This is a genomic window from Microbacterium esteraromaticum, from assembly GCF_014084045.1.
Classification (GTDB): domain Bacteria; phylum Actinomycetota; class Actinomycetes; order Actinomycetales; family Microbacteriaceae; genus Microbacterium; species Microbacterium esteraromaticum_D.
The window spans coordinates 2,216,727-2,272,165 of sequence record NZ_CP043732.1 but is presented as its reverse complement, the minus strand read 5'-3'; the positions used below and the strand labels follow the sequence as shown (position 1 = coordinate 2,272,165).

Sequence of the window (55,439 nt, the reverse complement as noted above, 5' to 3'; positions counted from 1 at the left end):
CTCGGCCTTCTTCGCCTCGTCGGTGAGCACCGATTCGTCGACGTTGAACACGTAGATGTAGGGTTTCGCCGTCAGCAGCCCGAGCTCCTTGATCGGCGCGAGGTCGAGACCGGCGGTCGAGAGCAGCTGACCGCGCTCGAGGGCATCCTTCGCGGCGTTCGCCGCCTCGAGCACCGCAGGATCAGTCCTCTTCTGCTTCACTTCCTTCTCGAAGCGCGGCAGAGCCTTCTCGATCGTCTGCAGATCGGCGAGCATCAGCTCGGCGTTGATGGTCTCCATGTCACCCTTGGGGTCGACGGTCCCCTCGACGTGCACGACGTCGTCGTCCACGAAGCCGCGTACGACCTGAGCGATCGCATCCGCCTCGCGGATGTTCGCCAGGAACTGGTTGCCCAGCCCCTCACCCTCGCTCGCGCCGCGCACGATGCCGGCGATGTCTACGAACGACACCGTGGCGGGCAGGATGCGCTCACTGCCGAAGATGCCGGCCAGCACCTGCAGACGCGGATCGGGCAGGTTGACGACGCCGACGTTCGGCTCGATCGTCGCGAACGGGTAGTTCGCCGCGAGCACGTCGTTCTTGGTCAGCGCGTTGAAGAGGGTGGACTTGCCGACGTTCGGCAGCCCGACGATTCCGATAGTGAGAGCCACGAGAGACGAGTCTACCGGCGCGACCGGTCGCCTCCGGATGCCTCGGGCTCGGTCAACCGGCGCGCAGCGACCGGAACGCTGAGGTGACGTACGGCACGTCGACGGTGCCGTCGCCGTGCAGCCCCAGCTCGTCGAAGAGCTCGTCCATCTGCCGCCGTATCTCGCCTCGCTCGCCCTCGCTCGCGGTGATCAGGTGGCTGCGGGATGCCGCCATGCGGTGCAGCTGCTCGCGCGTCATCGGGCGCACCCACTCCCACCTCTCGCTCTCGAGCTCGCCGAACGGGGATGCCACCGTTGGCCCGCCCGCGTCGAGCATCTCCTCCGCGGCGCTCGCGTTCATGACCGCGGTGAGCCGGCGCACCCAGTCGACCCGGTTGTCGCGGGCGTTCCAGATCAGCCCGAGCGTTCCGCCGGGGCGCACCGCCCGTCCGATCTCAGCCGACGCCGCGACGGGATCGACCCAGTGCCAGGCCTGCCCGAGCACGACGGCGTCGACACTGGCATCCGGAAGGGGAAGGGACTCGGCCGTGCCGACGAAGGTCGGCACACCCGGCACGGCCTCGCGCAGCTTCGCGAGCATCGCCGCATCCGGATCGACCGCGACGACCTCGGCATCCTTCGCCTCGGCGACCACCCGGGTGAGCTTGCCTGTGCCCGCGCCGACGTCGACGAGACGCCGCGCACCGGAAGGAAGACGATCGAGCATCCACGCGACCGCCTCGAACGGATAGTCGGGCCGGGCAGCCTCGTAGTTGTCGGCCTCGGCACCGAAGGAGGTCGCTCGTGAATCGCTCATGTTCGCCAGCCTACGGCGAGTCTGCGGCGCGTGATCCGGCTGCCGGGAGATGGTGGATCCGTGCCCCTGGATTTCACCGCGATCGACTTCGAGACCGCGAACTCCAGCCCCGCCTCCGCCTGTTCCGTCGGACTCGTGCGCGTGCGCGACGGGAAGGTCGTCGCGCAGACCGGCTGGCTGATCCGGCCTCCCGCAGGCCACGACGAGTTCAACGAGTGGAATGTGCGCATCCACGGCATCCGTCCGCAGGACGTCATCGGGGCCGCCACCTGGGCCCAGCAGCTCGACCGGCTCTGCGGGTTCGCCGGCGCCGACGTGCTCGTCGCGCACAACGCCGGGTTCGACCTCAACGTGCTCCGTCGAGCCTGCGAGGCCACCGGCCTCGACGCGCCGCCGTATCGCTCGCTCTGCTCACTCGCCGTGGCTCGGAAGACCTACAGCCTCGACTCGTACCGCCTCCCCCTGGCCGCAGCCGCGGCGGGGTTCGGCGAGTTCTCGCACCACGACGCACTGGCCGACGCCCGCGCCTGCGCCCAGATCGTGATCGATGCCGCGCGTCGCGCCGCGGTGCACGACATCGACGAGCTCGGCGAGGCGCTCGGAGTGGCCCGTTCGGCGCCGCTGATCATCGAAGCCGCACGGGCCGTCGCCTGACGCGCGATGCCAGGACGGGCCGCTTCGATGAGGTGGGCTCAGGCTCCGCCGGGAACCCAGGAGAGCAGTGCGATGACCACGCTCGAGCTCGCCAGGAACGCACCGATGAACCACCAGGAGCTGAGCTCGTGACCCTCCTCGCGGCGCACGCGGAACAGCACGTCCGTACGACGAGCGGGATCGAACCCGGGCTGCACGGCCGCCTTCGCCTGCTGCGCGGCCATGATCTGCTCCTCCGTGACCCGCACGATGCGGCCGGTCTTGGTGGTGACGTGCTGCGCGCGGCTGGAACTCTCAGACGGCTCGTTCGATGACATCCCGAGCACTCCTCTTCATGACCATGCCGACGCGCTGATCACGCCGGTACCCGCCCATTCTGCCAGCGGTCGCCGCGAATCGCGGTATGCAGGAGGATGCCCGCGTCAGAGCCACTTCGACACGAGGTGATCCGACGTGATGCGACGGAGGGTTCCGGACGCACCGCGAAGCACGATGCTCTCGGTGTACAGGTAGTTGCCCTCGCGGCGCACTCCGCGCACGAGCTGGCCGTCGGTGACTCCCGTGGCGACGAAGATCGTGTTGTCGCCCTTCACCAGGTCATCCGCCTCGTACACCTTGTCCATCTCGAGCCCGGCGTCGATGCCGCGCTGGCGCTCATCGTCGTCGCGCGGCCAGAGCATGCCCTGGATGTGCCCGCCGAGCGCCTTGATGGCGCAGGCGGTGACGATGCCCTCAGGGCTGCCGCCGATGCCGACGCACATGTCGGTGCGGGCGTTGTGACGCGCCGCGTTGATGCCGCCTGCGACGTCGCCGTCGCTCATCAGGCGGGTGCCGGCACCGGCCTCGCGGATCTCGGCGATGAGCTTCTCGTGACGGGGACGGTTCAGCACCGACACCACGACCTCGTCGACCGGCTTGCCGAGCGCCTTGGCCAGCCGGCGGATGTTCTCGCCGATGGGCTTGCGGATGTCGACGACGCCGACGCCCGCAGGACCGGTGACGAGCTTGTCCATGTAGAACACGCTTGAGGCGTCGAGCATCGTGCCGCGGTCGGACACCGCGAGCACCGACAGCGCGTTCTGACGCCCCTCGGCGGTGAGGGTGGTGCCGTCGATCGGGTCGACGGCGATGTCGCATTCGGGCCCGCGTCCCGTGCCGACGACCTCGCCGTTGAACAGCATCGGCGCGTTGTCCTTCTCGCCCTCGCCGATCACGACGCGGCCCTGAAAGTCGACGGTGCCGAGGAAGGCGCGCATGGCGTCGACGGCCGCACCATCGGCCTCCTCCTTGGCGCCGCGACCGATGAACGGCACCGCGCGGATCGCGGCCGCCTCGGTGGCGCGCACGAGTTCCATCGCGAGGTTGCGGTCTGGGCGGAGGGGACTGAGATCGGCTGTGAGGCTCACCATGCCGGTCAGCATAGTGACGAATCGCGACGGAAATCGGGAGTTTTCATGATTCGGGCACGAAGAAACAGCGGTTCTTGCCGCGTGATAAAGATACGGCCTCGGGCCGGGGTAACGACGGCGGAATCCGCTCCCCTCCGGGCTAAAGTGAGCATGCACCCCGACCGACAGAAGCAGGAGAACTCATGCCCGTCGCCACTCCGGAACAGTACGCAGAGATGCTCGACCGCGCGAAGGCCGGTGGCTTCGCGTACCCCGCCTTCAACGTCTCGAGCTCGCAGACGATCAACTCGGTGCTGCAGGGCCTGACCGAGGCCGGCTCCGACGGGATCATCCAGGTCACCACGGGCGGTGCCGACTACTTCGCCGGGCACACGGTGAAGGCCCGCGCCACGGGCGCCCTCGCCTTCGCCCGCTACGCGACCGAGGTAGCCAAGAACTATCCCGTGACCGTCGCGCTGCACACCGACCACTGCCCGAAGGACGCCCTGGCGGGCTTCGTCGAGCCGCTGATCGCAGCGTCCGAGGAAGAGGTGAAGGCGGGCCGCAACCCGATCTTCCAGTCGCACATGTGGGACGGATCTGCCGTGCCGCTCGATGAGAACATCGAGATCGCCAAGGAGCTGCTGCCGCGCATCAAGGCCATCAACGCGATCCTCGAGGTCGAGATCGGGGTCGTCGGCGGCGAGGAGGACGGCGTCGCGCACGAGGGATCGAACGAGGCGCTGTACACCACCTTCGCCGACGTCGACCAGGCGATCCAGGCGCTCGGCCTCGGCGAGCAGGGCCGCTACATCGCCGCGCTCACCTTCGGAAACGTGCACGGCGTGTACAAGCCGGGCGGCGTGAAGCTGCGTCCGGAGCTGCTCGGCGAGATCCAGGCCGAGGTCGCCGCCAAGTACGGCACCGGCCCGAAGCCGCTCGACCTCGTCTTCCACGGCGGCTCGGGGTCGAGCGACGAGGAGATCGCCCTCGCCGTCGCGAACGGCGTGATCAAGATGAACATCGACACCGACACGCAGTACGCGTACACGCGTGCGATCGCCGACTACATGTTCAAGAACTACGACGGCGTGCTGAAGGTCGACGGCGAGGTCGGCAACAAGAAGCAGTACGACCCTCGCGCGTGGGGAAAGATCGCCGAGTCGGCGATGGCAGCTCGTGTCGTCGAGTCGACCCGCCAGCTCGGCTCCTACGGCCAGTCCCAGAGCTGACCGACCCTGACGACGAAGAGGGATGCCATGGACCGCGGTCCACGGCATCCCTCTTCTCTTCTCAGTCCGCCATCCGCTCGCCGGCCGGGCTCAGCACCCACCAGACGTCCTGCACGCCCTGGCCTTTGACGTCTCCGGCCGCGCTGTCGCCGGCGAAGTAGTACAGCGGCCAACCATTCAGCGTGACCTGCTTCTCGCCGTCTGCCGTCTCGATCGTGGCGAGCTCGCCCGTGACCCCATCGCCCTCCGGCTCATCGCCGGCGGCGATCAGCGGCGGCCAGTTCTGCAGGCAGGCGCCGGTGCAGGCGCTCGTGTCGCCGCCCTGGGTGTCCTTGTCGAACATGTACAGCGTCATGCCCTCGCCGTCGACGACAACCTCGCCGAGCGAGGTCTCAGCGACCATGACATCGGCTCCGGATGCCGCGGGCTCCGAGGCCTCGCTCGACGGGGCGCCGTATCCCGAGTCAGGGCCCTCTGACGCAGGTCCCGTGGTGCCGGGACTGCTGCAGCCGACCAGCATCAATGCGAGGGCGATGCCCCCGATCGCGAGTGCCTTGCGCATGATGACATCCCTTCGTCCGTTCGTCCGGACGCGGCGCCCGGACTCCCCCGTGACACGAGACGCAGGGCCCGCCGGTTCAGCCGAATTCGTGCCGCACCACCACTCGTCCGTCGGCGTCGCGGATCTCGATCGCCCTGATGTCGGACTTCGCCAGTGCCGTCCCCGCTGACAGCCGAGCCGTCGCGCCCGGTGTCACCGTCCAGTTCGAGAGCATCGTGGTCTCGCCGTCTGGGCCGACCACGGCGAGCGCGTAGGCTCCCCGCACGCCGTACCGGGCGGTGCCGTCGTACTCGCACTCCACGTCGAGCTTCGTCCCCCATGGCACGGCGGTGACCGCCACCGACGCGGTCACGGGTGCGCCGTCGACGGGCGCGAGCGCGATCGCCTGGGGCGGTCGCGGCATCAGCGCCGACACCGAGACGACCGTCGCCACGACGACGGCAGCCGCTGCGGCTGCCGTCCACGCGCCGATGCTGCGCCGTCGCCGACGCCGCTCGCGCGCAGCGGCGAGCACGCGAACGGGTCCGTCGTCTCCGGCATCCGTCACCCGCTCTGCGTCGTCGGCGCCGAGCCGCGACAGCAGCGCGACCGTCGGCCCGAGCTCGGCCACGGCGTCCCTGCAGCGTCGGCACCCGGCCAGGTGCCGCTCGTACTCCGCGCGCTCCGCGTTCGACAGCGCGCCCAGAACGTAGGCGGCGTCCCACGCCGCGTACCGTTCGTGCTCAGCGTTCACCGGGTCACCCCTCTCTCCTGCAGTGCGAGGCGCAGGGCTCGCAGTCCGTAATGCATCCTCGACTTGACCGTGCCCTCCGGGATGCCCAGCTCCGACGCCGACTCCGCGACGGATCGTCCCCGGTAGTACGCCGCGACGACGACGTCTCGATGCTCGGCGCTCAGCGTGGCCAGGGCGTCCTGGATCAGCAGGGAGTCGAACAGACGATCGGTCTGATCGTCTGCGACCCGTTCCGGCGGCTCGGCGACCGTGCTCTCGTGGCGCTGGCGGGCGCTGCGGGCCTCGTCGATCACGAGATGCCTGGCGACCGTGATCATCCACGCGCGCGACGTCGCCGGATCCTGTTCGAGAATCCGGGGCGTGCGCCAGGCACGCAGGAGCGTCTCCTGAACGACGTCATCGGCTCCCCCTCCCCTGCCCGTGATGCTCACGACGTAGCGCCGGATCGGACCTGCGTGCAGCTCGTAGAGCGCGGTCAGCCGCTCATCGTCCTGTCGTGTCACGGATCGCCTCCTCACGAGGGAAACGAGGCGGAGAGGCCTGCGGTTCACCGTGAACCGCAGCGGTGCGCACACCGTTCTCTTCGTATGGACATCTTCGCCGACTCCGACGCGTTCCGCATCGCAGGTCTGCCGCTTCATCCGCTGCTCGTGCACGCCGTGGTGGTGCTCACGCCGCTGACGGCGCTGGCCGTCGCGATCGCGGCCGTGTGGCCCTCGGCCCGCCGACGGCTGGGCTACGCACCGCCCGTCGCCGCTCTGCTGGTCGCGGGGCTCGTGCCGATCACAGTCCTGGCCGGCCAGGAGCTGGCCGACACCGTCGGCGAGACGCCGGCGATCGAACGCCACGAGGAGCTGGGACTGATGCTCATCCCGTGGACGATCGCGCTGCTGATCGCGTCCGTCGCGGTCGCGGTGATCGACCGGATGCCACCGGCGCGGCGCCCGACGCCCCTCACGCGCGCCGCCGCGATGATCGTGCCCGCTCTCGCGGTGGTCACAGCCGTCGGCACGATCGTCGTGACGGTGCTCACCGGGGATGCGGGGGCCCGAGCCGTCTGGGAGGGCGTCTGAGCGCTCACCCGTCGGGGCGGGCATCCGTAGCCGATCGGATGATGTGCACCCCCTTGCCCCGTTCGTAGCGTTGTCGACATGAACATCACGACCAGCCTCTCCCGTCGCTCCGTGCTCACCGCTTCGGCGATCGCCCTCGCCATCGCCGCCGTCGTCCCGACGTCGGCCATGGCCGCCGAGGCACCGGCGTCGGCATCCGCCCACTCGTTCTCGAAGACCAGCCTCACTCCGTCGGAGCTGCTCGCGTCGACCCCGTGGAAGACCACCGCCGCCGTCGATCAGGACGGCGACCGCATCGCTCTCGACGACCCGGCCGTGGCGAGCTTCGTCGGCTGGGCGTACTTCGACGCCGACGGCACCTACACGATGTACAACCTCGACGACAGCCCGAAGCTGCGCGGCGACTGGACCGTCACCCCCGACGGCTCCGAGCGCTGGATCAACGCCAAGAACGCTGCAGGCGACGTGCTGTTCCAGCGCGTCGTCCCGATCACCGAGCTCACCAAGAACGTCTTCACGTACCGCATCTTCCCGAATGCCGGTGACACCAGCACCTACTACGACATCGTGCACACCAAGACGAACCACGTCGAGCCCGGAACAGACGCGAAGGGACCCGGCGTGAACAACGGCAACGGCAAGGCACTGGGCCACGGCCACTTCAACAACGGCAACGCCCGCTGATCACCGTCTGGCGCGGCGAGCCCGGTCCCGGTCTTCGTGGCCGGGCTCGCTGCCGTCCGCGGGAAGGGGCTCAGCGTGTCGTGATCCGACGGACCCAGATCACGAGGTCGATCGCCGCGTCGATGATCAAGAGCACGCCGACCCCCCGCGCGAGGGGCGACCGCGTCGTGCTGGCCGCCATCCCTGCGGCCAGCTCGGCAACGCTCACCGCGGCGCCGAGCGCGGGTCGTTTGCGCAGGAACCGCGCGATCCGGGGCAGCGGGCGCTCGCGACGGGGCAGCGCCGTCATCTCGGCGATGCCGCCGACGGTGAGATCGGCCAGCGTGCGGGGCCACCCGCGCGGGGTGAAGCGCCGACCGGCCGCCCCGTCGTCGATGCCGGCCGAGATGAGCGAGGCCGGGACGCCGAACGCGGCCACGAACGAGCGGATTCGCTCGAGCTCGCCGACGGTTCCGTCGAGCGCCTCAGGAGCGCACGCGCGCCGTGCCGCGTCGAGGTCGATCGCATCGCCCATGCCGAGCCCCTGCAGCTCCTCGCTCGTCCCGTCGGCCTCGAGCAGCATGCGGCGGTAGACGTCGGCGCTCTCCGGCACGCGGATCGAGTCGATCTCGAGCACGGGCTGCGTGAGCCGCTCGATGTTCGGCCAGAACATCCCGGTGCGACCGCCGGTGGAGACCTCGATCCACGCCTCGCCATGCCGGGGCAGATTCACCTCGATGATCGGCTCGTCGGCCCGCCCGCCCGAGACCGCCATGTGCGGCTGATCGGTGGCGTAGCGGTACAGCGACCAGGTGCCCACCTCCAGGTAGTCCACGTCGACGCCTGAGAGCTGTGCGGTGACGCGGGCGCCCCACGGGCCACGGCGCGAGAACTCCGCCACCCGCACCGGCTCGATGGTGAAGTCGTCCTCGTCGGCGACGTCGCCGACGTCGTCAGGCATGCCGAATCCGCCGAGGTCCTCCGACGCAGCGGCCGGGTCGTCGAGCTGCTCGAACGCCGCCCCGAACTCCTCGTCGAGCTCCTGGTCGACCTCTTCGAGCGCGTCGTCGGGCATCCCGAGATGCAGTGTCAACTCAGCGTCCTCGAACAGCCGCTGGAGTGCGATGGCGGTCAGCTCGAAGCGCAGCCGGTCGTCGGCGTCGAGCGCGACCACGGCTCCGCTCTCGGTGACCGGGATGAGGAAGACGGCCTCGTCGCCGTCGAACCCGCGGGATGCCGCGAGCACGCGCTCCTGCCGGAGGATGCCGACCGCGATCGCCGTCGGATCGTCGCCCGCGGCTGACTCGACCGAGGCGTAGCTGACGTGGAACGCGATCTGCTCTTCTGACACCCTTCGAGGCTACCCGGCGGGCGGAGAGAGCAGTCCCGCGGTGAAGGCGGGGTCGCTGAACATCACGATCGAGATGCACGCCGACACCAGCGACATCGTGACGACGAAGCCGACCAGCGGGATCCACCACGCCGCCCTGTTCCTCTTGAGCTGACGGAACGACAGCCAGGCGGTCGTCGCGTAGCCGGCCAGCAGCACGACGACGGCGATCACGCCCCACGTGCGCGCCGCCGCGAAGTTCGTGAACTCACCCTCGAGACCGAGCAGCTGCATCGACTCGTTCAGAGTCGACGACATGTTCACGAACTGCGGGATCGAGGAGAGGACGTTCACGAGGCCGAAGCCCAGCAGCACGAACGTGATGAGGCGTCCGACCGGACGCGCGGGAGCCGTGCTCCCGGCAGCAACAGCAGGCGACACAGGTGCGGCCGGCGTCAGCTGGGGGACGGATGCCGCAGGCTCGGCGTTCAGCGGGGGCAGCCCTGCCCGCGCGCGCTGCTCCTCAGGAGAGGCGTATTCGCCGTACTGCGGCCTGTCGGCGCTCATGCTCGCGACGTCCGTCCGCCGAGGGCGCGCTCGTCGCGCTTGCCGGACGTGTCCTGGCGCAGCTCCTTCGGCAGCGAGAACATGAGGTCCTCCTCAGCCGTGCGCACCTCTTCAACGTCGGCGTACCCGGCCTCGTCGAGCGCCTCGAGCACCTCGCGCACCAGCACCTCCGGCACAGACGCGCCGCTTGTCACGCCGACCGTGCGCACGCCGTCGAGCCACTCCTGCCTCACCTCGTCGGCGTAGTCGACGCGATACGCGGCCTTCGCTCCGTACTCGAGGGCGACCTCGACGAGCCGCACGCTGTTCGAGGAGTTCGCCGAGCCGACCACGATCACGAGATCGGCGTCCTTCGCGACCTTCTTGATCGCGACCTGGCGGTTCTGCGTGGCGTAGCAGATGTCGTCGGACGGCGGGTTGTGCAGCTCGGGGAAGCGGGTGCGCAGCCGGTTGACCGTCTCCATCGTCTCGTCGACCGAGAGCGTGGTCTGCGAGAGCCAGACGACCTTGCTCGGATCCTTCACGACCACGGTGTCGGCTTCGTCGGGCGAGTTGACGATCGTGACATGATCGGGCGCCTCGCCAGCCGTGCCCTCGACCTCTTCGTGCCCCTCATGGCCGATCAGCAGGATCTCGTAGTCGTCGCGGGCGAAGCGCACCGCCTCGCGGTGCACCTTGGTGACCAGCGGGCAGGTGGCGTCGATGGCGTGCAGTCCCCGGTCGGATGCCGCGTTGACGACGGCAGGCGAGACGCCGTGCGCACTGAACACGACATGCGCGCCCTCCGGGACCTCGTCGACCTCCTCGACGAAGATCGCGCCCTTCTGCTCGAGCTCGGTGACGACGTGGATGTTGTGCACGATCTGCTTGCGCACGTACACGGGTGCTCCGTAGCGCTCGAGCGCCTTCTCGACCGCGACGACGGCGCGGTCGACGCCGGCGCAGTAGCCTCGGGGCGCCGCCAGCAGCACGCGCTTCTCGCCGTCGACCGGACGGTTCTCGAGGCGGGCGCGCTCGACGGCGCGACGGCGGGTCGGAATGTGCGGCACGGGCAGCGAGACAGCGGTTGAACTCACCCCTTCAGTCTACCGGCGCCACCTGTTCGCGGGCCGGGAGCGGGTGCGCCTCGAGCGCGGCGTCAGCGGCATCCGGGACAATGGTCCGGTGACCGTCTTCGAAGCCACCGCCGTCCCCGGCGAGCCGCCTCCCGCCGACTCGGTGGCGCCCCGCGACTCGACGCCGGCCGCGCCGACCTCCGTCGCGCGGCTCAACGGCACGATCCGCGACTTCATCGCGCGCTGGAACACGGTGTGGGTCGAAGGCGAGATCACGGCGTGGAATCTCCGCGGCGGCAACGTCTTCGCAAGGCTCAAGGACACCCGCTCCGACGCCCAGATCTCGATCCGGGTGTGGTCGAGCGTGCGTGCGCGGATCCCGGCCGATATCGCCGTGGGCGACCATGTCGTCGCCGCCGTCAAGGCCGACTACTTCGTCAAGGGCGGCGACTTCAGCTTCATCGTGTCGGCGATGAAGCACGTCGGCCTCGGCGACCAGCTCGAGAGGCTCGAGAAGCTGCGCGTGCAGCTTCGTCAGGAAGGCCTGTTCGATTCCTCGCGCAAGAAGGCCCTCCCCTTCCTGCCGCACTGCATCGGGTTGATCACCGGCGAGCGGTCGGATGCCGAGAAGGACGTGCATCGCAACGCAGAGCTGCGCTGGCCGCAGGTGCACTTCCGCACCGAGCCCGTCGCCGTTCAGGGCGACCGGTGCGTTCCCGAAGTGCTCGCGGCGCTGAAGCGGCTGGATGCCGATCCCGACGTCGACGTGATCATCATCGCCCGCGGTGGCGGCGACCCGCAGACCCTGCTCGGCTTCAGCGACGAACGGCTCGTGCGCGCCGTGGCAGCGGCATCCACCCCCGTCGTCAGCGCCATCGGCCACGAGAACGACCACCCGCTTCTCGACGACGTGGCGGATCTGCGCGCCTCGACGCCGACGGATGCCGCCAAGCGGGTCGTGCCGGACGTCGGAGAGCAGCGCGCGATCGTCGCTCAGCTGCGCGCCAGGGCCACGACGAGGCTCACGCAGCGCATCTCGCACGACATCACCCAGCTCGAGCAGCTGCGCTCGCGCCCTGTGCTGCGCTCGCCCGATCCGATCATCGACGACCGGGCGCAGGAGGTCTGGCTGCTGGTGTCTCGGGGGCGCGACACCCTCACCAGGGCGCTCGACGGAGCGCAGCGGACCACGGCCGAGCTGCGCGCCTCGCTGCGCGCGCTCTCGCCTGCCGCCACGCTGGCGCGAGGCTATGCGATCGCGCACCTCGACGACGGGCGCATCCTCAGCGACGCGGCCGATGCGCCGGCGGGAACTCCGATGACGGTGACGGTCGACCGCGGATCGGTCCGCGCCGTGTCGCAGGGGCCGGCGGCCGAGGCGGGCTGACCGGATCGGCGCCGTCCGACACGCCGGTAGGATGGAGGGCGTGACTGCCCCCAGCGACTCCCCTGTCGAAGAACTGTCGTTCGAGGCCGCACGCGACGAACTCGTTCGCGTCGTCGCCGAGCTCGAGCAGGGCTCCCCGACGCTGGAGCATTCCCTCGCTCTGTGGGAGCGCGGCGAGGCGCTGGCCGCCCGCTGCGAGGAGTGGCTGCTCGGCGCGAAGCGCCGGCTCGACGCCGCCCGCGACGCAGCATCCGCCGGAGCAGGCGAATGAGCCGCGGCCCCCGCGTCGTCGCCGGACTCGGCCGCCCCGAGACGCCTCAGGAGACCGCCGACCGCAAGGCCGAGGCCAGCCGGGTCTACCGGTCGAGCCAGACCTTCCGCAACCTCATCGCGGCCCTGATCGTCACGGTTGCCGTCGTCGCCGTCGTCGTGCTCGGAGTGCCGCGCGGCGAGGTCCCCGACCGACCGGGGATCGACGTCGCCGCGATCGCCTCCGATGTCGAGACGACGATGCAGCGCCCCGCTCTCGTCGTCGAGGCCGACGACTACTGGCGGGTCAACGACGCGGCTCTCGCGGGTGGCGCCACTCGCGTGTGGACCATCACCCTCGCCCCCGCCGCAGACGACGAGCGCGGGTTCGTCCGCGTCGCACAGGCGTTCGGCACCGATGTCGGCTGGGCGCCCCAGGTGCTCGACGGCATGGCACCCAACGGCACCACGACGATCGACGGCCGGGAATGGGACGAGTTCGACCTGCGCGAGCGCGGAACCGCGAACATCTCGTACGCGATCGGAACCCAGGCCGGTTCGGACTACGTCCTGCTGTACGGCTCCCAGTCGCCGGAGGCGACCGCCGAGCTCGCAGAGACCCTTTCCACGCAGATCGACGACCTGGAGGAGGCCGAATGACCGCAACGCTCACACCCGCCGAGGCCTGGCAGGAGATGCTCGACGGCAACAGGCGTTTCGTCGCCGGCTCACCCGCTCATCCTCATCAGGATGTCGAGAAGCGCCACGAGCTGACCGAAGGCCAGGCGCCGATCGCGACGCTGTTCGGATGCTCGGACTCGCGCCTCGCCGCCGAGATCATCTTCGACAAGGGCCTCGGCGACCTGTTCGTCGTGCGCAACGCGGGCCAGGTCATCGGCGAGTCCATCGTCGCCAGCCTGGAGTACGCCGTCGGCATCCTGAACGTTCCGCTGATCGTCGTGCTCGCACACGACTCGTGCGGCGCAGTGCGCGCCGCCATCGAAGGCACCGCCATCGACGCGGCGCCCCTCCCGGCGGGCATCTGGAAGCTCATCGCCCCCATCGTGCCCGCCGCGCGCAAGGTGCTCGCCGAGACGGGCGGCAGCACGGTCGCCGACATCGATGCCGAGCTGGTCGGGCGCGAGCACCTGCGCAACACCGTCGCAGACCTGCTGCACTCGTCCGAGCTGATCAGCAACGCCGTCGCCGCAGGCCGCCTGGGCATCGTCGGCGCCAACTATCGTCTCGCAGAGGGCACCGCCGTGCCCGTCGTCACTGTGGGCATCGACACCGAGGGGCACAGCCCCGCTTCCGAGGAGGGATCGGCATGACCGACATCGAGTACCGCATCGAACACGACACCATGGGTGAGGTCCGGGTGCCCGCCAAGGCGCTGTACAGCGCGCAGACCCAGCGGGCGGTCGAGAACTTCCCGATCTCGGGCAAGGGCCTCGAGTCGACCCAGATCGCGGCGCTCGCCCGCATCAAGAAGGCCGCGGCCCTCGCGAACAAGGAGCTGGGCACCCTCGACGGCGCGATCGCCGACGCCATCGCGAAGGCGGCAGACGAGGTCGCCTCCGGCAAGCACGACGGCGAGTTCCCCGTCGACACCTACCAGACCGGATCAGGCACCTCGTCGAACATGAACATGAACGAGGTGCTGGCGAACCTGGCATCCGGCATCCTCGGCTCGACCGTGCACCCCAACGACCACGTCAACGCGTCGCAGTCGTCGAACGACGTCTTCCCGACGTCGGTGCACATCGCGGTCACCCAGGCGCTCATCGACACGCTCATCCCCTCGCTCGACCACCTCGCCGTCGCCCTCGAGGCGAAGGCCGAGCTGTGGAAGGGCGTCGTGAAGTCGGGCCGCACGCACCTCATGGACGCGACGCCCGTCACCCTCGGCCAGGAGTTCGGCGGCTACGCCCGCCAGATCCGCCTCGGCATCGAGCGCGTGCAGTCGGCCCTCCCCCGCGTGGCCGAGGTCCCCCTCGGCGGCACCGCTGTGGGCACCGGCATCAACACGCCGCTCGGCTTCCCGCAGAAGGTCATCGAGCTGCTGGCGGCCGAGACGGAGCTGCCGATCACCGAGGCGAAGGACCACTTCGAAGCTCAGGCGAACCGCGACGGTCTCGTCGAGACCTCGGGTGCGCTGCGCACCATCGCCGTCTCGCTGACCAAGATCAACAACGACCTGCGCTGGATGGGCTCCGGCCCCAACACGGGCCTGGGCGAGCTGCACATCCCCGACCTGCAGCCCGGCTCGTCGATCATGCCGGGCAAGGTGAACCCGGTCGTGCCCGAGGCAGTGCTCATGGTCTGCGCGCGGGTGATCGGCAACGACGCGACAGTGGCGTGGGCCGGCGCGTCGGGCTCGTTCGAGCTCAACGTCGCGATCCCCGTCATGGGCACCGCGCTGCTCGAGTCGATCCGCCTGCTCTCGAACGCCGTGCGCGTCCTGGCGGACAAGACCATCGACGGCCTCGAGGCCAACGTCGAGCGCGCCGCAGCCTTCGCGGGCATGAGCCCGTCGATCGTGACCCCGCTGAACAAGGTCATCGGATACGAGGCCGCGGCGAAGATCGCCAAGCACTCCGTCGCCAAGGGCATCACCGTGCGCGACGCCGTGATCGACCTCGGTTACGTCGAGCGCGGCGAGATCTCGGAGCAGGAGCTCGACGCGAAGCTCGACCTGCTGTCGATGACGCACGCGGGCTGACCCGTGTGACGGGGCGGACTCACGTGTGACGCCCCTGCACACTTTTCCCCGCCCTGCACACAAATCCTCTTTCCCCGCCCTGCACACAAATCCTCGCGATTCGTGTGCAGGGCGGGGATTTCTGTGCATCGGCGACTATCCACAGACCGCGCGGCGTCGAGAGTTGTCCCCAAAACCCGGGAGCAGGCGCCGTCGGGGATGCGGACACCGGTCAGAGTGGATGCCATGCTCTCGGCTCCCGACACGATCCACCGTCTCGGCGGCGTGGCGCGCGGTTCTCATCTACAGACGCTCGGCTTCGACCGACGGCACCTCGCCGCGTGCGTCGCCCGCGGCGAGATACGGCGAGTGCGCCCAGGAGTGTTCTGCTCCAATGCGCTCTCGTCCGAGGTGCATAGCGCAGTGGCACATGGGGGCGCCCTCACCTGTGTCAGCCTGCTGCGCCGATCGGGAATCTGGACCCTCTCCCACTCGGATGCGGTGCACGTCTGGATGGGTCCGGGTCGCCATGCGCGCCCTCACCGCGGATGCCGGTGCGTGAGCCACTACCAGCAGGGCCGCCCACCGCTGAGCACTGCGCCACTCGTGGCGGCACTCCTGCACTTCCGTCAGTGCGAGGGCGATGAGGCGTTCTTCGCCGCGTTCGAGTCGGCATGGCGCAAACGACTGCTGTCGCGCGCCCAGCGGGATCAGGTCCGCGCCGGACTGCCCAGAGGTGCCCGGTGGCTTGTCGACCTCGCACGGCCGGACGCAGACAGCGGACTCGAATCGCTGCTCCGTCTGCGTCTTCACATCATCGGCATCCGGCTGGACTGCCAGGTGGTCATCGACGGCGTAGGACGTGTCGACTTCGTCATCGACGGGCGGCTGATCATCGAGGCCGATGGCAGAGAGAACCACGATGCTCCCGTCAAGCGGCACAAGGATCTGGTCCGGGATGCTGCGGCATCTGCGCTCGGGTACGAGACCCTGCGTTTCGACTATGCACAGCTCATCCATGGCTGGGACACGGTGCAGGGTTCGATCCTGGCGGCGCTGCAGCGGACGGCTCAGCGGTCATGACCCGGGTTGTGGATAACGTCAGCGGCGCATTCTCGATCCGCGTTAGCGTGGGTGCCGTGACGATGACGACCACTCTTCTGCGTGCGGTCTCGGCCCTCGCCGCCGCCGGCCTGCTGGTCGGAATGCTGTCGGCATGCTCTCCCGAGGCGGAACCGACTTCGGAGCCCACGAAGACCGCGGCCTTCGCCACGGACGAGGAAGCGTTCGCAGCGGCCGAGGAGACTTATCGGGCATTTATCCACGCGCAGAATCAAGTTGACCTCGATGATGCTTCGACGTTCGAGCCCGTCTTTAGACTGACCGTAGCCGACGCGAACACTGCTGTTCGAGAATCGCTAAGCCAGCTCAGCGCCGAAAACGTGACTATGAGGGGTGAATCCTCCGTAGCGAGTGTCGAGCCACTCGATGTGGATCTTTCCATCGGCACGATCTCGATGCACATTTGCGTTGATGTCTCGGAAACCGAGCTTGTGGGTCTCGATGGAGAATCCTTGGTCCCGCCTGATCGTGCCGATCTTCAATCACTCCTGGTCGATTTCGTCACTCAGGAAGCGGGGGACGTGAAAGTCTCGCGCACCGTAGGAGCCGAGAAGCCGTGTCGACAATAGGAGCCGCGCTCGTAGTTGCCGCGCTGCTCGTCCCAGGAGCGACACCGCCGCCGCACCCCTGTGGGATAGCCGCCACGGGCTGCTCGTCGAGCGTCAACGGCGGCGTTGTGGATGTATCCGGCTCTGCATCCACGCGCGGACATGACAAGTCTAAGAATCGACCTTCCCGCGATGGCGGTGGCGGACGCGACTCAAGCGCCACCATCGGGTACGCCCCGCCGCCACCGTCGCCGTTCGAGAACTGCCTGGTGGACTGGGATTCGTACCGCGGCTGCTGGCAGAACAGCGTCCCTGGCGAGGATGCTGACCCCGAGGACGGTGCGGAGTCCCCCGGACTCCCTCCGATCACCATCACCGACCTTGCGAGTTTCTCCCCGGCGAAGGGCACGATCCTCGGCGAGCCGGACAACCTGGGGGTCGCCGGTCTGCCGACGAACTTCGTCACCGAGGCTGCGCAGCACGTCCGGTCGGGCGAGCTGTTCGGGTTCCCCATCGAGGTGAGGTTCACTCCGGTGTCATACACGTTCCACTACGGCGACGGAGCTTCGGAGACCACCTCCTCCCCCGGCACGAGCTGGGAGAGCCTCGCGCAGGCGCAGTTCACACCGACCGACACCAGCCATACATACTCCGAGCGGGGCACCTACGACGCCAACGTCACCATCGCCTACACCGCCGAGATCGACCTCGGCGTCGGCTGGTTCCCCATCGACGGGCAGCTCGACATCCCCGGCCCCACGCAGCAGATCCGCATCTTCGAGGCGCACACCGCCCTGGTCGCCCGCACCTGCATCGAACAGCCCTCCGCCCCCGGCTGCTGATCCCGCCCCGGACACCCAATCAACGCCCAGCCCCACCCAGCCGACCTGCTATGAAACGGGGCCGGCACTCCGGACGGCGGACGGATCCTCCCAGAACGTCCACTACCCGGCGTGCCGGCCCCCAAGCGTCACCCGCGTCGCCCGCAGACGCACGAGGGGCCCAGCTCAGCGCACCGGAGCTCAGCTCAGCTCGCCGCCCTCCAGCAGCTCCGTCACCAGGGCGGCGATGGCCGAGCGCTCCGAGCGCTGCAGCGTCACGTGGCCGAAGAGATCGTGCCCCTTCAAGGTCTCGATCACGCTCGCGATGCCGTCGTACCGACCGACGCGCAGGTTGTCTCGCTGACCGACGTCATGGGTCAGCACGACCCGCGAATTCTGACCGATCCGGCTGAGCACGGTCAGCAGCACATTGCGCTCCAGCGACTGCGCCTCGTCGACGATGACGAACGCGTCGTGCAGCGAGCGGCCGCGGATGTGCGTCAGCGGCAGCACCTCGAGCATCCCTCTGGCCACGACCTCTTCCAGCACGTTGCCCGACACGACAGAGCCGAGGGTGTCGAACACCGCCTGACCCCACGGGTTCATCTTCTCGCCCTGATCACCGGGCAGGTAGCCGAGCTCCTGACCGCCGACGGCGAACAGCGGGCGGAAGACGATGATCTTCTTCTGCTGCTGTCGCTCGAGCACCGCCTCGAGCCCCGCGCACAGCGCCAGTGCCGACTTGCCCGTTCCCGCTCGACCGCCGAGCGAGACGATGCCGACCTCAGGGTCGAGCAGCAAGTCGATCGCGATCCGCTGCTCAGCCGAGCGACCGTGCATCCCGAACACCTCGCGGTCACCACGCACCAACCGGTACTCGCCGTCCGACACGACCCTGCCGAGAGCCGAGCCGCGCTCCGAGTGGATGATCAGCCCGGTGTTCACCGGCACGCCGCGCACCTCGTCGCTGAGACCGACCTCGCTCTCGTACAGGTCGCTCATCTCATCGCCCGACAGATCGAGGGTCGCGATTCCCGTCCATCCGGAGTCGACCGCCTGCTCGGCGAGGTACTCCTCGGCGGCGAGACCGAGCGACGCAGCCTTCACCCGCATCGGCAGGTCCTTCGACACGATCGTGACGTCCTGCCCGTCGTGCGCGAGCTGCGCCGCGGTGGCGAGGATGCGGCTGTCGTTGTCGCTGAGCCGGATGCCCGCTGGCAGCAGCGACATGTCGGCGTTGCCGAGCTCGACACGCAGCGTGCCGCCGTCACCCACCTCGATCGGGAAGTCCAGTCGGCCGTGCTCGACACGCAGCTCGTCGAGATGACGCAGGGCGCGCCGCGCGAAGTAGCCCAGCTCAGGATCGTGCCGCTTGCCCTCGAGCTCGCTGATCACCACCACGGGCAGGACGATCGAGTGCTCCGCAAAACGGAACAGGGCCTGCGGGTCACTCAGCAGCACCGAGGTGTCGAGCACATATGTGCGAAGAGCCGTGTCATCGTGTGACACGGCTCCGGCTGCTGACGTGGACTGCTGCTGTGCTGAACGTGTGGTCACGATCCACTCCCACCCGGGATGTGCTCCCGGCTCTGCAGCGAGTCGACCAGGGCCACGAGTCGCGATCCTTGGGGCCGACCCGACCGGACACGGTGTCCGATGCCATGAACGTACGTCCGCCGCGCCTCGGGCGAGCGGCGACACGCAGGGAGTGTCGCCTTAAGAATCGATGAACGATCAGCGTCCGGATGCGGCGAGCGCAGTGTCCAGCATGTCGAGCGTCTCCGCGCTCGTTCCCGCGTGCGCCGCCACACGGACGGCACCTCCGCGGACGGTGACGACCAGCCCCGCGTCGGCGAGCACACCACCCGCCTTCTCGGCCTCGGCGGGGATCAGCGAGACGATGCCCGCACGACGCTGCGGCTCGTTCGGGGTCTCGACGCGGATGCCATGGCGCGCCGCCATGTCGATGATGCGATCGGCGTTGCGCCTCACACGTTCCTCGACCTCTGCGACCCCGACACCCTGCAGCTCATCGAGCGCAGCCGCGAGCCGTGCCGACGCGAGGTGGTCGGGAACGCTGGTCGTGTACGCCCGCGCCGTGTCGGCGGGACGAGGGACCTCGCCGCGGAACGGGCCGTCGGCCGCTGTCCCGGTGATCCCGCTCAGCAGAGGCGCGATGCGCCCCCGCGCGATGTCAGAGAACCTCGCGAACCCCGTGCCGCGGCCGGCACGCAGCCACTTGTAGCCGTGACCGACGACGACGTCCGCAGCCGACCAGTCCTCCGCGACGACACCGAACGACTGCACGGCGTCCACGATCAGCAGCCTCTCGGGTCCGATCAGCTCACGCAGAGCCGCGAGGTCGGCCCTGTACCCCGTGCGGTAGTCGACATGGCTCACCGCCACGGCGGTCACCGAATCATCGAGCGCGTCGGCGACGGCATCCGCAGTCACCCACCCTCGCGGCGGATCGATCCACCGCGGCGAAAGGCGCCCGGCCGACAGGTCCGCGGCCCGCTGAAGCGGAAGCGTGATGCTCGGGAAATCCGCGGTCGCCGCGATGACCGTGCCCGTCACGCCGTACAGCGCGTGCTGCAGAGCACCCGTCGAGCTCGGGCTGAGCACCACCTCATCTGCTCGAGCGCCGAGCAGATGGGCGAGCGACGCGACCGCGTCGCCGCTGCGAGACTGACCGCGCGCGTGATGCCTCGGCGAGAACGAGCCCAGCGCTTCGGCCGCCGCGTCGATCGATGCGCGAACGGTCGGCGAGAGCGGGCCGAGGGCGGCCCAGTTCAGATACCCGACCTCACCGGCGCACGATGCGACGTACCGCTCCGCCGTGCCCGTCCCCGGCAGCTCGTCGCTCATCGCCCGAACCGGCGATCGCGGTCGGCGAAGTCGCGGATCGCCCGCAGGAAGTCGACCTCGCGCAGGTCTGGGCCGAGTGCCTCGACGAAGTAGAACTCGCTGTGCGCGCTCTGCCACAGCAGGAAGTCGCTCAGCCGCTGCTCGCCGCTGGTGCGGATCACGAGATCGGGGTCGGGCTGACCGCCGGTGTACAGGTGCTCGCCGATCATCTCGGGGGTCAGCTGCTCGGCGAGGTCCTCGAGGGTTCCTCCCGATGCGTCGTGCTTGCCGATGATGCTGCGCACTGCGTCAACGATCTCGTTGCGGCCCCCGTAGCCGACCGCGAGGTTGACATGCAGTCCGGTGTGACCGCTGGTGCGCTCCTGCGCCTCGGCGAGCACCCGGGAGAGCTCCGGAGGCAGGATGTCGGCGCGGCCGACGTGCTGCACGCGCCACTCGCCGTGCTCGGCGAGGGTGTCGGCGAGCTCGGCGATGATCTCGATCAGATCGCCGATCTCCTTCGAGTCGCGCTTGAGCAGGTTGTCGGCAGAGAGCAGGTAGAGCGAGACGACGCCGATCCCGAGGTCGTCGCACCAGCCGAGGAACTCGCGCATCTTGGCAGCTCCGGCGCGGTGCCCCGCGGCCGCGCTGTCGAAGCCGAGCTGCCTGGCCCAGCGGCGATTGCCGTCGATCATCATCGCGACGTGGTGGGGAGCCTTCGCCGGGTCGATGCGCCGTCGAAGGCGGTTCCCGTAGAGCCAGTAGAGGGGTCCCCGTCCCGAGCTCTCGCGTGCAGTCACGTGCCTACGCTACCGCCCCCGGCGATGGCGCCGCGGCAGCATCAGGGACATGTACCGCTGACGGCATGCGGGCGAACGTAGAGTGAGCGAGTGCGCACCCCAGCCTCCGACGACGCAGACCTCCCCCAGCTTCCCCTGATGGATGCGGCGGCAGTCGACGCCGCTGTGGAGGTCAAGCCCACCTGGCGCGGCTGGATCCATGCCGGCACCTTTCCCGTCGCGATCGCGGCCGGCATCGTGCTGATCGTCCTCGCCCAGGGCGGGCCGGCGAAGAGCGCGGCAGCCGTCTTCATGACCACCTCATTGCTGCTCTTCGGCAACTCGGCGCTGTATCACCGGTTCAACTGGGGGCCGAAGACCAAGGTCGTGCTCAAGCGCATCGACCACGCGAACATCCTGCTGCTGATCGCCGGCACTTACACCCCGCTCGCTGTGCTGGCCCTGCCCCCTCAGAAGGGACTCGTGCTGCTGATCGTGGTGTGGAGCGGCACAGTGCTCGGCATCCTGTTCCGGGTCTTCTGGATCAATGCTCCGCGCTGGCTCTACGTCGCCCTCTACCTCGCCCTCGGCTGGGCCGCCGTGATGTACATGGTCGACCTGGTGCACGCCAACGTGGCCATGATGGTGCTGGTCTGCGTCGGCGGCCTGCTCTACACGGCCGGCGCCATCGTCTACGCCATGAAGAGGCCCAACCCGTGGCCAGGACACTTCGGCTTCCACGAGATCTTCCACGTCTGCACGGTGCTCGCCTTCCTCTGCCACTGGACCGCGTGCCTGCTCATCTCGCTCAAGCCCCTCGCGCCGTCGCTCGGCGTCGCCGGCTGACCTCCGCGACGTCGCGCGAGGTAACTCCCGCGCCATCGGCCCCTCCCCGGGATACGCTCGAATCGACCGTCGAAACCGAGGAGCGAGAATGGCCGAAGTCGAGAGCTTCACCCTTGACCACACCGCCGTGAAGGCGCCGTATGTGCGTCTCATCAGCGTCGAGCACGGCCCGAAGGGAGACGCGATCTCGAACTTCGACGTGCGCTTCGTGCAGCCCAACGAGGGCGAGATCCCCACCGCGGGCCTGCACACCATCGAGCACATCCTCGCGAGCGCCGTCCGCGACCGCATCGATGGCCTGATCGACATCTCGCCGTTCGGATGCCGCACCGGATTCCACGCCATCTTCTGGGGTGAGCCGGCTGTCACCGACGTCGTCGCGGCGGTGCGCGGCGGCTTGGAGTTCATCGCCGAGAGCGCAGAGTGGAGCGACGTGCCCGGGGTCTCGGCCGTGGAGTGCGGCAACTACCGCGACCACAGCCTGCACAGCGCCAAGGAGTGGTCGAAGACCATCCTCGGTCAGGGCATCAGCCTCGACGCGTTCGAGCGCGTAGGCGTCTGAGCGGTTCGGCGGAACGGTTCGGCGTCCGCGCCCCGTCGGACGGGTGTCAGCGCCCGCTCTCGTCGCCCTCGCCCTGCTCTCGCAGCGCCGCCTCTTCGGCATCCAGCTCCTGGCGGACCTCTTCGCGGTAGCGCACGCGGCGGATGCGGCGGTTCATGTCCCAGATCAGCAGCACGACCGCGACGACGATCAGCACGATCATCGCGAAGCCAGCGAATCCGGGAGTCACCGAGTCCGGGTCGACCGTCATCGTCGGGGTCGGCATCGGGGTGTTCTCACCGAACAGGATCATGGGTCCGCCTTTTCCTCACAGGTCGAATAACCTGGAAGTCCAGCCTATCCGCCGTCCACACCCGGGAGAGACGTGACCACCGCACGCGAGCTCGATGAGCGATACGGTCGCACCCCGAGCCGTCGCCTCCCCTGGATCGTCTTCGGAGCGATCGTCGTCGCAGCGATCGTGGCGCTCGGCTGGACGATCGTGGCGAAGCAGATGAGCGCGGTGGATGCCGACGACCTGGGCTTCACCGTGGTCGACGAGCACAGTGTCGAGCTGCACTTCCAGTTCACCGCCTCGCCGGGTTCGGACGTCGCCTGCGCGGTCGAGGCACTGGATGAGGAGTTCGGCGTAGTCGGGTGGAAGATCGTCGAGATCCCGGGCGGCGAGCATCACACCAAGGGCGTCGCCGTCAGCATCCCGACCGTCGCCGAGGCGACCACCGGTTTGGTGAAGACCTGCTGGGTCACCTAGAATCATCCGAAAGATGACCGACGCCCCGGCCCACGCCGGGGCGTCTTCGCATATCCCTCGGGCCGCAACGCGACCCGATGTCCCCCAAGCCCCTGAAGGGGCCCGCACGAAGGAGCACGCTGTGTCCACAGACGCTCAGGTACCTTTCCTCACGCAGGAGGCCTACGACCGGCTCGTCGAGGAGCTCGAGCACCTCTCCACCGTCGGCCGTGACGAGATCGCAGCCCGCATCGAAGCGGCTCGCGAAGAGGGCGACCTCAAGGAGAACGGCGGCTATCACGCCGCGAAGGACGAACAGGGCAAGCAGGAGGCGCGCATCCGCACGCTCCAGCAGCTGCTGAAGACCGCCAAGGTCGGCGAGGCGCCCACCAGCCGCGGCATCGTCGAGCCAGGCACCGTCGTCACCGCTCTGGTCGCGGGCGACGAGGAGGTCTTCCTGCTCGGCAGCCGTGAGATCGCAGCCGGCGGCGACCTCGACGTGTACAGCGAGGCGAGCCCCCTCGGCCAGGCGATCATCGGACTGAAGGTCGGCGACAAGTCCAGCTACGAGGCCCCGAACGGGCGTTCGATCAGCGTCGAGATCACCGGCGTCGAGACCTACACCGGCTGATCTGCACAGCTGGTCCCCACACGCGAACGGCGGGATGCCCTGGGGCATCCCGCCGTTCGCATCCGTCGTCTCAGTCGGGGACGATGACCGGCTCGAAGCCGGCTTCGCGCAGGGTGTCGAGAGCGAGCTCGGTGTGCTCTGGCCCGCGGGTCTCGATCGAGAGCTGCAGGATCATGTCGCTGATCTGGAGGCCGTGCCCGTGGCGCGTGTGCAGCACCTCCATCACATTCGCTCCGGCCTGCGCGAGCAGGTCGGACACCTTGGCGAGCTGACCAGGTCGGTCGGGGAGCGGGATGCGCACCGTCGCGTACCGGCCGGATGCCGCGAGCCCGTGCGCGACGACCCGCTGCAGCAGCATGGGATCGATGTTGCCTCCCGACAGGATCGGCACGGTGACACCCGTGTCGTGCACCTTGCCGGCCAGGATCGCCGCCACCCCCACCGCGCCCGCGGGCTCGACGACGACCTTGGCGTGCTCGAGCAGCACGAGCAGAGCGCGGGCGATGTCGTCCTCGGTGACCGTGACGACCTCGTCCACGAGCTCGCGGATGATCTCGAAGGGCACGTCTCCGGGTCGTGCGACGAGGATGCCGTCGGCGATGGTCGGATGCGTCTGGATCTCGACCGGGCTTCCTGCCTCGAGCGACGGCGGGACCGCTGCGGCATTCTCTGCCTGCACGCCGATCACGCGCACCGTGCGTCCGGCCGCCGCGGCCGCAGCCTTGACGGCGGCGGCGACGCCGGCGATGAGCCCGCCACCGCCGATGCCCATGATCACCGTGTCGACGTCGGGGACGTCTTCGATGACCTCGAGGCCGAGCGTCCCCTGCCCGATCACGATGTCACGGTGATCGAACGGGTGGATGAGCACCGCGCCCGTCCGCTCGGAGAACTCGGCGGCGAGCCGCAGCGAGGTCGCGACCGTCTCGCCCTCGAGCACGACCTCGGCGCCGTATCCGCGGGTGGCCAGCAGCTTGGGCACGGGCACACCGAGCGGCATGAAGATCGTCGCGGGGATGCCGAGCATCTGCGCTGCGAGCGCGACGCCCTGCGCGTGGTTGCCGGCCGACGCGGCCACCACTCCCCTGGCGCGCTCCTGCTCGGTCAGGCGGGAGAGCCGGTACGTGGCGCCGCGCACCTTGAACGATCCGGTGCGCTGCAGGTTCTCCATCTTCAGCATCACCCGAGACCCGAGGATCTCGCCGAGGGCACGGGACAGCTCCGTCGGCGTTCGGGAGATCACCCCGGCGAGGCTCTCCGCGGCGGCGGTGAACTCGGCCAGGCTGGGAACTGCGGTCATCGATTCCTCCTCTGCCGCTCACGCGGCACTGTGCTCCAGATGAGATCCTCTGCGGCCGGCTCCTGCCCGGTGCGCCATGCACCCGAGCTGATGGTCACGGCCGCGACGTTGACGAATGCGGCGAGAGGCACCGCGAAGAGTGCGCCGGGGATGCCGGCGATCATGGCGCCGCCGGCGACGACGAGCACCACGGCAAGGGGGTGCACCTTGACCGCCGAGCCCATCAGGATCGGCTGCAGGACGTGCCCTTCGAGCTGCTGTACGAGCAGCACGACGGCGAGCATGAGCAGCCCGATCACGGGGCCGTTGTAGACCAGCGCGAGGAACACCGCGAGCGCTCCTGTCACGACGGCGCCGACGATCGGCACGAACGAGCCGAGGAACACCAGCACCGCGACAGGGATGGGCATCGGCACGCCGAGCAGGGCCGCGCCGACTCCGATCCCGACCGCGTCGATGCCGGCGACGAACATCTGCGTCCGCGCGTAGTCGACGACGGTCGCCCAGCCGTTGCGGGCCGCCGCGTCGGCCGCCGGGCGAGCGGTGCGCGGGAAGAGCTTCAGCGTCCATCTCCAGATGCCGCCGCCGTCGGCGAGAAGGCAGATGAGGATGAACAGCGCGAGCAGCGCCCCGGTGACGATGTGGGCGGCCGTCCCGGTGACGGCGAGCGCGCCGTTGAGCAGCAGGTCGGCCTGTTCGTTCAGCAGCCCGATGCCCTGCTGGATGTACCCGTCGATCTGCTTCTCGGTCAGGTGCAGAGGACCGTCGAGCAGGAAGTTGCGCAGCTGGCCGATGGCATCCGCCGTCTTCGCCTGCACGTCGGGAAGCTGAGCGCGGATCTGCCAGACGACCAGCCAGAGAAGGCCGGTCACGACGCTGAGGGTGCCGACCACGGTGATCGCGATCGCAAGCCATCGGGGAACCGGGCGCGCAGCATGAGCTGGAACGCCGGCCACAGCAGCGCCGTGATGAGGATCGCGACCATCAGCGGGATGACCAGGAGCTTGAGCAGCATCACCAGCCAGATGAACAGCGCGATCAGGCCGGCTATCACCAGCAGCCGCCAGGAGTAGGCGGCTGTGACGCGCAGAGGAGCGGGCACCGACTCGTCCGCCTTGGAGGTCACCGTCCGGTCGATCACCGGCGGGTAGTGGCGGAACGGATTGCGGAACCTCGGTCTGGGGTCGTCGCTCATTGTGCAATTCTACGTTCGGCCCGAATCGCCCCCGCGCCGCGTGTCGGCGGCTGCGGATACTCTGGCGCGGTGACCGTTCACCCCTCCCAGACCCTCAGCGCCGCCGAGGCGCGTCGCATGACCCTCGCGGCGCAGGGCTTCTCCCGACGCCGACCGGATGCGGCGGCGGCCCGTCATCTCCACCGGGCGATGGGGCAGCTGGGCGTGCTGCAGATCGATTCGGTCAACGTGTTCGCGCGTTCGCACTACATGCCGATGTTCTCGCGGCTGGGCGCCTACGACCCGGCCGTGCTCGATCGCACCTTCGTGTCGCGCACGACGCACTACGTCGAGTACCTCGCTCACGAGGCGACCTTCATGCCCGTCGCCGACTGGGCGGTGTGGGGATTCCGCATGCAGGACTGGCGCGAGCGGGCGGCACGCCCAGGCGGCTGGATGCATGCCCACAGCCGCACCCTCGACTGGGTGCGCGACGAGCTTCGCACCCGCGGACCGCTTCGTCCGGCCGACCTGCGAGACGACGCTCCGCGCGAGCGGGGCTCGTGGTGGGACTGGGACGAGGCGAAGATCGCCCTGGAGCACCTCTGGCGCTGCGGCGAGGTCGCGATCGCGGGCCGTGTCGGCTTCGAGCGCCGTTACGGGCTCGCCGAGCAGATCATCCCGGCCGAGGTGCGCGACCACGTGATCCCCAGAGAAGACGCCGTGCGCGAGCTGGTGAGGCGGGCCGCGCGCTCGTACGGCGTCGCGACGGTCGCCGATCTCAACGACTACTACCGTCTGAGGGATCAGTCGGCGGTGCGCGCGGCTGTCTCGGATCTCGTCGACTCGGGTGAGCTCGAGCCGGTCGTCGTCCGCGGATGGGATCGCGGCGGGAGGCCGATCCCGGCCTGGCGCCATCGCGACGCGGTGCTGCCCCGCCGCATCGACCGCGCCGCGCTGCTCACGCCGTTCGATCCGGTGGTGTGGTTCCGTGACCGGGCGCTGCGGGTGTTCGACTTCGACTACCGGATCGAGATCTACGTCCCGGCCGAGAAGCGCCGGTACGGGTACTACTCCCTGCCGATGCTCGTGGGCGACCGGGTGGTCGGCAGAGCCGACCTGAAAGCGGATCGGGCGTCTTCGACGCTGCGGGTGCAGTCGGCGTGGTGGGAGGCGCATGCGCGCCCCGCGGAAGACGCCGCGCGCATCGCCGACGAGCTCGTCCTCGCCGCGCTGTGGCAGGGACTCGAGCGGATCAGCGTGTCGGGATGGGGAGATGCGGCGGATGCCCTCGCGCACGCTCTGCACGGCGCCGACACCGCGGTCGAGCGCCACGTGCACCCGCGGGAATGACGAACGCCCCGTCCATAGACGGGGCGTTCGGTCTGCGTGTCAGAACTGCACGCGCGGGGGCTCGGAGATCGCCCCGTCGTCGCTGACCTCGAAGAACTCCCGCTCGGTGAAGCCGAGGCCGCGAGCGAAGAGGTTGTTCGGGAACACCTTGATCTTGGTGTTCAGCTCGCGCACCCCGCCGTTGTAGAAGCGGCGCGCGGCCTGGATCTTGTCCTCGGTGTCCACGAGGGAGTGCTGCAGCTGCAGGTAGCTCTGACTGGCCTGCAGCTGCGGGTACGCCTCAGCGACCGCGAAGAGACTGCGCAGTGCCTGCTGCAGATGACCTTCGGCCACACCTGCCTCCGCAGGGCCGGTCGCGGCGAGCGTCTCTGCACGAGCGCGGGTGACTCCCTCGAAGACCTCCTTCTCGTGCGCGGCGTAGCCCCGCACGGTCTCGATGAGGTTGGGGATGAGGTCGGCTCGACGCTTGAGCTGCACGGTGATACCGCTCCAGGCCTCATCGACGCGCACGTTCAGCTGCACCAGCGAGTTGTACGTCGACCACAGATAGATGCCGACGAGCAGAAGCACTCCGACGACGATCAGTACCGGCCACAGCCATTCCATGCGGAGCCCCCTCTTGAATCGACATCCATCCTATGCGCGGATCACTGCGCGTCGGCTGGACGACAGGCCGCGCTCAGGCGCCCAGGACGCGTTCGAGATGGCGGTTGCCGAACAGCCGATCGGGGTCGAGGCGGTCGCGCAGTGCGAGGAAGTCGTCGAAGCGCGGGTATCGCTCGCGCAGCTGCTCGGCGCCCTGACTGTGCAGCTTGCCCCAGTGCGGCCTGCCGCCGTTGGCGAGCATGATCTGCTCGACGGCGTCGAAGTACTCCCGCGGGTCCACGCGCCAGTACCGGTGCACCGCGATGTACGCGCTGTCCCGACCGTGCGCCGTCGACAGCCACAGATCGTCGGCCGCCGCGAAGCGGACCTCGACGGGGAATTCGACGCGCCAGCCGCGATCGTCGATGAGCGCGCGCAGCTGCTGGAACGCCGGCACCAGGTTCTCGGCGGGCAGCGCGTACTCCATCTCACGGAAGCGGACGTTGCGGTGGTGGACGAGCACCCGGTGCGACTGGTCGGAGTACTCCGCATCGCCCGTCAGCGTCACGGCCAGGCGGTTGAACGGCGGGATGACGGCCGGCACGGCCCTGCTCACCGCGCAGAACGCGCCGAAGACACCGTTCGACAGCACGCTCTCGTCGAGCCAGCGCTGCACGGGCGGAACGGGTCGACGGCGGGTCGACTCCGGCATCCGGGTCTGGGTCTTGGTGAGGGCGACGTCGGTGTGCGGATGCCAGTAGAACTCGAAATGGTCTGCCTCCGCCGCCCGCTCGTGAGCGGTGTCGAGGGTCTCGTCGAGCGGCACCGGCGCGTCTACGGCCTGCAGGACGAATGCGGGCACGCACTGCAGCGTGACCTCGACGACGATGCCGAGCGCGCCCAGTCCGACGACGGATCCTGCGAGCAGCTCGCTGTTGCGGTTCTCGTCGATGCGCAGGAATTCGCCTGCGGCGGTGATCAGCGTCATACCGCGCACCTGGGTGGCGATGCCGCCGAAGCGGGCGCCGGTGCCGTGAGTGCCGGTCGAGATGGCTCCGCTGATCGACTGGCGGTCGATGTCGCCGAGATTCTGCATCGCCAGTCCGTACGGCTTCAGCAGTGCGGGGATGCGGTGCAGGCGCGTACCCGCGAGCAGCGTCACCAGCCCGGTCTGCGGGTCGGCCGACACCAGCCCCTGCATGTCGTCGAGCTCGAGAAGCACACCGGGTGCCGCGGCGATCCCGGTGAAGCTGTGCCCCGCGCCCACGGCCTTCACCGTGAGCCCCTGGGCGGCAGCCGCCTTCACGGCGCGCTGCACGCCCTCGGGTGAGCGGGGTCGCTCCATGCGCACCGGCCGCACAGCCGCGGTACGACCCCAGTTCCGCCAGATCGCGCCTGGTCGCGTCATAGGAACACCTTTCCCTCTCCGCGGTAGGTGGGCAGCTCGCCTGTCACGGCGCCGTCCGAGACGAGATGGTACCGATCGATCCGCTCGGCGGGTTCGCCGCTCTTCGCATGCCGGAACCAGACTCGGTCGCCGACACGGAGATCGCGCGCGGCGGCGCCCTGCAGCGGCGTCTGCACCTCGCCCGCCGCCTCGCGACCGAGGGTGTGCAGGCCCGAGGGCCAGACGGGGCGCGGCTGGCGGGAAGCAGTGGCGGGGCCGGACGCGATCCATCCGCCGCCGAGCACAGTCGCGATATCGGCCGTCGGCTTGCGCACGACGTCGAAGGCGAACGCTGCCGCGGGCGCGGGGCGGAAGGAGCGGTAGCCGTCGAAGAGGTGCCCTGCGAGCAGGCCGCTGCCTGCTGTCGCCTCGGTGAGCGACTCGTCGCTGCCGGTGAACTCGAGCGATCCGGTCCCTCCGCCGTTGAGGAACTCCAGCGGCGTCACGCCGAGCATCGCCTCGGCGATCTCCGCACGCCGTCGGCGCAGCTCGTCGCGCGAGCGAGCCTGCACCATCCGGATGACCGGTGCGTCGGCTCCTGCGGCATCCCCCTGGCCGGCGATCTGCGCCTCGTACATCTGCAGGCCGACCAGCCGGAACCCCGGACGCCGCACGATCCGCCGGGCGAAGGCCGCCACGTCGGAGGCGGAGTGCAGCGGCGAACGGCGCACACCGACATGGCCGAGCGACGGCGACCGCAGCGAGGCGTCCACGTCGATCGCGACGCGCACCTCGGGGCGCGCTCCTGGAGCGGCGACCGAGTCGATCAGGTCGAGGTGCGAGAGGTCGTCGATCATCAGGGTGATGCGCGATGCCGCCTGCTCGTCCGCCAGCAGGCGGCTCAGCCCTGCGCGATCGACGGTCGGATAGCCGAGCACGATGTCGTCGTGCTTCTCTGCGAGCCAGAGCGCCTCGGCGAGGGTGAATGCGAGGATGCCCTGGTATCCGGGGATCTCGAGCACAGCGTCGAGCACCGCACGCACGCGGACGGACTTCGTCGCGACCCGGATCGGGATGCCTCCTGCGCGCACCAGCAGGTCCAACGCATTGTGCCGCAGCGCTTCACGGTCGATCACGGCGACGGGTGCCGGAAGATGGGCGGTGGCCTCGGTCAGCGAGGCCCAGTACCGTTCGGGGGAACGCCAGGCGGCCTCGGAGTCGGATGCCGGACGCAGGCCTGCGGTGAGATCGAGCACTCCCCCACCATACGACGCGGCCCCTGCGGGGCGTCGATAGGCTGAATCGGCGGGCCCCCATAGCCCAACGGCAGAGGCAGGCGTCTTAAACACGCTTCAGTGTCGGTTCGAATCCGACTGGGGGCACGGACTCCCTCAGCGGACGGCGGGCTCGCGGTGCAGGGCCTCCACCATGGGCGCGAGTTCGGGCTGGTCGGCCGCCTCGGCGAGCACGCGCTCGAGGGTCGCATCGTGCACCGGCTTGGCGCGATCGTGCAGCTCATGGCCGGCGGCGGTGAGCTCGGTGTAGATGCCGCGGCGATCATCGGCGCAGAGGATGCGCGTGAGCAGCGCGCGATCTTCGAGCCGGTTCACAAGCCGCGTGGTGGCGCTCGGGCTCAGCGCCGCCGCGCGCGCCAGCTGCTGCATGCGCATGTGCCAGCCGTCCTGGCGGTTCAGCGCGTCGAGAACCGTGTACTCCACGACCGACAGCCCCGCCTCGGCGGTGAGCGCGCGTTCCAGCTCGACCTCGATCATGCCGTGAAGGGCGGCGAGGGTTCGCCAGCCCTGCGCGCGGATCTCGACGGCGTCGTCTGCGATGCCCATGAGCGACTCCCTCAAAGTAGTTGCTTGCGCCGTTTAGTTGCGTGTGCAATTATGTCTAGTGCAAACGCAAAATCCCGCGTCTGCAATCAATTCAGTGTAACAGGAGAACCCTCATGCCACTCGGGCTCATCGCGCTCGCCATCGGAGCATTCGGCATCGGCCTCACCGAGTTCGTCATCATGGGCCTGCTTCCCGAGGTGGCAGCCGACTTCGGGGTCACCGAGGCCACAGCCGGATGGCTGATCTCCGGCTACGCCCTCGCGGTGGTCGTCGGCGCGCTCCTCGTCACCGCCGCCACCCTGCGCCTGCCTCGGAAGGCTCTGCTGATGGGGCTCGTCGTGCTGTTCATCGCGGGCAACGTCCTCACCGCGATCGCCGGCGACTACTCCACGGCCATGATCGGCCGGATCATCGCCGCACTCGACCATGGCGCATTCTTCGGCGTGGGGTCCGTGGTCGCGGCAGACCTCGTCCGGCCGGAGAGGAAGGCCCGCGCCGTGGCGATCATGTTCACGGGTCTCACCGCGGCCAACGTGCTCGGGGTGCCGTTCGGCACGTTCCTCGGGCAGCAGCTGGGCTGGCGCTCGACGTTCTGGGCCATCTCGCTGATCGGCGTGCTCGCCTTCGCCGGCATCGCGCTGCTCGTGCCCACCACCCGCGGGACGCAGCGGACGGTCAGCCTTCGCGCCGAGCTGAGCGCATTCCGCTCGGGACAGGTCTGGCTCTCCCTGCTGGTCACGGTGCTCGGCTACGGCGGGATGTTCGGCGCGTTCACCTACATCGCCTACACGCTCACCCAGGTCAGTGGGTTCGCCTCGTCAGCCGTGCCGTGGCTGCTCGTGCTGTTCGGCGTCGGCCTCGTCGTCGGCAACGGGCTGGGCGGACGACTCGCCGACCGCTCGATCGACCGCACGCTGCTCTCGTTCATCGGCGCGCTCCTCGCCGTGCTGGTGTTCTTCGCACTCACCGCCGGATCCCAGGCCGCCACGATCGCATCGCTGTTCCTCATGGGCGGGTTCGGCTTCGGAACCGTGCCCGGGCTGCAGAGCCGGATCATGCGGTACGCCGACCACGCCCCCACCCTGGCATCCGGAGCCAACATCGGCGCCTTCAACGTCGGCAACGCGCTGGGCGCGTGGGCAGGAGGCATCGGCATAAGCGCCGGCCTCGGCTACACCGCGCCCATCTGGATCGGTGCGGCGATCACCGCCGCCGCGCTGGTCGTGATGACGGTGGCCATGCTCACCGCGCGGCCTCGCACGGATGCCCCCTCGACCGAGCTCGTCTCGGCTCACTGAGACCACCGCTCGAAAGGAACCCGCATGAGCATCCCCTCCATCTCGCTGAACAACGGAGTCACCATGCCGCAGCTCGGCTTCGGCGTCTTCCAAGTGCCCGACGACGAGACCACGGCCGCCGTCGCCGAGGCCCTGCGCGCGGGCTACCGCAGCATCGACACCGCGGCGGTCTACGGCAACGAGGCCGGCGTCGGTCGTGCGCTCCCCGACTCGGGCATCGGCCGCGACGAGCTGTTCATCACCTCGAAGGTATGGAACTCCGATCAGGGGTACGACAGCACGCTCAGGGCGTTCGACGAGTCCCTGTCGAAGCTCCGGCTGGAGCAGCTGGACATGTACCTCATACACTGGCCCGCGCCGGCTCAGGATCTGTACCTCGACACCTGGCGCGCGCTGGAGCGCCTGGTCTCCGAGGGTCGTGTGCGGGCCATCGGCGTGTCCAACTTCGAGCCGGCGCACCTCGAGCGACTGATCGCCGCATCCGACGTCCTCCCGGCGGTGAACCAGGTCGAGCTGCACCCCGCGCTGCAGAACCGCGCCGTGGCTGCCGCGAACGCGGCGCACGGCATCGCGACCGAGGCATGGAGCCCCCTCGCCCAGGGCGCCGTGCTACGCGATCCGGCGGTGCTCGCCATCGCGCACAGCTATGGCGTCTCCCCCGCGCAGATCGTGCTGCGCTGGCACCTTCAGCAGGGACGCATCGTGATCCCCAAGTCGGTGACGGCGTCGCGGATCGCCGAGAACATCGACGTCTTCGGTTTCGAACTCTCGAACGACGAGCTCGCCGCCGTCGACGCGCTCGACCGCGACGGCCGCACGGGCCCTCACCCCGACGAGTTCAACGGCTGAGACCGGGTACGAAGAGGGGCTGTCCGAGTCGTGCGCTCGGACAGCCCCTCTCATCGCTTCTGATCAGGCGCTGACGTCGACGCTCTCGGCCGTCGCGGCGGCCTTCTTCGCGGGAGCCTTCTTCGCCACCGGCTTCTTGGCAGCCGGAGCCTTCTTCGCCGCGGGCTTCGCCGCGTCGGACTTCGCTGCCGGCTTCACGGCATCCGACTTGGCGGGCTTGCCCGCATCCGACTTCGCCGCGTCCTTCTGGGCGGCAGGCGCAGCCGCCTCGGTCACCGCGGGGCGCGGACGCGCCGCGAACTCCTCGAACGCCGCACGCGGGCGCTGCACGGCGGCGAGGTTGGCGAAGTCGCGACCGAGCCACAGGTTGTGCCACCAGCCCCACAGCACGCGCCACTTGCGCTCCCAGGTGGGCATCGCGAGGCCGTGGTAGCCGCGGTGCGCGACCCAGGCGACGAAGCCCTTGAGGGCGATACCGCCCGACTGGAAGACACCGTTGTAGAGTCCGAGACCGGCCACAGCGCCCAGGTTCTTGTGGAAGTAGTCCTTGGTGCCCTCACCGCGCAGAACGGCGACGAGGTTCTTCGCGAGAAGCTTCGCCTGACGAACGGCGTGCTGTGCGTTCGGCACGCAGGTTCCGTCGGGCAGTCCGCCGGTCTTGTCGGGAACGGCCGCCACGTCACCGGCCGCCCACGCACCCTCGACCGGGTGGCCCTCTGCGTCGACCACGCGCAGGTCGGCCTGCGCGGTGATGCGGCCGCGTGGCTCGGTCGGCAGGTCGCCGCCGCGGACCACGGTCGGGTTCGCCATCACGCCGGCGGTCCAGACGATGAGGTCGGTGGGGATGACCTCGCCGGTCGACAGCTCGACGTTGCCGTCGACGGCGCTGGTGACCTGGGTATCGAGGTGGATGGCCGCACCGCGCTTGCCGAGGTCCTTCATGACCCACTTGCTGGTCTCGAGGGAGACCTCGGGCATGATCCGTCCCATCGCCTCGATGAGGTGGAAGTGCGTGTCGTCGAACGACAGCTGCGGGTACTTCGAGATCAGCGACGAGGCGAAGGAGCGCAGCTCGGCGAACGCCTCGATGCCGGCGAAGCCGCCGCCCACGACCACGACGGTCAGCAGTCGGTCGCGCTCGGGGCCCGCGGGGATCGACGCGGCCTTGTCGAAGTTCGAGAGCAGACGATCGCGCACGGCGACGGCCTCTTCGATGGTCTTCATCCCGATGGCGTTGTCTGCGATGCCGGGGATCGGGAACGTGCGAGACACGGCACCCGCGGTGACGACGATCTGGTCGTACTCGAACTCGTACGGCTCGCCGACCGGAGGAGTGATCGTCGCGACCTTGTTGGCGTGGTCGATGCCGGTCACCTTCGCGGTGATCACGTTCGTGGTCTTGAGGTGACGGCGGTGCGTGACGATCGCGTGGCGCGGCTCGATCGATCCGGCTGCGACCTCGGGCAGGAACGGCTGGTACGTCATGTACGGCAGCGGGTCCACCATCGTCACTTCGGCTTCACCCTTGCGAAGGTGCTTCTCGAGCTTCCATGCGGTGTAGAAACCTGCGTAGCCTCCACCGACAATCAGAATGCGGGGTGCAGTGCTGTTCTGAGGCACAGGGGGACAACTCCTCGTCGTCAGGGTGTGGGAGTGCGTCGACCGCGCTCCAATCGGATGCGCCGGGCAGCTGCGGTGACGCCAAGCGCTATCAGGATACCAGGCACAGTGAGGGCCAGCAGCGGCAGGGTACCGTACCTCAGCGACTCCGGGGTGGGCAGCAGGGGCGATCCCGGTTCAGCGGGCTGCTCCACCGCGGGCAGCGGCGGCACCGCCACCGGCGTCGAGCTGGGCTCCGGCTTGGGCTGCTCGGGGGCATCGGCGCGCCGGTACACCCGGATCCACTCCTCCAGGTCGCCCATCGGGTTGCCTGCGACCACGGGGAGGGACGCCGTGACAGCGGCCTCGGCATCGAGCAGCCCGTACCCGTAGAGCGGATCGGGAGTACGGGTCATGTCCGGCACAGGAACGGCCGTCCGGATGAGACGGTTGATGACGTTCGCGGCATCGAGGTCGGGGTGCGCCGCGCGCACCAGGGCGGCGGCTCCTGCGACGATCGGAGCGGCGCCGCTCGTGCCGTCCCAGGAGCGCAGCGTGCCGTCTGCCGAGATGCCAAGCAGCGACTCGCTGGGGGCCGAGATGCCGATCGTGATGCCCTGGGTCGACGCGCCGGTGCTGGCGACTCCGGTCTGATCGACGCCGCCGACGGTGAGGACGCCTGGTATGGTCGCGGGCGCTCCGATCATCGATGTGCCGCTGCCCCGGTTGCCCGCCGCGACGATCACGACGACATCGTGCTCGAACGCATACAGGAACGCCTCGTCCCAGCTCTCATCCCAGTCGAGGGTGTTCGTGGTGAACGACAGGTTGATGACGTCGGCGCCGTTGTCGACGGCCCACTTCATGGCGTCGACGACCTGCTCGGTGAACGGCACGGTCGAGGCCGAGCCGGGGAAGCCGAGCGAGACCGACAGCAGCTGCGCCTCGGGGGCGACGCCGATCATCCCCGTCCCGTCGGGATTCCCCCGTCCCGCGGCGAGCGACGCGACCCATGACCCGTGGTTGGGGTCGCGCACGCCGACGGGCGTGCGCCCGTCCGGGCTCCCGACGCCAGAGACGTCGGTGCCATCGGCGACAGCGCCGTCGAAGACGACGGGGGCTTGCCGATGCCCGTGTCGATGATGGCGATCCTCACCCCCTTGCCCCGCGTGACGTTCCACGCCTGCCGGATCTTCGCGCCGTCGAGCCAGTACTCGAGCGCTCTCTCGGGGTCGTTCGGATCGTCGGGGATGGGCGGCGGGGTCTGCGGCGGAGTCTCGGTCGTCGTCTGCTGCACCGACGCCGCGCGCGTGTCGGCGGCGACTGCCGGCGTGGCGGCCAGGATCACGGATGCCGCCATCGCCGCAGCCACGGCGATGCCTCGCAGCATCCGCTCAGCGGTCATTCCGTGTCGTCTCCCCGTGCGGCGCCGGGGTCGACGCAGGCGCAGCGCTCGGGCGACCAGCTCGAGCGCTGAAGCGCGGCGTCGCCCAGCGGATTCACTCCCGGCCCTGCGGCGAGCGCATGGCCGGCGAGCGCATGAAGGCACTTCACGCGTGCAGGCATCCCCCCTGCGGAGATGCCGTCGATCTCGGGGACGTCGCCATACTGGGCACGGTCGGCGAGGTACGCCTCGTGCGCCCGGAGGTAGGCTGCGGCGATCTCGTCGTCGGCGTCGAGCATCCCCGCGAGCTCTGGCATGACCTGCGTCGCCTCGAGGGTCGACATCGCGGCAGTGGCAGCGGGATGCGTCAGATAGTAGAACGTCGGAAAGGGCGTTCCGTCGTCGAGACGTGGGGCCGTGGCGACCACTGTCGGGTTGCCGCAGACGCAGCGCGCGGCGATGCCGATCACGCCGCGGGCGGCGCGGCCCAGCTGACGCGAGACCACGTCGATCTCGGCAGCGGTCGGCGTCGGGAAGGGAGGTGTCGTCACCTCACCAGGGTACGGGAGGGTCGCTGTATGCAGCCTCAGCCCTGGCCGCCCGGCACCTCGACGGCGGTCTTCGCCAGGCCCGCCGAGGTGAGGCCGCGCAGCAGCTGCGGCATCCAGTCGGCCGCACGCTCCTCGAGCTCGTCACTGACCTCCTGCTGCTCGGGCGGCAGGTCGGCGGGATCGAGGTCGTCGTCGACGAGGTAGACGACCTCGCCCGGCTTGACGTAGTACAGGCGCTCACGCGCCTGCGTGGTGATGTACGCCGGGTCGTCCCAGCGCTCGCGCTCGCGCTCGAGCTCGGCGATCTGACCCTCGGTCACCTGCACCGAGTGCTCGAGGGCGGCGATCTTCTGCTTCTGCCCGAGGTACGTGCCGATCGTGGGCACGAGAACCCACGTGCCCAGCACGACGAGCGACAGCATGATCACGGCGAAGCCCGAGAGGCGGATGCCGCTCGCCCATTCGCGCACATCCACGGTGCGGCTCGAAGCGGTGCGGCCGGCCGTGCGTTCCCGCTTCGGCGTCGCCGGCCGGGACGCCGAAGGAGGGGGAACCGGTCGTCTGGCCATGCTCCCCCTCCTTCATCCGTTCAGTTCAGCGCGTGCGCTCCGGCTCAGCCCTGGAAGCGCGGGAAGGCGGATGCGCCGGCGAACACCGCCGCGTCGCCCAGCTCCTCCTCGATGCGCAGAAGCTGATTGTACTTCGCGACGCGCTCGCTGCGTGCGGGCGCACCGGTCTTGATCTGACCCGCGTTCGTCGCGACGGCGAGGTCGGCGATCGTGGTGTCCTCGGTCTCACCGGAGCGGTGCGAGAGCATGGCCGTGTAGCCCGAGCGCTGCGCGAGGCTGACCGCGTCGAAGGTCTCGGTCAGGGTGCCGATCTGGTTGACCTTCACCAGCAGCGAGTTGGCGACGCCCCGCGTGATGCCGTCGCCGAGTCGCTCGGGGTTGGTGACGAACAGGTCGTCGCCGACGAGCTGCACCTTGCCGCCGAGGGCATCGGTGAGCTGCTTCCAGTTGTCCCAGTCGTCTTCGGCCAGGGCATCCTCGATCGTGACGATCGGGAAGTCCGAGACGAGGCCCTGGTAGTACTCGATCAGCTCGGGGCCGGTCCAGTCCTTGTTGTCGAGGCGGTAGACGCCGTCGGTGAAGAACTCGGTCGCGGCGACGTCGAGGCCGAGCGCGATGTCCTTGCCCGGGGTGAAGCCGGCCTTCTCGATCGCCTTGATGAGGAACTCGAGTCCCTCGCGGTTGCTGGGCAGGTCGGGGGCGAAGCCGCCCTCGTCGCCGAGGCCCGTGGCGTAGCCCGCCGCCTTCAGCTCGGCGCGCAGCACGTGGTACGTCTCGACGCCCCAGCGCAGCGACTCGGAGTAGGTGTCTGCACCGATCGGGGCGAGGAAGAACTCCTGCATGTCGATGCCGTTGTCGGCGTGCTCGCCGCCGTTGATGACGTTGAACAGCGGAACGGGCAGCAGGTGCGCGTTGGGGCCGCCGAGGTAGCGGAACAGCGGCAGGTCGGCCGAGTCGGCTGCGGCCTTGGCCACGGCCAGGCTGACGCCGAGGATGGCATTGGCGCCGACGCGCTTCTTGTTGTCGGTGCCGTCGACCTCGTTGAGGATCTCGTCGACGATGCGCTGCTCGCTCGCCTCGACACCCTCGATCGCGGGGCCGAGCTCGTCGATCACGGCCTCGACGGCCTTGAGGACGCCCTTCCCGCCGTAGCGGCCCTTGTCGCCATCACGCAGCTCATACGCCTCGAAGGCTCCGGTGGATGCACCGGAGGGGACGGCGGCGCGCTGCACGACGCCGTCATCGAGGAGCACCTCCACCTCGACGGTCGGGTTTCCGCGCGAGTCGAGAATCTCGCGTGCGCCTACAGCCTCGATCAGTGCCACAGAAGTGCTCCTTCGAAAGGGAGAAAAGGGTGGTGGTGGAGCGACGTCGATCCGCGATTCAGTCTAGCCGTGCCACTCGTCCGGCCTCGGGCGCGTGTCACACCACGAGCGCGAGGGCCACGCCGTCCCAGCCCTTGACGCCCACCGTCTGCAGCGCCGTCGCGTCGAAGCGGGGGTCCTCCCCCAGCATCCGCAGCCCGTCGCGCGTGCCGATGACCTTCGTGTCGTCGGTGGCGTCGTTCACGATCTCGCCGTCGCGCCCCACGTTGTCGAGCACGATCACCGTGCCGGGGTGCCCCAACCTGGCGGCCCAGTCGAGGTAGAGGGTGTTCGACTCCTTGTCGGCGTCGATGAACACGAGATCGAATCCGCCCACAAGCGTCGGCAGCACGTCCTCGCCGCGTCCGACCCGGATCTCGACCCGGTCCCCCACGCCGGCCGCATCGATGCTGGCGCGTGCGATGTCGGCGTTGTCCTGCTCGGCCTCGATCGTCACGACGCGCCCCTGCTCGCCCACCGCGCGCGCCATCCAGATGGTCGAGTAGCCGCCGAGGGTTCCGATCTCGAGCACGCGCCGCGCGCCGCTCATCCGCACCAGCAGGTTCAGCAGCTTGCCGGCGACAGGGGCGACCTCGATGTCGGGCATGCCCGCCTTCCGCTGCGCGGCGAGCGCCGCTTCCAGTGCCGGGTCGTGCCCGACCAGCAGGTCGGAGAGGTACTCGTCGGCGGCGCGCCAGGCATGCGGGGTGGATTCGGCCATGAGCCCAGCCAACCGGGGCCGCGGCCCGCGGTCAAGGCGCGCGCATGTCGGAGATCTCAGGCCGTTCCGCTGCGACACGGCGTGTCGTGCGGCTGGGCCCCACGACACGCCGATCGGATGCCGAGTGGTCTGAGATCCCCGACGATGCTGAGGCGTCAGCGCGTCGCACTCCGGTGCTCGAGGTGCGCCTGCAGGGTCGCGGCTGCGGTCTCGGCGCCGTCGACGGTCACGACCACTGCGCCCTTACCGCGACGACTCACCTCGATCGCCGGTCCGCTGCGCAGCACGATGCCCGTGCGGCCGTCCAGCGCGACGCGCCAGCCCACTCCGCCGAACTCCGCGAACGGGTGGCATTCGATCGCCCGCACCGAGCTGATCTCATCGAGCGGCACATGCAGCCGCGGGGCCCCGAGCTGCGAGCGGACTGTCAGCCCGTCGACCCCGACACGCACCCGGAACGATGCCGTCGCAGCGAGGGCGAGTCCCACCACGACCAGCACGAGCAGCGGGATCCAGACCTTGTCCGGCGCCTGCAGCAGCATCACCCCGGTCACCCCGATCAGCATCACCGCGGCCAGTCCGATCACGACCACACCGGGGCGTGCCATGGTCGCCGTACCCATCCAGACCACCCGCTCCCCCGCCGCGATCGACCTGAGCTGGGTGCTCTTCAACGTCGCAGCCGGTGTGGCCGCGACATCGGGCTGCAGCACCCAGCCCACCGCCGACAGCACGAGCAGCGCACAGAACCCGCCGATCATGACGGGCAGCACGTTCGTCGCCGCTGCGGCGTCTGCGAGACCCCGCTGCATCCACACGGATCCCGCGGCGATCACTGCACTGAATCCCGAGAGGCCGAGTGCGATGGCGCCGAGAAAACGTGCCGTCACACCCCACTGCGTGCGCGCCATCGACAGCGTGGTGGTCACGAGAAGCAGCGGCAGGCCCAGACCAAGCACGGCGGCGAGCCACAGATAGGCGGCCGGCGGGGCGAAGCCGTCGACCCCGTCCGAGCCCCAGTGCATGGCCACAGGGTCTGGCAGCTCGGGCATCCACAGGGCGATGAGGGCGACAGCCGCCGCGGTGAGCACCGCGGGGGCGACGAGTCCGACGACGATCAGTGCGCGCCGGGCTCGACGCACCTCGGCGGCGGTGTCCGGCTGCGTAGTGGGGCCGTGGGCGGGCGAGGTCATGAGCTCATCTCCTTGATCAAAGCGGCGAGGGTCGTGGGGGTGACGCCGAGTTCGGCTCCGCGTCGTACGAGAGCGGCGATCTCTTCGGCGAGATCGGCAAGCGGCGCCGCCGAGGCCGAGATCACCGCGCCCCTGCCCCGTCGCAGCTCGACGAGACCCTCGTCTCGCAGCTCCTGATAGGCGCGGAGCGCCGTGTGCACGTTCACCTCGACGGCCTCGGCGAGATCGCGCGCGGCCGGCAGCCGGTCGCCCGGCCCGATCCTTCCCGCAAGCACCTCTCCGCGGACCGAGGCCGCGATCTGCTCGAACAGCGGGCGAGGGCTGTCCGGGTCGACTCTGATGAGCATCCTTACCTCCAATGCCACTTATTCTACTCAAACTAGATCAACTATGGCAACTAGATCATTTGTGCGGCATCGCCAGTCGATCTGACACGGCCTCTCCCGCTGATCAGACTGACGACATGCGCATCACTCCTCGACGCCTCGCCGTGGGCATGAGCCTCTGGTTCCCGAACCTGTTCAGCGGTATCCGAGTACGCCGTTTCAGTCACGACTGGACGCGTGCGACCGTCGAGCTGCACGTCAACCCGCTCACCCGCAACTACGTCAAGACGGCGTTCGGCGGTTCGATGTCGGCGATGACCGACCCGTACTTCTTCATGCTCGTGATGCATCAGCTCGGGAAGGACTATGTCGTGTGGGACACCCGCGGCGAGATCGAGTTCGTCAAGCCGGGTCGAGGGGTGCTCACCGCCGAGTTCGTCGTCACCCGCGAGCAGGCCGACGAGCTGCGCCGTCGGGCGCACGGCGGCACGCAGGTGCGCGAGTGGTTCGAGACCGTCATCACAGACCGGCAGGGAGATGTCGTCGCCAGGGTGCGCCGTGAGGTCTACGTGCGCGAGAAGAAGCGCGTCACCCAGTCGCGCCGGAATCAGGCCGCCTGACGCGTCACACGCCGTTCACCACCAGGTGCGAGCATGGACGGATGCCTCTCGCGCGCCGCCTCACCCTCACCGACGCCGTTGCCATCGGACTCGGATCGATGATCGGGGCGGGCGTGTTCGCCGTATGGTCGCCGGCGCTCGGCGTCGCCGGATCGGGCATCCTCATCGCGCTGGCCATCGCCGCGCTCGTCGCGTTCTGCAACGCCACCTCCTCCGCCCAGCTGGCGGCCGCGCATCCCGTCGCCGGCGGCACCTACGCATACGCGCGCGCCGAGATCGGCCCGTGGTCCGGATACATCGCCGGATGGTGCTTCGTGATCGGCAAGATCGCCAGTTGCGCCGCGATGGCGATGACGTTCGCTGCCTATGCCGCCCCTGAGGGCTGGCACACGACCGTCGCCGTGCTGGCCGTCGCGGCCCTCGCCACGGTCAACTGCTTCGGCATCACGCGCACCGCGCTGCTCACGCGCATCCTCGTGGTGATCTCGCTGATCGGACTCGCCGCGGTCATGGCATCCGGATTCGCCGGCGCGCCGGCTGCCGCACCTGCTCCCCTGCCCGATGCGACCGCGTACGGCGTGCTGCAGGGCGCCGGCCTGCTGTTCTTCGCGTTCGCCGGGTACGCGCGCATCGCGACCATGGGCGAGGAGGTGGTCGACCCCGCACGCACCATCCCGCGCGCGATCGTGCTCGCCCTCGGCGGCGCCGTGCTCGTGTACGTGCTCGTCGCGGTCGCCGTCATGCTGACCCTGGGTGCGGATGCCGTCGGAAGCGATCACCCGCTCGCCGACGTCGCCGCGGTCGCCGGCTGGGAATGGACCGAGCCTGTGGTGCGCGTCGCGGGCGCGACGGCGTCGCTGGGCGCACTGCTCGCGCTGATCACCGGCATCGGCCGCACGACCCTCGCGATGGCGCGGGAATCGGATCTGCCTCGGTTCCTCGCCGTCGTCGACGAGCGCTGGCACGTGCCTCAGCGCGCCGAGATCACGGTCGCGCTGATCGTCGTCGGCATCGTGCTCGTGGCCGACCTGCGCGGCGCGATCGGCTTCTCGTCGTTCGGCGTGCTGCTCTACTACCTGATCGCGAACGCCGCGGCCTTCAGGCAGCACGCCGACGTGCGCCGCTACCCGCGGGCGCTGCAGGTGATCGGCGCGATCGGATGCCTCGTGCTCGTCTCGACGCTGCCCGTGGTCGCTTCGCTGATCGGCACCGGTGTGGTGCTGGCCGGTGTCGGCTACCGGATGCTGCGCCTGCGGGTCACCTCGCACTGACGCGGCGGCGTTCGCCGAGCGCGGCGACGACGGCCGGCAGCAGCGCGTCTGCGGTGCGCCGGTACCCCAGGGCACTCGGATGGAACCGGTCCAGACTGAACATCTGCTCGGGCTCATCGAAGAACAGCGGTCCGACAGTGCGCCGGAGCGATACGTGTGCCGCGCCGGTCCGCTCGGCGGCCTCGGCCTGGGCATCGGCGAGCCGTCGTGAGAGGCGCGACGCCAGACCGCGCAACGGCTGCGGCACGGGGCGCAGCGCTCCCAGGTCAGGGCAGGTGCCCACCACGACGCGCGCGCCGCGCTTGTGCAGCCGCGCGACGGCGTCGGTCAGGTGCCGTGCGGCGTCGACCACCGGGACGCGGTGGGTCACGTCGTTCCCGCCGACCACGATCACCGCGACATCGATCCGATCGTCGGGGGTCAGCGTGTCGAGCTGAGCGGCCAGATCCGACGACTCGGAGCCGACGACCGCGACCGAGCGCAGCACCACCGGCGCCGCGATCTGCGCCGCGAGCGCGCGGGCCAGGCGTCCGCCCAGAGTCTCCTTGGGCTTGGTGGCGCCGAGACCCGCAGCCAGAGAGTCGCCCGCCATCAGCAGCCGCACCGGCTCGCCTGGCAGCTTGCGCCGCCACGTGCGCTCGGCGTCGAGGGCGTCCTCTCCCAGCGGCTTGCCGATGCGACGGCGGGCGATGGCCGCCTGCCGGGCGAGCCCGAGGCGGATGCCGAGACCCGCCGCCACGAGGACGGCGACGAGCAGGGCCACGGGTCGGAGGCGGTTCATGCCCTGATCTCAGCCGGTCGGCGTGAACGCCGTGTGAACATCCCGGAGCCTGCTCCGATACGCGGACGACGTCCGCGTCAGGCGAGCGGCTTGACCTCGCCGAGCGCCTCACCCGCGCGCACCGAGGCGAAGCCGGTGTACCCGTCTGCGGCGGAGCGCTCCAGCAGCGCCTTCAGGTTCTTGGGGCGACGCTCCAGCCTGACCCGCGCGACACCGTCGGCGAGCAGCGCGGTCTTGTGGGCGAGCAGCTCGGCTACCGGCACGTCGGCATCGTGCACGAGCACGACGGCCTGCGCCTGCTCGGCCTCGCGCTCGGCGACCAGGTCGACGATGCGCTCGAATCCGATCGAGAAGCCGACCGCGGGCACCTGCTGGCCGAGGAAGCGACCGATCATCCCGTCGTAGCGCCCGCCGCCGCCGAGGGAGTAGCTCACCGAAGGGTGCGCGAGCTCGAAGATCGTGCCTGTGTAGTAGCCCATGCCGCGCACCAGGAACGGGTCGTAGACGAGCGGAGGCTCACCGGCACCCGGGCGCGCCGCGGTGACCGCGTCACCGAGAGAGACGAGGTGCGCGACGATCTCGTCCGGAGCCCCTTCCGGCAGCGCCTTGCGGATCTGCCGTTCGCCATACGGGTTGTGCTCCATCGTCTGCGGACGGGTGAGGAACGCCTCGAACGCGTCGACCGCGGATGCCGTGACGCCGCGCTCGCGCAGCTCGGTCGCGACTCCTGTCGCACCGACCTTGTCGAGCTTGTCGATCGTGATGAGCACGCCCGGGCGCTCCTCGTCGGTGAAGCCGAAGCTGTCGAGCATCCAGTCCAGGGCGCGGCGGTCGTTCACCCGCACCGTGCCGCCCTCGAGGCCGAGGGCGTCGATGGTGTCGAGCGAGGCGACGACCAGCTCGGCCTCGGCGCGCGCGCTCTCGTCGCCCATGATGTCGATGTCGCACTGCACGAACTGGCGGTAGCGCCCCTTCTGGGGTCGCTCGGCGCGCCACACCGGACCGATCTGGATTGAGCGGAACACGGCCGGCAGCTGGCCTCGGTTGGTCGCGTAGAAGCGGGCGAGCGGGACGGTGAGGTCGTAGCGCAGGCCGAGATCGCTGAGGGCCGCCGGGTCGTCGGCCGCGGCCCGGATGCCATCGGCATCGAGCCCGCGGCGAAGGATGCTGTACGAGAGCTTCTCGTTGTCGCCGCCGATGCCCGCATGCAGGCGACCGTGCTCCTCGACCACCGGCGTCTCGATCTCGTCGAAGCCGTGCGCGCGGTAGCGCTCGCGGATGACGGCGAGCACGCGCTCGCGACGGGCCTTGTCAGCGGGGAGGAAGTCGCGCATTCCGCGCGGCGGGTTCACGTTTGCCACCCGTCCATCTTTCCATTGCACGGAGTCGTGCGCACTGCCCCTGGCGGCCCGGCCGGGGCCGTGAAAGATCGGAAAGGCATCCGGGGATGCCGTCTCCGCTGCGCTTCCGATCTTTCAGGTGGCTTGTTCGGCCTGCTCTGCAGCCCGGACCTCATCTTCGAGCAGGCGGACGCGCTCGCGAAGGGCGCGCTCGGCATCCCACCCCTTCTGCCGCGCCTGCGCGACCAGCGCGAGCAGGGCGTCACCAAGCTCCCCTTCAGAAGCGATCCCGGATGCAGCTGCCGGCACCTCTGCGACGGACGCCGCCCGATCGATGACCTTCTGCGCTCGGGCGAGCGCAGGCATGCCGGCGGGGATGCCGTCGAGCGCGCTGCGGCGCTCGCGCTTCTCGGCGGCCTTCGCCGCGTTCCAGTGCACGAGCACCTCGTGGGGTGTGGTCGCGACGGCGTCGCCGAAGACATGCGGATGCCTGCGGACCATCTTCTCGGTCAGACCTCGGGCCACATCGTCGATGTCGAACGGGTCGTCGGGGTGCTGCGCCGCGATCGCGGAGTGGAACAGCACCTGCCAGAGCAGATCGCCGAGCTCCTCGCGCAGCTCGGCGCGGTCGTCGCGCTCGACCGCATCGATGACCTCGTGCGACTCCTCGATGAGGTAGGGAACGAGGTCGCGATGCGTGATCCGCTGCGTCCAGACGCACCGCTCACGCGTCTGGCGCATGGTCTCCGCCGCCGCACGCAGCGCGTCGGGCTCGGTCAGCGGATCGATCATCGCGTCACTCCGTCGCGGCGGCCAGGGTGCGGTAGGCGCGAGCGCGCGCCGAGACGATCACGGCCGACAGCAGCAGCGCGATCAGCGAGCCGCCGAGCACGCCGAGGATCGCCTGATCGCGGATCCCCGCGTCGTCGGCGAAGGCCAGGTTCGCAAGCAGCAGCGACACGGTGAACCCGATGCCGCCGAGAGTGCCTGCGGCGAGGATGTCCGGCAGGCGCAGTGCGGGCTCGGTGCCCTTCGGGCGCAACTGCATGCTCAGCCATCCGAAGAGACCGATGCCGATGATCTTGCCGACCGGCAGGGCGATCAGGATCGCCCAGAACGCCGGCGACAGCTCTGCCGGCGAAACCTGCGGGATCACGACGAACGCCGCGACGAAGGCGAAGACCGGCAGGATCACGCCGTTCACCGTCGGCTCCAGCCCGTGCCGCGTCTTCTCGGCCGGCGCCGGCGACATCGCGAGGCCGAGCATCACCCCGGCGATCGTGGCGTGGATCCCGGAGAGCGCCATGAAGCCCCAGGCGATCACGCCGATCACGCCCATCAGCACGGCGAGTCCGGACGAGCCGTTCCTGGCGACGATGCGGCTGAGCACGGCGAACACCGCGACGCACGCGACCGCGAGGCCGAACATCAGCCAGTTCACGTCATGCGCGAAGAGCACGGCGATGAAGATGATGCCGATGATGTCGTCGAGGATCGCCAGGGCGAGCAGGAACACGCGCACGGCGGTCGGGAGCCCCTTGCCGAACATCGCGAGCACGCCGAGCGCGAAGGCGATGTCGGTGGCGGTCGGGATGGGCCAGCCGACGGCGGTGCCGTCTCCCGAGCCCGCGATCAGCAGATACACGGCGATCGGCACGATCACGCCACCCGTGGCGGCGATCGCCGGCTGCACGGCCTTGCGCGGCGAATCGAGCTCTCCGTGCGTGAGCTCGTGCCGCAGCTCGATCGCCACGACGAGGAAGAAGACGGCGAGCAGCCCGTCGGCCACCCACTCGTGCACCGTCAGGTCGAGGCCGGTGCCGGGGATGGCGATGTGCGCGTGCAGCACCTCGGCGATCGCGTCGTGCGTCGGCAGGTTGGCCAGGAGCAGACCGAGCCCGGCCGCGACGAGAAGGAGCGCCGCGGGGAACTGCTGCCCGCGAAGTGGGTTGTCCGAGATACGCATCCCCTCCACTCTGTCACAGGGGACGGATGCCGTGATCGGGCGGTCTACCCTCGAAGCATGTCGCTCGAGCCCACGAACACCGAAGCCATCCGCGTCATCACCCGATTCGAAGCCTCGCACGGCATTCCCGACGCGATGCGCGCAGATGTCCGCATGCTGGGAGGCCTGCTCGGGCAGGTGCTGCGCGAGTCCGGCACCCCCGGCCTCTTCGAGGACGTGGAGAGGCTGCGTCTGGCCACGATCCAGGCATCCGATGCGGATGACGACGCCTTCGCGCGAGCAGCCGAGATCGCCGACTCCTTCAGCGTCGAGCGCGCCGACGAGGTCGCACGCGCCTTCACCTGCTACTTCCACCTCGTCAATCTCGCCGAGGAGCACCAGCGCGTCCGCATCCTGCGCGAGCGCTCCGGCCAGCCGAGGGAGGGCGCGACCGATACCGTGGCGACGGCCTTCGCGCAGCTGACGGAGGAGATCGGGGAGCAGGCCGCCCGAGAGCGGCTCGCCGAGCTGCGGTTCCACCCGGTGTTCACCGCCCACCCGACCGAGGCGCGACGTCGCGCCGTCTCCGGCAGCATCCGCCGCCTCTCCGAGCTGCTCACCGAGCACGATGCGGCCAGCGAGGGCAGCGCGGACGAGAGGCGCGCCAGGCGCCGGATGCTCGAGGAGATCGACACGCTGTGGCGCACCGCTCCCCTGCGCGCGCAGAAGCCCACCCCGACCGACGAGGTGCGCACGGTGATGGGCGTCTTCGACGAGACCCTCTTCAGCACGGTGCCGCACGTCTACCGGCGCATCGATGACGCGCTGCGCGGCGACGAGTCGGGTTCGAGCGAACCGGTCGTGCCCGCGTTCGTGCGCGTCGGCTCGTGGGTCGGCGGCGACCGCGACGGCAACCCGTTCGTCACAGCGGCCGTGACCCGCGAGGCCGCCCAGATCGCCTCGGAGCATGTGCTTCGCGGCCTCGAGCGCGCTCTCGAGCGCATCGGGCGCGCGCTCACCCTCGATGCCGCTGACACGCCGCCCAGCGACGAGGTCCGCGCGATCTGGCAGCGCTTCGCAGACGAGCACCCCGAGCTCGCCGACGACATCGCGACCCGCTCTCCGTCCGAGCCGCATCGCCGGGTGATGCTCGCCCTCGTGCACCGCGTGCACGCCACCCGCACCGAGCAGGACGCCGCCTATGGCGCACCCGAGGAGCTGCTCGCCGATCTGCGCGCCGTGCAGTCGTCGCTTCGGGACGCCGGGGCGCGACGGCACGCGTTCGGTGGCATGCAGCATGTGATCTGGCAGGTCGAGACATACGGCTTCCACCTGACCGAGCTCGAGGTGCGTCAGCACTCGAAGGTGCACAGGCAGGCCCTGGAGGAGCTCGACGCGGGACGCGAGCTCAGCGCGCAGACCCAGGAGGTGCTCGACGTCTTCCGCGCTGTGGCCGACATCCAGCGTCGCTACGGCCTGCGCGCCGCCGGACGCTACGTCGTGTCGTTCACCCAGTCCGCGCAGGATCTCGCCAACGTGCACCGCCTCGCCGCCTATGCGCTGGGCGACCAGGCGCCGGTGCTCGACGTCGTGCCGCTGTTCGAGACCTTCGCCGACCTCCAGGCCGCGCCGGCGATCCTTGCCGAGGTGGTGCGGTTCCCCGAGTTCCGCGCCCGTCTGGAGGCCACGGACGATCGGCTGGAGGTCATGCTCGGCTACTCCGACTCGTCGAAGGACGTCGGACCCGTGGCAGCGAACCTCGCCCTGTACGAGGCGCAGCGACGGATCGCGTCGTGGGCGCAGGAGTCGGGCATCCGGCTCACCCTGTTCCACGGTCGCGGCGGCGCGCTCGGCCGCGGCGGCGGCCCCGCCAACTCGGCCATCCTGGCCCAGCCACCGCACTCGGTCGACGGCCGCTTCAAGCTGACCGAGCAGGGCGAGGTGATCTTCGCCCGCTACGGTGAGCCGGCTATCGCGATGCGGCACATCGACCAGGTCGCGGCGGCGACGCTGCTCGCCTCCTCGCCCACGGTCGAACGGCGCACCAGCGGCGCCGCCGAGCGGTTCGCCGACGTGGCCGAGACGATGGATGCCGCCTCACGCGAGCGCTTCTTCTCGCTCGTCGCCGCCGACGGGTTCGCCCCGTGGTTCGCGACCGTCACCCCGATGGAGGAGATCGGCCTGCTCGCCCTCGGCTCGCGCCCCGCGCGCCGTGGGCTCTCGGTCGAGTCGCTCGAGGATCTGCGGGCGATCCCGTGGGTGTTCGCCTGGACGCAGGCCCGCATCAACCTCGCCGGCTGGTTCGGCCTGGGCACGGCGCTGGATGCCGTCGGTGACGAGGCCAGGTTGATCGAGGCCTATCGCGACTGGCCGCTGCTGCGAACCATGGTCGACAACGTCGCGATGAGCCTGGCCAAGACCGATGAGCGCATCGCCCGCGAGTACCTGTCGCTGGGCGATCGCGACGACCTGGCGAAGATCGTGCTCGACGAGCTCGCCCTCACCCGCGAATGGGTCATCCGCCTCACGGGCGGCGACCGGCTGCTCGGCAACAAGCCAGTGCTGCAGCGCGCCGTGCAGCTGCGCACGCCGTACGTCGATGCCCTCTCGCTGCTGCAGCTGCGCGCCCTGCGCGCGCTTCGCTCCGACACCCAGGGCGACACCGACCCCGACCTGCAGCGCCTGCTGCTGCTTTCGGTCAGTGGAGTCGCCGCGGGGCTGCAGAACACCGGGTGATAGCATCCCCACCGACCTGACAGCACCCCTCCCGTCCCCCATCAGAAAGCATCCGCGCGTGACAGAGAACACTGCCGACTTCCATCCGCTCAGCGCCGCCGCCCAGCCCGTGTTCGACACGGTGCGCGGCCTCAACCCGAATGAGCCGGAGTTCCACCAGGCGGTGCACGAGGTGCTGCACTCGATCGGCCCCGTGCTCGAGCGCCACCCGAAGTACCTCGACCAGGGTGTGCTCGAGCGCCTCGTCGAGCCGGAGCGCCAGGTCATCTTCCGCGTGCCGTGGATCGACGACGCCGGAAAGCTGCAGGTCAACCGCGGCTATCGCGTGCAGTACAACTCGGCGCTCGGCCCGTACAAGGGCGGTCTGCGCTTCCACCCCTCGGTGAACATCTCGATCATCAAGTTCCTCGGCTTCGAGCAGATCTTCAAGAACGCCCTCACCGGCCAGGGCATCGGCGGCGGCAAGGGCGGCTCGAACTTCGACCCGCACGGCAGGAGCGAGGCGGAGGTCATGCGCTTCTGCCAGTCGTTCATGAGCGAGCTCTCCCGCCACATCGGCGAGCACACCGACGTCCCCGCCGGGGACATCGGTGTCGGCGGTCGCGAGATCGGCTACCTGTTCGGCATGTACCGCAAGATCACGAACCGTCACGAGTCGGGGATCCTCACCGGCAAGGGCATCGGCTGGGGCGGCGCGCAGGTGCGCACCGAGGCGACCGGGTACGGCGCCGTGTTCTTCGTGCAGGAGATGCTCGCGGTGCACGGCGAGAGCCTCGAGGGCAAGCGCGTCGCCGTGTCGGGGTCCGGCAACGTGGCGATCTACGCCATCGAGAAGGCCACCCAGCTCGGGGCGCGCGCTGTCACGGCATCCGACTCGTCCGGCTACGTCGTCGACGACGCCGGGATCGACCTCGGCCTGCTGCGCCAGATCAAGGAGGTCGAGCGCGGCCGCATCGTGGAGTACGCGAACCGGCGCCCTGGCGCCCGCTTCGTCGAGGGCGGCAACGTCTGGGAGACTCCGGTCGACATCGCCGTCCCCTCCGCCACCCAGAACGAGCTCGACGAGGACTCGGCCCGCATGCTCATCGCCAATGGCGTCCGTGCCGTCGCGGAGGGCGCCAACATGCCCTCCACGCCCGAGGCGGTCGGCGCGTTCCAGGACTCCGAGGTGCTGTTCGCGCCCGGCAAGGCGGCGAATGCCGGCGGCGTGGCGACCTCGGCCCTCGAGATGAGCCAGAACGCATCGCGCCAGCGCTGGAACTTCGCGAACAGCGAGCAGAAGCTGCGCGACATCATGGCCGACATCCACGACGCGTCGTTCCGCGCCGCCGAGCGCTACGGCACCCCCGGGGACTACGTCGCGGGCGCCAACATCGCCGGCTTCGAGCGGGTCGCCGACGCGATGCTCGCCCAGGGCGTCATCTGACGCCTGCTCACCCTCCGCTGAGGAACCACTTCCTGCACGAGACACCGCGCGAGAGCGCCCGTGTCACGCAGGGAGTGGTTTCTCGCTTTCCGGGGGCGCCGGTCAGACGCGGTGATCGTCGGCGTGCCGTGCCAGTGAGCTGGCGTACCGCTCGGTGAGCTGCACCATCAGGTCGGGGGTGTCGCGGTCGACGCCGAAGACATGACCGGGGAAGTCGAGGTCGGGCATCGCGGCGGAGATCTCGTCGGCCTGGTCGGGCGAGAGCAGGCGCACCGGGTCGCCGACGGCGACCCAGCCGATCGGCACGACGCTGCCCTCGGGCAGCACCGCCCGGCGCTGGACGATCGCGTTGACGCGCACCTCGCAGCGAGGTCCGATCAGGGCACCGTTGAAGACGCGAGCTCCGGATGCCAGGAAGACCTCCTCCCCGACGGTCGCGCCTGCGATGCTGGCCAGCGTGCCCACCAGGGTGTGGTCGCCGATGTGCACGGCATTCGCGGCGGTCGCGCGGATCAGCGCGTTCTCCATCACGATGACATGCTCGCCGAGCGTGATCGGCCCGCCCTCTGCCGTGATCACGGCTCCGTGCAGCACCTGGCAGTGCGGGCCGATCTCGACGTCGCCCGAGATCACTGCTGTCGGCGCCACGACGGCGGTGTCGTGGATGCGGGGCCGAGCCCCGAGGTGCTCGTACATCATGCGGCCAGACTAGCCCCGGGCGCGCTCGCGGCGCCCGAGGACTGTCGGGAACCTCAGACGATCGTGTCGCGGACCGGCGTGTCGACCGGCGACTCGCCGCTGGCAGGGCATCCGGTCTGACGACTCCGGCGCGTTCCGCGTTGGGAGCGGCGAGGAGCGGGTCAGCGGGCGCGCAGCACCGCAGGCAGCACGATGTGCACCTCGGGGATCATGCCGGGGGTCACCCTCTTGCGGAAGATCCAGTAGCTCCACGCCTGGTAGAGCAGGATGACCGGCAGCGAGACGGCGGCGACCACGGTCATGACGCCGAGTGTGTATGGTCCGTTGGCCGAGTTCCACACCGTGAGGTCGAAGGCGGCATCCACCGTCGACGGAAGCAGCAGCGGGAACATGCCGGCGAAGATCGCCGCCGCCCCGAACAGCCCGAAGCCGGCGAAGCCGATGAAGGCCCGTCCCTCGTGCCGGCGTCGTGCCGCCGCCCAGCCGAGCGCTGCGGCGACAACCGCGAACGCGATGAGCGTCCATGCGAGCACGCTGCCGCCGTGGGCCAGCTGCACCCAGATCGCCCAGGCCGCCGCCGGCGCCAGGCAGACGGGCACCCAGCGTGCGGCGAACCGCCCCGCCCGCTCGCGCACAGGTCCGTCGGCCTTGAGCCCGAGGAAGGTCGCCGAGTGCAGCAGCGCGAACCCCACGACCGCGAGACCTCCGACCACCGCGGGCAGAGTGAGCCAGACGAACGGACCGCCGACGCGGTCGCCGTTCGCGTCGATCGGCAGCCCGGTCGAGGTCAGCGCCAGCGCGGCGCCGACGCAGAATGCGACGACGAGCGAGCCGAGGCCGATCATCCAGGTCCAGAAGGTGCGCCAGCGCTCGGTGTGGATCTTGCCTCGATACTCGATGCCGACGGCGCGCACGATGAGACCGACGAGCGTGATCGTCAGCGGCACGTAGAGCGTCGAGAACAGCGATGCGTACCAGGCCGGGAACGCGGCGAACATCGCCGCCCCCGCGGTGATCAGCCACACCTCGTTGCCGTCCCACACGGGGCCGATCGTGTTGAGCATGACGCGGCGGTCACGCTCGGAACGGGTGGAGAACACCATGTGCATGCCCACGCCGAGGTCGAAGCCCTCCAGCAGCAGGTAGCCGGTCCACAGCACGGCGATGGCGATGAACCAGACGACGGGAAGCGGTTCCATTGCTCAGTCCTCTCGAGCCGGTCAGTAGGCGAACGCGAGCACGTCGTCGCGTGTGTCGGGTCGGTCGTTGTCGTCGTCGGCGTCGCCGTCGGGATGCCCCGATGCGGCGAGCTCGGGCATGGAGGCCGCGACCCCGCCGCGCGCGTACTTCACCATCAGATAGAGCTCGATCACGAGCATCACCCCGTACACGGCGCTCAGGGTGATGACCGAGAACAGCAGCTCTCCCGCGGTCACTCCGGGCGACACGGCTGCCGCGGTGTACATGAACACGCCGTCGACGCCGGTGGCATCGGGGTTGGGGGCCACGACGAAGGGCTGGCGACCGAGCTCGGTGAAGATCCAGCCCGCGATGTTCGCCGCGAACGGGGCGACGATCCCCAGCAGTGCGAGGCGCATGATCCACGGCGATGCGGGCACTGTGCCCTTCCGTGTCAGCCACAGTGCGACCACGCCCCGAACGCGACCACGCCGCCCAGGCCGATCATCAGCCGGAAGCCCCAATAGGTGACCCACATCACCGGCACGTACTGCACGTCGGTGCCGGCGAGGTCGCCGTACAGGGCGTCGTCGGGGATGGTCTTGCCGTACTGGTCGACGTACTGGGGCTCGAGGTCGCTGATGCCGGGCATCTCGGCTCCCCACTCCCCGTTCCGAGGAATCCGAGAACGCCGGGCACCTCGATGAGCGTGATGACGTCTTCGCAGTTGCGCGAGCCGGGGTCGCCGAGCGACAGCACCGAGAACGCGGAGCCGGTGTGGCAGGCGGCTTCGGCGGCCGCCATCTTCATCGGCTGCTGCTCGTACATCAGCTTGCCCTGGATGTCACCGGATGCCACGGTGCCTGCGAATCCGAGGATGGCGACGACCGCGCCGAAGCGCAGCGACCACAGCCACACGCCGTGGTCGGTGCGGTCGCGCCCTGGCGCGGCATCCGTCTCTCCCACGATCACGCGACCGGACTCGTCGACCGTGTCGATGCCGTCGTGGCGGCGACGCCACAGGTGATACCAGGAGATGCCGAGCAGGAACATCCCGGCGACCACCAGCGCGCCGAAGATCGTGTGGATGTACGCGGCGATCGCCGTGTTGTTAGTGAGCACGGCCCACACGTCCGTCATCACGGGCCGGCCGTCTGCGCCGAGCTCGACGCCGACGGGGTGCTGCATCCAGGAGTTGGCGACGATGATGAAGAAGGCGGAGATCCACGACCCGATCACCGCGCACCACAGCGCCGCGAGGTGCAGTCCCTTGCGCAGGCGCCCCCAGCCGAAGATCCAGATGCCGAGGAACGTCGATTCGACGAAGAACGCGAGAAGTCCCTCCATCGCGAGCGGGGCGCCGAAGACGTCACCGACGAAGCGGGAGTACTCGCTCCACGCCATGCCGAACTGGAACTCCTGCACGAGACCGGTGGCGACGCCGACGATGAAGTTGATCAGGTACACCTTGCCCCAGAACTTCGTCATGCGCAGGAACTTCGCATCTCCTGTGCGCACCCAGCGGGTCTGCATGATCGCGACCATCATGCCGAGGCCGATCGTGAGCGGCACCATGAGGAAGTGGTAGACGGTCGTGATGCCGAACTGCCAGCGGGCGATGTCGAGAACGTCCACGGGTATCTCCGTTCGCGAAGGGGCGGCGGTCGTCCGCCACAGCAATTCTACGCCTCGTAGAACTTCTTCGACACACGATAGAACAAATTCGACAGAGAGTAGAATCGAAGGGCCGGACAAAATCTCGGCGAAGGAGGAAGCTCGCATGGGAACGCTCGGAGAACTGGAACGGGCCGTGATGGACGCCATCTGGGACGCCGACGACGCCCTCAGCGCGTACGACGTGCAGTCGCAGCTGGAGGCAGCGGGCCGAGCCCTTGCGGTGACCACGCTGCTGACCGTGCTCTCGCGTCTCGAGAAGAAGGGCTTCGTCGCCTCGGACCGCTCCGCCCGCCCGCACCGCTACAGCGCGGTCGCCTCCCGCGCCGATCACGTCGCCGAGCTGA

The 55,439-nt window shown here is 69.5% G+C and carries 58 protein-coding genes, 1 tRNA gene and 2 pseudogenes (2 of these 61 cut by a window edge); 25 read left to right on the top strand and 36 right to left on the bottom strand.

From position 1 onward, the window contains the following. A protein-coding gene (ychF, locus tag FVO59_RS10695) for a redox-regulated ATPase YchF (RefSeq protein ID WP_182252621.1) crosses the window boundary here: on the bottom strand, window positions 1-651 show its 5' portion. 423 nt of this gene lie to the left of the window's left edge; 651 of the gene's 1,074 nt are visible here — the first part of the coding sequence; its start codon is at window positions 649-651; its stop codon lies beyond the left edge, outside the window. A 52-nt stretch (window positions 652-703) separates the two neighbouring features. Further along, entirely contained in the window at window positions 704-1,447 is a 744-nt protein-coding gene (locus tag FVO59_RS10690) for a class I SAM-dependent methyltransferase (protein WP_182252620.1), read from the bottom strand. Window positions 1,448-1,507: 60 nt separating this feature from the next. Between FVO59_RS10690 and FVO59_RS10685 the strand changes: the two genes are divergently transcribed. After that, window positions 1,508-2,101 (top strand): 3'-5' exonuclease, encoded by a 594-nt coding sequence (locus tag FVO59_RS10685; RefSeq protein ID WP_182252619.1) that lies wholly within the window; start codon window positions 1,508-1,510, stop codon window positions 2,099-2,101. Window positions 2,102-2,139: 38 nt separating this feature from the next. Here the strand turns inward: FVO59_RS10685 and FVO59_RS10680 are convergent, their stop codons facing one another. Both FVO59_RS10680 and glpX read right to left on the bottom strand, forming a co-directional pair. Then, complete coding sequence (locus tag FVO59_RS10680) at window positions 2,140-2,418, bottom strand: hypothetical protein (protein ID WP_259363166.1); 279 nt, start codon at window positions 2,416-2,418, stop codon at window positions 2,140-2,142. 105 nt (window positions 2,419-2,523) lie between these two features. Next, a complete protein-coding gene (gene glpX, locus FVO59_RS10675) occupies window positions 2,524-3,510 on the bottom strand; it encodes a class II fructose-bisphosphatase (protein ID WP_182252618.1) in 987 nt (328 codons plus the stop codon). Window positions 3,511-3,692: 182 nt separating this feature from the next. Between glpX and fbaA the strand changes: the two genes are divergently transcribed. Beyond that, window positions 3,693-4,721, top strand: a complete 1,029-nt coding sequence (gene fbaA / locus FVO59_RS10670; protein WP_182252617.1) for a class II fructose-bisphosphate aldolase — start codon at window positions 3,693-3,695, stop codon at window positions 4,719-4,721. A 61-nt stretch (window positions 4,722-4,782) separates the two neighbouring features. Here the strand turns inward: fbaA and FVO59_RS10665 are convergent, their stop codons facing one another. From FVO59_RS10665 to FVO59_RS10655, 3 genes are all read right to left on the bottom strand, one after another. Then, on the bottom strand, window positions 4,783-5,283 hold the full coding sequence (locus FVO59_RS10665) for a COG4315 family predicted lipoprotein (protein WP_182252616.1): 501 nt from the start codon (window positions 5,281-5,283) through the stop codon (window positions 4,783-4,785). A 76-nt stretch (window positions 5,284-5,359) separates the two neighbouring features. Then, on the bottom strand, window positions 5,360-6,016 hold the full coding sequence (locus tag FVO59_RS10660) for an anti-sigma factor family protein (protein ID WP_182252615.1): 657 nt from the start codon (window positions 6,014-6,016) through the stop codon (window positions 5,360-5,362). Next, window positions 6,013-6,519, bottom strand: coding sequence for a sigma-70 family RNA polymerase sigma factor (locus FVO59_RS10655; protein WP_259363165.1), 507 nt, complete (start codon window positions 6,517-6,519; stop codon window positions 6,013-6,015). Before FVO59_RS10655 ends, FVO59_RS10660 begins: the two co-directional genes overlap by 4 nt. Window positions 6,520-6,603: 84 nt before the next feature. Between FVO59_RS10655 and FVO59_RS10650 the strand changes: the two genes are divergently transcribed. Together FVO59_RS10650 and FVO59_RS10645 are read left to right on the top strand one after the other, a co-directional pair. Next, window positions 6,604-7,089, top strand: a complete 486-nt coding sequence (locus FVO59_RS10650; RefSeq protein WP_182252613.1) for a DUF2231 domain-containing protein — start codon at window positions 6,604-6,606, stop codon at window positions 7,087-7,089. Window positions 7,090-7,167: 78 nt separating this feature from the next. Further along, window positions 7,168-7,773 (top strand): DUF4822 domain-containing protein, encoded by a 606-nt coding sequence (locus tag FVO59_RS10645; RefSeq protein ID WP_220465664.1) that lies wholly within the window; start codon window positions 7,168-7,170, stop codon window positions 7,771-7,773. Window positions 7,774-7,843: 70 nt separating this feature from the next. On the opposite strand, the gene FVO59_RS10640 is transcribed toward FVO59_RS10645, so the two are convergent. The 3 genes from FVO59_RS10640 to FVO59_RS10630 are packed head-to-tail and all read right to left on the bottom strand — an operon-like array spanning window position 7,844 to window position 10,689. Further along, the gene (locus tag FVO59_RS10640; RefSeq protein WP_182252612.1) at window positions 7,844-9,103 is read right to left on the bottom strand and encodes a hypothetical protein; all 1,260 of its coding nucleotides are present in this window, start codon (window positions 9,101-9,103) and stop codon (window positions 7,844-7,846) included. A 9-nt stretch (window positions 9,104-9,112) separates the two neighbouring features. Beyond that, entirely contained in the window at window positions 9,113-9,649 is a 537-nt protein-coding gene (locus tag FVO59_RS10635) for a DUF6264 family protein (RefSeq protein ID WP_182252611.1), read from the bottom strand. After that, complete coding sequence (locus FVO59_RS10630; RefSeq protein WP_430736349.1) at window positions 9,646-10,689, bottom strand: 4-hydroxy-3-methylbut-2-enyl diphosphate reductase; 1,044 nt, start codon at window positions 10,687-10,689, stop codon at window positions 9,646-9,648. Before FVO59_RS10630 ends, FVO59_RS10635 begins: the two co-directional genes overlap by 4 nt. A gap of 124 nt (window positions 10,690-10,813) precedes the next feature. Here FVO59_RS10630 and xseA point away from each other — a divergent pair, with 124 nt between their 5' ends. The 8 genes from xseA to FVO59_RS10590 all read left to right on the top strand — a co-directional run bounded on the left by xseA (window position 10,814) and on the right by FVO59_RS10590 (window position 17,553). After that, entirely contained in the window at window positions 10,814-12,091 is a 1,278-nt protein-coding gene (gene xseA / locus FVO59_RS10625) for an exodeoxyribonuclease VII large subunit (protein WP_259363163.1), read from the top strand. Between the two features lie 40 nt (window positions 12,092-12,131). Next, on the top strand, window positions 12,132-12,362 hold the full coding sequence (locus FVO59_RS10620; protein ID WP_430736293.1) for an exodeoxyribonuclease VII small subunit: 231 nt from the start codon (window positions 12,132-12,134) through the stop codon (window positions 12,360-12,362). Continuing rightward, the gene (locus FVO59_RS10615) at window positions 12,359-13,000 is read left to right on the top strand and encodes a DUF4245 family protein (RefSeq protein WP_182252608.1); all 642 of its coding nucleotides are present in this window, start codon (window positions 12,359-12,361) and stop codon (window positions 12,998-13,000) included. The genes FVO59_RS10620 and FVO59_RS10615 overlap by 4 nt, the downstream gene beginning before the upstream one ends. Further along, entirely contained in the window at window positions 12,997-13,671 is a 675-nt protein-coding gene (locus FVO59_RS10610) for a carbonic anhydrase (protein ID WP_182252607.1), read from the top strand. The genes FVO59_RS10615 and FVO59_RS10610 overlap by 4 nt, the downstream gene beginning before the upstream one ends. Next, entirely contained in the window at window positions 13,668-15,062 is a 1,395-nt protein-coding gene (locus FVO59_RS10605; RefSeq protein ID WP_182252606.1) for a class II fumarate hydratase, read from the top strand. Before FVO59_RS10610 ends, FVO59_RS10605 begins: the two co-directional genes overlap by 4 nt. Window positions 15,063-15,599: 537 nt before the next feature. After that, window positions 15,600-16,124, top strand: coding sequence for an endonuclease domain-containing protein (locus FVO59_RS16555; RefSeq protein WP_259363162.1), 525 nt, complete (start codon window positions 15,600-15,602; stop codon window positions 16,122-16,124). Between the two features lie 56 nt (window positions 16,125-16,180). After that, on the top strand, window positions 16,181-16,732 hold the full coding sequence (locus FVO59_RS10595; protein ID WP_182252604.1) for a hypothetical protein: 552 nt from the start codon (window positions 16,181-16,183) through the stop codon (window positions 16,730-16,732). Window positions 16,733-16,980: 248 nt separating this feature from the next. After that, the gene (locus FVO59_RS10590; RefSeq protein ID WP_259363160.1) at window positions 16,981-17,553 is read left to right on the top strand and encodes a PKD domain-containing protein; all 573 of its coding nucleotides are present in this window, start codon (window positions 16,981-16,983) and stop codon (window positions 17,551-17,553) included. A 180-nt stretch (window positions 17,554-17,733) separates the two neighbouring features. Here FVO59_RS10590 and phoH2 read toward each other — a convergent pair whose 3' ends face one another. From phoH2 to FVO59_RS10575, 3 genes are all read right to left on the bottom strand, one after another. Then, window positions 17,734-19,089 (bottom strand): RNA 5'-3' helicase PhoH2, encoded by a 1,356-nt coding sequence (gene phoH2 / locus FVO59_RS10585; RefSeq protein ID WP_182252602.1) that lies wholly within the window; start codon window positions 19,087-19,089, stop codon window positions 17,734-17,736. Between the two features lie 177 nt (window positions 19,090-19,266). Then, complete coding sequence (locus tag FVO59_RS10580; protein ID WP_182252601.1) at window positions 19,267-20,400, bottom strand: aminotransferase class V-fold PLP-dependent enzyme; 1,134 nt, start codon at window positions 20,398-20,400, stop codon at window positions 19,267-19,269. After that, a complete protein-coding gene (locus FVO59_RS10575; protein WP_182252600.1) occupies window positions 20,397-21,179 on the bottom strand; it encodes an isoprenyl transferase in 783 nt (260 codons plus the stop codon). Before FVO59_RS10575 ends, FVO59_RS10580 begins: the two co-directional genes overlap by 4 nt. 138 nt (window positions 21,180-21,317) lie before the next feature. Between FVO59_RS10575 and trhA the strand changes: the two genes are divergently transcribed. Together trhA and FVO59_RS10565 are read left to right on the top strand one after the other, a co-directional pair. After that, window positions 21,318-22,004 (top strand): PAQR family membrane homeostasis protein TrhA, encoded by a 687-nt coding sequence (gene trhA, locus FVO59_RS10570; RefSeq protein WP_182256712.1) that lies wholly within the window; start codon window positions 21,318-21,320, stop codon window positions 22,002-22,004. 88 nt (window positions 22,005-22,092) lie between these two features. Continuing rightward, window positions 22,093-22,566, top strand: a complete 474-nt coding sequence (locus FVO59_RS10565) for an S-ribosylhomocysteine lyase (protein WP_182252599.1) — start codon at window positions 22,093-22,095, stop codon at window positions 22,564-22,566. A gap of 46 nt (window positions 22,567-22,612) precedes the next feature. Here FVO59_RS10565 and FVO59_RS10560 read toward each other — a convergent pair whose 3' ends face one another. Further along, window positions 22,613-22,858, bottom strand: a complete 246-nt coding sequence (locus FVO59_RS10560) for a hypothetical protein (RefSeq protein WP_182252598.1) — start codon at window positions 22,856-22,858, stop codon at window positions 22,613-22,615. Window positions 22,859-22,930: 72 nt separating this feature from the next. On the opposite strand from FVO59_RS10560, the gene FVO59_RS10555 reads away from it, so the two are divergent. Together FVO59_RS10555 and greA are read left to right on the top strand one after the other, a co-directional pair. Then, the gene (locus FVO59_RS10555) at window positions 22,931-23,317 is read left to right on the top strand and encodes a DUF4307 domain-containing protein (RefSeq protein WP_182252597.1); all 387 of its coding nucleotides are present in this window, start codon (window positions 22,931-22,933) and stop codon (window positions 23,315-23,317) included. A 121-nt stretch (window positions 23,318-23,438) separates the two neighbouring features. Beyond that, window positions 23,439-23,927 (top strand): transcription elongation factor GreA, encoded by a 489-nt coding sequence (gene greA, locus FVO59_RS10550; RefSeq protein ID WP_182252596.1) that lies wholly within the window; start codon window positions 23,439-23,441, stop codon window positions 23,925-23,927. A gap of 70 nt (window positions 23,928-23,997) precedes the next feature. Here greA and ilvA read toward each other — a convergent pair whose 3' ends face one another. Beyond that, complete coding sequence (gene ilvA / locus FVO59_RS10545) at window positions 23,998-25,227, bottom strand: threonine ammonia-lyase (RefSeq protein WP_182252595.1); 1,230 nt, start codon at window positions 25,225-25,227, stop codon at window positions 23,998-24,000. Then, window positions 25,224-26,422: pseudogene (locus FVO59_RS10540) on the bottom strand (AI-2E family transporter). Before FVO59_RS10540 ends, ilvA begins: the two are co-directional and overlap by 4 nt. Window positions 26,423-26,539: 117 nt before the next feature. Between FVO59_RS10540 and FVO59_RS10535 the strand changes: the two are divergent. Further along, complete coding sequence (locus tag FVO59_RS10535; RefSeq protein WP_182256710.1) at window positions 26,540-27,754, top strand: winged helix-turn-helix domain-containing protein; 1,215 nt, start codon at window positions 26,540-26,542, stop codon at window positions 27,752-27,754. 39 nt (window positions 27,755-27,793) lie between these two features. On the opposite strand, the gene FVO59_RS10530 is transcribed toward FVO59_RS10535, so the two are convergent. From FVO59_RS10530 to FVO59_RS10520, 3 genes are all read right to left on the bottom strand, one after another. Then, window positions 27,794-28,360, bottom strand: a complete 567-nt coding sequence (locus FVO59_RS10530; protein ID WP_182252594.1) for a LemA family protein — start codon at window positions 28,358-28,360, stop codon at window positions 27,794-27,796. A gap of 73 nt (window positions 28,361-28,433) precedes the next feature. Continuing rightward, a complete protein-coding gene (locus FVO59_RS10525) occupies window positions 28,434-29,747 on the bottom strand; it encodes an FAD-linked oxidoreductase, L-gulonolactone oxidase family (protein ID WP_182252593.1) in 1,314 nt (437 codons plus the stop codon). After that, the gene (locus tag FVO59_RS10520; protein WP_182252592.1) at window positions 29,744-30,982 is read right to left on the bottom strand and encodes a type III PLP-dependent enzyme domain-containing protein; all 1,239 of its coding nucleotides are present in this window, start codon (window positions 30,980-30,982) and stop codon (window positions 29,744-29,746) included. Before FVO59_RS10520 ends, FVO59_RS10525 begins: the two co-directional genes overlap by 4 nt. 53 nt (window positions 30,983-31,035) lie before the next feature. Between FVO59_RS10520 and FVO59_RS10515 the strand changes: the two genes are divergently transcribed. After that, a tRNA-Leu gene (locus FVO59_RS10515) sits at window positions 31,036-31,108 on the top strand. Between the two features lie 9 nt (window positions 31,109-31,117). Here the strand turns inward: FVO59_RS10515 and FVO59_RS10510 are convergent. Then, window positions 31,118-31,567 (bottom strand): MarR family winged helix-turn-helix transcriptional regulator, encoded by a 450-nt coding sequence (locus FVO59_RS10510; RefSeq protein ID WP_182252591.1) that lies wholly within the window; start codon window positions 31,565-31,567, stop codon window positions 31,118-31,120. A 113-nt stretch (window positions 31,568-31,680) separates the two neighbouring features. Here FVO59_RS10510 and FVO59_RS10505 point away from each other — a divergent pair, with 113 nt between their 5' ends. Together FVO59_RS10505 and FVO59_RS10500 are read left to right on the top strand one after the other, a co-directional pair. Continuing rightward, a complete protein-coding gene (locus tag FVO59_RS10505; protein ID WP_182252590.1) occupies window positions 31,681-32,865 on the top strand; it encodes an MFS transporter in 1,185 nt (394 codons plus the stop codon). 24 nt (window positions 32,866-32,889) lie between these two features. Beyond that, the gene (locus FVO59_RS10500) at window positions 32,890-33,714 is read left to right on the top strand and encodes an aldo/keto reductase (protein ID WP_182252589.1); all 825 of its coding nucleotides are present in this window, start codon (window positions 32,890-32,892) and stop codon (window positions 33,712-33,714) included. A 63-nt stretch (window positions 33,715-33,777) separates the two neighbouring features. Here FVO59_RS10500 and FVO59_RS10495 read toward each other — a convergent pair whose 3' ends face one another. From FVO59_RS10495 to FVO59_RS10460, 9 genes are all read right to left on the bottom strand, one after another. Next, window positions 33,778-35,334, bottom strand: coding sequence for an NAD(P)/FAD-dependent oxidoreductase (locus FVO59_RS10495; RefSeq protein WP_182252588.1), 1,557 nt, complete (start codon window positions 35,332-35,334; stop codon window positions 33,778-33,780). A 20-nt stretch (window positions 35,335-35,354) separates the two neighbouring features. After that, a complete protein-coding gene (locus tag FVO59_RS10490; RefSeq protein ID WP_346265666.1) occupies window positions 35,355-36,350 on the bottom strand; it encodes a S8 family peptidase in 996 nt (331 codons plus the stop codon). After that, window positions 36,275-36,718 carry a hypothetical protein gene (locus FVO59_RS16700; protein WP_346265665.1) on the bottom strand — a complete coding sequence of 148 codons (444 nt, stop codon included), beginning with the start codon at window positions 36,716-36,718 and terminating at the stop codon, window positions 36,275-36,277. The genes FVO59_RS10490 and FVO59_RS16700 overlap by 76 nt, the downstream gene beginning before the upstream one ends. Beyond that, on the bottom strand, window positions 36,715-37,248 hold the full coding sequence (locus FVO59_RS10485; protein WP_182252587.1) for a DUF501 domain-containing protein: 534 nt from the start codon (window positions 37,246-37,248) through the stop codon (window positions 36,715-36,717). Before FVO59_RS10485 ends, FVO59_RS16700 begins: the two co-directional genes overlap by 4 nt. A 35-nt stretch (window positions 37,249-37,283) precedes the next feature. Continuing rightward, complete coding sequence (locus FVO59_RS10480) at window positions 37,284-37,817, bottom strand: FtsB family cell division protein (protein WP_182252586.1); 534 nt, start codon at window positions 37,815-37,817, stop codon at window positions 37,284-37,286. A 44-nt stretch (window positions 37,818-37,861) separates the two neighbouring features. Next, window positions 37,862-39,142 carry a phosphopyruvate hydratase gene (eno, locus tag FVO59_RS10475; protein ID WP_182252585.1) on the bottom strand — a complete coding sequence of 427 codons (1,281 nt, stop codon included), beginning with the start codon at window positions 39,140-39,142 and terminating at the stop codon, window positions 37,862-37,864. A 97-nt stretch (window positions 39,143-39,239) separates the two neighbouring features. Next, entirely contained in the window at window positions 39,240-39,902 is a 663-nt protein-coding gene (locus FVO59_RS10470; protein WP_182252584.1) for an O-methyltransferase, read from the bottom strand. A 155-nt stretch (window positions 39,903-40,057) separates the two neighbouring features. Next, window positions 40,058-41,095, bottom strand: a complete 1,038-nt coding sequence (locus tag FVO59_RS10465) for a DUF1648 domain-containing protein (protein WP_182252583.1) — start codon at window positions 41,093-41,095, stop codon at window positions 40,058-40,060. Further along, window positions 41,092-41,442, bottom strand: coding sequence for a GntR family transcriptional regulator (locus FVO59_RS10460; RefSeq protein ID WP_182252582.1), 351 nt, complete (start codon window positions 41,440-41,442; stop codon window positions 41,092-41,094). The genes FVO59_RS10465 and FVO59_RS10460 overlap by 4 nt, the downstream gene beginning before the upstream one ends. A gap of 116 nt (window positions 41,443-41,558) precedes the next feature. Here FVO59_RS10460 and FVO59_RS10455 point away from each other — a divergent pair, with 116 nt between their 5' ends. Next, the gene (locus FVO59_RS10455) at window positions 41,559-42,041 is read left to right on the top strand and encodes a DUF4442 domain-containing protein (RefSeq protein ID WP_182252581.1); all 483 of its coding nucleotides are present in this window, start codon (window positions 41,559-41,561) and stop codon (window positions 42,039-42,041) included. Window positions 42,042-42,082: 41 nt separating this feature from the next. Continuing rightward, window positions 42,083-43,312: an APC family permease gene (locus tag FVO59_RS10450; protein ID WP_182252580.1), complete on the top strand. Its 1,230-nt coding sequence runs from the start codon at window positions 42,083-42,085 to the stop codon at window positions 43,310-43,312. Here FVO59_RS10450 and FVO59_RS10445 read toward each other — a convergent pair. The 4 genes from FVO59_RS10445 to FVO59_RS10430 form a co-directional block, all read right to left on the bottom strand. Next, window positions 43,299-44,093, bottom strand: coding sequence for an SGNH/GDSL hydrolase family protein (locus FVO59_RS10445; RefSeq protein WP_182252579.1), 795 nt, complete (start codon window positions 44,091-44,093; stop codon window positions 43,299-43,301). The two genes, FVO59_RS10450 and FVO59_RS10445, sit on opposite strands and share 14 nt — an antisense overlap. 77 nt (window positions 44,094-44,170) lie before the next feature. Next, a complete protein-coding gene (locus tag FVO59_RS10440; RefSeq protein ID WP_220465726.1) occupies window positions 44,171-45,427 on the bottom strand; it encodes a histidine--tRNA ligase in 1,257 nt (418 codons plus the stop codon). A gap of 141 nt (window positions 45,428-45,568) precedes the next feature. Continuing rightward, entirely contained in the window at window positions 45,569-46,225 is a 657-nt protein-coding gene (locus FVO59_RS10435) for a nucleoside triphosphate pyrophosphohydrolase (RefSeq protein ID WP_182252577.1), read from the bottom strand. A gap of 4 nt (window positions 46,226-46,229) precedes the next feature. After that, window positions 46,230-47,399: a Na+/H+ antiporter NhaA gene (locus tag FVO59_RS10430; protein WP_182252576.1), complete on the bottom strand. Its 1,170-nt coding sequence runs from the start codon at window positions 47,397-47,399 to the stop codon at window positions 46,230-46,232. Window positions 47,400-47,456: 57 nt separating this feature from the next. Between FVO59_RS10430 and FVO59_RS10425 the strand changes: the two genes are divergently transcribed. Then, window positions 47,457-50,114, top strand: coding sequence for a phosphoenolpyruvate carboxylase (locus FVO59_RS10425; protein WP_182252575.1), 2,658 nt, complete (start codon window positions 47,457-47,459; stop codon window positions 50,112-50,114). Window positions 50,115-50,223: 109 nt separating this feature from the next. Beyond that, window positions 50,224-51,540 (top strand): NADP-specific glutamate dehydrogenase, encoded by a 1,317-nt coding sequence (gdhA, locus tag FVO59_RS10420; protein ID WP_182256708.1) that lies wholly within the window; start codon window positions 50,224-50,226, stop codon window positions 51,538-51,540. A 102-nt stretch (window positions 51,541-51,642) separates the two neighbouring features. Here the strand turns inward: gdhA and FVO59_RS10415 are convergent, their stop codons facing one another. From FVO59_RS10415 to FVO59_RS10405, 3 genes and pseudogenes are all read right to left on the bottom strand, one after another. Further along, the gene (locus tag FVO59_RS10415; RefSeq protein ID WP_182252574.1) at window positions 51,643-52,239 is read right to left on the bottom strand and encodes a gamma carbonic anhydrase family protein; all 597 of its coding nucleotides are present in this window, start codon (window positions 52,237-52,239) and stop codon (window positions 51,643-51,645) included. A gap of 161 nt (window positions 52,240-52,400) precedes the next feature. Then, the gene (cydB, locus tag FVO59_RS10410; RefSeq protein ID WP_182252573.1) at window positions 52,401-53,438 is read right to left on the bottom strand and encodes a cytochrome d ubiquinol oxidase subunit II; all 1,038 of its coding nucleotides are present in this window, start codon (window positions 53,436-53,438) and stop codon (window positions 52,401-52,403) included. A gap of 21 nt (window positions 53,439-53,459) precedes the next feature. Further along, window positions 53,460-55,053: pseudogene (locus FVO59_RS10405) on the bottom strand (cytochrome ubiquinol oxidase subunit I). A gap of 145 nt (window positions 55,054-55,198) precedes the next feature. On the opposite strand from FVO59_RS10405, the gene FVO59_RS10400 reads away from it, so the two are divergent. Beyond that, window positions 55,199-55,439: the 5' portion of a BlaI/MecI/CopY family transcriptional regulator gene (locus FVO59_RS10400; protein WP_182252572.1), read on the top strand. Its footprint extends 116 nt past the window's final position; the window shows 241 of its 357 coding nt (coding positions 1-241); its start codon is at window positions 55,199-55,201; the stop codon falls past the right edge of the window.

Bases quoted from the DNA above. Each gene is read 5' to 3' on its own strand.
- FVO59_RS10690 (WP_182252620.1), bottom strand. From the start codon at position 1,447: ATGAGCGATTCACGAGCGACCTCCTTCGGTGCCGAGGCCGACAACTAC.
- FVO59_RS10680 (WP_259363166.1), bottom strand. From the start codon at position 2,418: ATGTCATCGAACGAGCCGTCTGAGAGTTCCAGCCGCGCGCAGCACGTC.
- glpX (WP_182252618.1), bottom strand. From the start codon at position 3,510: ATGGTGAGCCTCACAGCCGATCTCAGTCCCCTCCGCCCAGACCGCAAC.
- fbaA (WP_182252617.1), top strand. From the start codon at position 3,693: ATGCCCGTCGCCACTCCGGAACAGTACGCAGAGATGCTCGACCGCGCG.
- FVO59_RS10665 (WP_182252616.1), bottom strand. From the start codon at position 5,283: ATGCGCAAGGCACTCGCGATCGGGGGCATCGCCCTCGCATTGATGCTG.
- FVO59_RS10650 (WP_182252613.1), top strand. From the start codon at position 6,604: ATGGACATCTTCGCCGACTCCGACGCGTTCCGCATCGCAGGTCTGCCG.
- FVO59_RS10645 (WP_220465664.1), top strand. From the start codon at position 7,168: ATGAACATCACGACCAGCCTCTCCCGTCGCTCCGTGCTCACCGCTTCG.
- FVO59_RS10635 (WP_182252611.1), bottom strand. From the start codon at position 9,649: ATGAGCGCCGACAGGCCGCAGTACGGCGAATACGCCTCTCCTGAGGAG.
- FVO59_RS10615 (WP_182252608.1), top strand. From the start codon at position 12,359: ATGAGCCGCGGCCCCCGCGTCGTCGCCGGACTCGGCCGCCCCGAGACG.
- FVO59_RS10610 (WP_182252607.1), top strand. From the start codon at position 12,997: ATGACCGCAACGCTCACACCCGCCGAGGCCTGGCAGGAGATGCTCGAC.
- FVO59_RS10605 (WP_182252606.1), top strand. From the start codon at position 13,668: ATGACCGACATCGAGTACCGCATCGAACACGACACCATGGGTGAGGTC.
- FVO59_RS10580 (WP_182252601.1), bottom strand. From the start codon at position 20,400: ATGAGCGACGAGCTGCCGGGGACGGGCACGGCGGAGCGGTACGTCGCA.
- trhA (WP_182256712.1), top strand. From the start codon at position 21,318: ATGGATGCGGCGGCAGTCGACGCCGCTGTGGAGGTCAAGCCCACCTGG.
- FVO59_RS10565 (WP_182252599.1), top strand. From the start codon at position 22,093: ATGGCCGAAGTCGAGAGCTTCACCCTTGACCACACCGCCGTGAAGGCG.
- FVO59_RS10560 (WP_182252598.1), bottom strand. From the start codon at position 22,858: ATGATCCTGTTCGGTGAGAACACCCCGATGCCGACCCCGACGATGACG.
- ilvA (WP_182252595.1), bottom strand. From the start codon at position 25,227: ATGACCGCAGTTCCCAGCCTGGCCGAGTTCACCGCCGCCGCGGAGAGC.
- FVO59_RS10535 (WP_182256710.1), top strand. From the start codon at position 26,540: ATGACCCTCGCGGCGCAGGGCTTCTCCCGACGCCGACCGGATGCGGCG.
- FVO59_RS10530 (WP_182252594.1), bottom strand. From the start codon at position 28,360: ATGGAATGGCTGTGGCCGGTACTGATCGTCGTCGGAGTGCTTCTGCTC.
- FVO59_RS10525 (WP_182252593.1), bottom strand. From the start codon at position 29,747: ATGACGCGACCAGGCGCGATCTGGCGGAACTGGGGTCGTACCGCGGCT.
- FVO59_RS10510 (WP_182252591.1), bottom strand. From the start codon at position 31,567: ATGGGCATCGCAGACGACGCCGTCGAGATCCGCGCGCAGGGCTGGCGA.
- FVO59_RS10505 (WP_182252590.1), top strand. From the start codon at position 31,681: ATGCCACTCGGGCTCATCGCGCTCGCCATCGGAGCATTCGGCATCGGC.
- FVO59_RS10500 (WP_182252589.1), top strand. From the start codon at position 32,890: ATGAGCATCCCCTCCATCTCGCTGAACAACGGAGTCACCATGCCGCAG.
- FVO59_RS16700 (WP_346265665.1), bottom strand. From the start codon at position 36,718: ATGACCGCTGAGCGGATGCTGCGAGGCATCGCCGTGGCTGCGGCGATG.
- FVO59_RS10480 (WP_182252586.1), bottom strand. From the start codon at position 37,817: ATGGCCAGACGACCGGTTCCCCCTCCTTCGGCGTCCCGGCCGGCGACG.
- FVO59_RS10470 (WP_182252584.1), bottom strand. From the start codon at position 39,902: ATGGCCGAATCCACCCCGCATGCCTGGCGCGCCGCCGACGAGTACCTC.
- FVO59_RS10465 (WP_182252583.1), bottom strand. From the start codon at position 41,095: ATGACCTCGCCCGCCCACGGCCCCACTACGCAGCCGGACACCGCCGCC.
- FVO59_RS10460 (WP_182252582.1), bottom strand. From the start codon at position 41,442: ATGCTCATCAGAGTCGACCCGGACAGCCCTCGCCCGCTGTTCGAGCAG.
- FVO59_RS10455 (WP_182252581.1), top strand. From the start codon at position 41,559: ATGCGCATCACTCCTCGACGCCTCGCCGTGGGCATGAGCCTCTGGTTC.
- FVO59_RS10450 (WP_182252580.1), top strand. From the start codon at position 42,083: ATGCCTCTCGCGCGCCGCCTCACCCTCACCGACGCCGTTGCCATCGGA.
- FVO59_RS10445 (WP_182252579.1), bottom strand. From the start codon at position 44,093: ATGAACCGCCTCCGACCCGTGGCCCTGCTCGTCGCCGTCCTCGTGGCG.
- FVO59_RS10440 (WP_220465726.1), bottom strand. From the start codon at position 45,427: ATGCGCGACTTCCTCCCCGCTGACAAGGCCCGTCGCGAGCGCGTGCTC.
- FVO59_RS10435 (WP_182252577.1), bottom strand. From the start codon at position 46,225: ATGATCGATCCGCTGACCGAGCCCGACGCGCTGCGTGCGGCGGCGGAG.
- FVO59_RS10430 (WP_182252576.1), bottom strand. From the start codon at position 47,399: ATGCGTATCTCGGACAACCCACTTCGCGGGCAGCAGTTCCCCGCGGCG.
- FVO59_RS10425 (WP_182252575.1), top strand. From the start codon at position 47,457: ATGTCGCTCGAGCCCACGAACACCGAAGCCATCCGCGTCATCACCCGA.
- FVO59_RS10415 (WP_182252574.1), bottom strand. From the start codon at position 52,239: ATGATGTACGAGCACCTCGGGGCTCGGCCCCGCATCCACGACACCGCC.
- cydB (WP_182252573.1), bottom strand. From the start codon at position 53,438: ATGGAACCGCTTCCCGTCGTCTGGTTCATCGCCATCGCCGTGCTGTGG.